This window comes from Geomonas propionica (genome assembly GCF_016458235.1).
GTDB classification, from domain to species: Bacteria; Desulfobacterota; Desulfuromonadia; order Geobacterales; family Geobacteraceae; genus Geomonas; species Geomonas propionica.
In genome coordinates, this window is the sequence record NZ_JAEMHK010000010.1 from 57672 (window position 1) to 114251 (window position 56580).

Annotated in this window: 51 protein-coding genes (2 of these 51 running past the window's edge); 8 read left to right on the top strand and 43 right to left on the bottom strand. The window is 63.1% G+C overall.

All coding sequences use genetic code 11. The features are described 5' to 3' along the window. Nucleotides 1-520, top strand: partial view of an O-linked N-acetylglucosamine transferase, SPINDLY family protein gene (locus JFN90_RS13715; protein WP_199395687.1) — the 3' end only. It extends 1256 nt beyond the left edge of the window; only the last 520 of its 1776 coding nucleotides appear in the window; its start codon lies beyond the left edge, outside the window; it ends in the stop codon at nt 518-520. 231 nt (nt 521-751) lie between these two features. On the opposite strand, the gene flaF is transcribed toward JFN90_RS13715, so the two are convergent. From flaF to flhA, 24 genes are all read right to left on the bottom strand, one after another. After that, nucleotides 752-1141 (bottom strand): flagellar biosynthesis regulator FlaF, encoded by a 390-nt coding sequence (gene flaF / locus JFN90_RS13720; protein WP_199395688.1) that lies wholly within the window; start codon nt 1139-1141, stop codon nt 752-754. Then, nucleotides 1131-1520: a flagellar biosynthesis repressor FlbT gene (locus JFN90_RS13725; protein WP_199395689.1), complete on the bottom strand. Its 390-nt coding sequence runs from the start codon at nt 1518-1520 to the stop codon at nt 1131-1133. The genes flaF and JFN90_RS13725 overlap by 11 nt, the downstream gene beginning before the upstream one ends. 5 nt (nt 1521-1525) lie before the next feature. Continuing rightward, nucleotides 1526-2134 (bottom strand): hypothetical protein, encoded by a 609-nt coding sequence (locus tag JFN90_RS13730; protein ID WP_328755691.1) that lies wholly within the window; start codon nt 2132-2134, stop codon nt 1526-1528. Nucleotides 2135-2328: 194 nt separating this feature from the next. After that, nucleotides 2329-3147: a flagellin N-terminal helical domain-containing protein gene (locus JFN90_RS13735; protein ID WP_199395691.1), complete on the bottom strand. Its 819-nt coding sequence runs from the start codon at nt 3145-3147 to the stop codon at nt 2329-2331. A 220-nt stretch (nt 3148-3367) separates the two neighbouring features. Further along, nucleotides 3368-6340 (bottom strand): tetratricopeptide repeat protein, encoded by a 2973-nt coding sequence (locus JFN90_RS13740; RefSeq protein ID WP_199395692.1) that lies wholly within the window; start codon nt 6338-6340, stop codon nt 3368-3370. After that, nucleotides 6341-10684, bottom strand: coding sequence for a tetratricopeptide repeat protein (locus tag JFN90_RS13745; protein WP_236019009.1), 4344 nt, complete (start codon nt 10682-10684; stop codon nt 6341-6343). It lies immediately after the preceding gene. Then, nucleotides 10677-11729, bottom strand: coding sequence for a glycosyltransferase family 4 protein (locus JFN90_RS13750; protein ID WP_199395693.1), 1053 nt, complete (start codon nt 11727-11729; stop codon nt 10677-10679). Before JFN90_RS13750 ends, JFN90_RS13745 begins: the two co-directional genes overlap by 8 nt. A gap of 212 nt (nt 11730-11941) precedes the next feature. After that, nucleotides 11942-12715: an OmpA family protein gene (locus JFN90_RS13755; RefSeq protein WP_199395694.1), complete on the bottom strand. Its 774-nt coding sequence runs from the start codon at nt 12713-12715 to the stop codon at nt 11942-11944. After that, complete coding sequence (locus tag JFN90_RS13760) at nt 12716-13480, bottom strand: flagellar motor protein (protein WP_199395695.1); 765 nt, start codon at nt 13478-13480, stop codon at nt 12716-12718. 39 nt (nt 13481-13519) lie between these two features. Further along, a complete protein-coding gene (locus tag JFN90_RS13765) occupies nt 13520-13777 on the bottom strand; it encodes a flagellar FlbD family protein (RefSeq protein WP_199395696.1) in 258 nt (85 codons plus the stop codon). Nucleotides 13778-13934: 157 nt separating this feature from the next. Then, nucleotides 13935-14855 (bottom strand): flagellar hook-associated protein FlgL, encoded by a 921-nt coding sequence (gene flgL, locus JFN90_RS13770; RefSeq protein WP_199395697.1) that lies wholly within the window; start codon nt 14853-14855, stop codon nt 13935-13937. An 11-nt stretch (nt 14856-14866) separates the two neighbouring features. Further along, nucleotides 14867-16312 carry a flagellar hook-associated protein FlgK gene (gene flgK / locus JFN90_RS13775; protein ID WP_199395698.1) on the bottom strand — a complete coding sequence of 482 codons (1446 nt, stop codon included), beginning with the start codon at nt 16310-16312 and terminating at the stop codon, nt 14867-14869. Nucleotide 16313: 1 nt separating this feature from the next. After that, complete coding sequence (locus JFN90_RS13780; RefSeq protein ID WP_199395699.1) at nt 16314-16814, bottom strand: flagellar protein FlgN; 501 nt, start codon at nt 16812-16814, stop codon at nt 16314-16316. Nucleotides 16815-16824: 10 nt separating this feature from the next. Next, nucleotides 16825-17127, bottom strand: a complete 303-nt coding sequence (gene flgM / locus JFN90_RS13785) for a flagellar biosynthesis anti-sigma factor FlgM (RefSeq protein ID WP_199395700.1) — start codon at nt 17125-17127, stop codon at nt 16825-16827. After that, nucleotides 17117-17458: a rod-binding protein gene (locus JFN90_RS13790; protein ID WP_199395701.1), complete on the bottom strand. Its 342-nt coding sequence runs from the start codon at nt 17456-17458 to the stop codon at nt 17117-17119. Before JFN90_RS13790 ends, flgM begins: the two co-directional genes overlap by 11 nt. Before the next feature lie 14 nt (nt 17459-17472). Next, nucleotides 17473-18567 carry a flagellar basal body P-ring protein FlgI gene (locus JFN90_RS13795; protein WP_199395702.1) on the bottom strand — a complete coding sequence of 365 codons (1095 nt, stop codon included), beginning with the start codon at nt 18565-18567 and terminating at the stop codon, nt 17473-17475. Nucleotides 18568-18657: 90 nt separating this feature from the next. Further along, complete coding sequence (locus JFN90_RS13800) at nt 18658-19326, bottom strand: flagellar basal body L-ring protein FlgH (RefSeq protein WP_199395823.1); 669 nt, start codon at nt 19324-19326, stop codon at nt 18658-18660. A gap of 33 nt (nt 19327-19359) precedes the next feature. Continuing rightward, nucleotides 19360-20079, bottom strand: coding sequence for a flagellar basal body P-ring formation chaperone FlgA (gene flgA, locus JFN90_RS13805; RefSeq protein ID WP_199395703.1), 720 nt, complete (start codon nt 20077-20079; stop codon nt 19360-19362). Between the two features lie 6 nt (nt 20080-20085). Next, nucleotides 20086-20874, bottom strand: a complete 789-nt coding sequence (gene flgG, locus JFN90_RS13810; protein WP_199395704.1) for a flagellar basal-body rod protein FlgG — start codon at nt 20872-20874, stop codon at nt 20086-20088. 16 nt (nt 20875-20890) lie between these two features. Next, nucleotides 20891-21607: a flagellar basal-body rod protein FlgF gene (gene flgF, locus JFN90_RS13815; protein WP_199395705.1), complete on the bottom strand. Its 717-nt coding sequence runs from the start codon at nt 21605-21607 to the stop codon at nt 20891-20893. Nucleotides 21608-21615: 8 nt separating this feature from the next. Beyond that, nucleotides 21616-22368: a FliA/WhiG family RNA polymerase sigma factor gene (locus JFN90_RS13820; protein ID WP_199395706.1), complete on the bottom strand. Its 753-nt coding sequence runs from the start codon at nt 22366-22368 to the stop codon at nt 21616-21618. Continuing rightward, nucleotides 22352-23266, bottom strand: a complete 915-nt coding sequence (locus JFN90_RS13825) for a MinD/ParA family protein (RefSeq protein ID WP_199395707.1) — start codon at nt 23264-23266, stop codon at nt 22352-22354. Before JFN90_RS13825 ends, JFN90_RS13820 begins: the two co-directional genes overlap by 17 nt. Beyond that, the gene (flhF, locus tag JFN90_RS13830) at nt 23266-24708 is read right to left on the bottom strand and encodes a flagellar biosynthesis protein FlhF (RefSeq protein ID WP_199395708.1); all 1443 of its coding nucleotides are present in this window, start codon (nt 24706-24708) and stop codon (nt 23266-23268) included. Before flhF ends, JFN90_RS13825 begins: the two co-directional genes overlap by 1 nt. Then, on the bottom strand, nt 24698-26779 hold the full coding sequence (flhA, locus tag JFN90_RS13835; protein ID WP_199395709.1) for a flagellar biosynthesis protein FlhA: 2082 nt from the start codon (nt 26777-26779) through the stop codon (nt 24698-24700). Before flhA ends, flhF begins: the two co-directional genes overlap by 11 nt. Before the next feature lie 331 nt (nt 26780-27110). Between flhA and JFN90_RS13840 the strand changes: the two genes are divergently transcribed. Continuing rightward, nucleotides 27111-28343, top strand: a complete 1233-nt coding sequence (locus JFN90_RS13840) for a BamA/TamA family outer membrane protein (protein WP_199395710.1) — start codon at nt 27111-27113, stop codon at nt 28341-28343. Between the two features lie 169 nt (nt 28344-28512). On the opposite strand, the gene JFN90_RS13845 is transcribed toward JFN90_RS13840, so the two are convergent. Both JFN90_RS13845 and pdxR read right to left on the bottom strand, forming a co-directional pair. After that, nucleotides 28513-29310: an FRG domain-containing protein gene (locus JFN90_RS13845; protein WP_199395711.1), complete on the bottom strand. Its 798-nt coding sequence runs from the start codon at nt 29308-29310 to the stop codon at nt 28513-28515. Nucleotides 29311-29380: 70 nt separating this feature from the next. Continuing rightward, a complete protein-coding gene (gene pdxR / locus JFN90_RS13850) occupies nt 29381-30820 on the bottom strand; it encodes a MocR-like pyridoxine biosynthesis transcription factor PdxR (RefSeq protein ID WP_199395712.1) in 1440 nt (479 codons plus the stop codon). A 160-nt stretch (nt 30821-30980) separates the two neighbouring features. On the opposite strand from pdxR, the gene JFN90_RS13855 reads away from it, so the two are divergent. After that, nucleotides 30981-31655 carry a hypothetical protein gene (locus JFN90_RS13855; protein ID WP_199395713.1) on the top strand — a complete coding sequence of 225 codons (675 nt, stop codon included), beginning with the start codon at nt 30981-30983 and terminating at the stop codon, nt 31653-31655. Nucleotides 31656-31686: 31 nt separating this feature from the next. On the opposite strand, the gene JFN90_RS13860 is transcribed toward JFN90_RS13855, so the two are convergent. After that, complete coding sequence (locus JFN90_RS13860) at nt 31687-32604, bottom strand: TIGR01212 family radical SAM protein (protein ID WP_199395714.1); 918 nt, start codon at nt 32602-32604, stop codon at nt 31687-31689. Nucleotides 32605-32916: 312 nt separating this feature from the next. Between JFN90_RS13860 and JFN90_RS13865 the strand changes: the two genes are divergently transcribed. Then, entirely contained in the window at nt 32917-35409 is a 2493-nt protein-coding gene (locus tag JFN90_RS13865; protein ID WP_199395715.1) for a helicase C-terminal domain-containing protein, read from the top strand. Between the two features lie 216 nt (nt 35410-35625). On the opposite strand, the gene JFN90_RS13870 is transcribed toward JFN90_RS13865, so the two are convergent. The 3 genes from JFN90_RS13870 to JFN90_RS13880 all read right to left on the bottom strand — a co-directional run bounded on the left by JFN90_RS13870 (nt 35626) and on the right by JFN90_RS13880 (nt 39255). Next, a complete protein-coding gene (locus tag JFN90_RS13870; RefSeq protein ID WP_236019010.1) occupies nt 35626-36597 on the bottom strand; it encodes a peptidylprolyl isomerase in 972 nt (323 codons plus the stop codon). A 93-nt stretch (nt 36598-36690) separates the two neighbouring features. Then, a complete protein-coding gene (locus JFN90_RS13875; RefSeq protein ID WP_199395717.1) occupies nt 36691-37677 on the bottom strand; it encodes a prenyltransferase/squalene oxidase repeat-containing protein in 987 nt (328 codons plus the stop codon). A gap of 84 nt (nt 37678-37761) precedes the next feature. Then, nucleotides 37762-39255, bottom strand: coding sequence for a hypothetical protein (locus JFN90_RS13880; protein ID WP_199395718.1), 1494 nt, complete (start codon nt 39253-39255; stop codon nt 37762-37764). Nucleotides 39256-39755: 500 nt separating this feature from the next. Here JFN90_RS13880 and JFN90_RS13885 point away from each other — a divergent pair, with 500 nt between their 5' ends. Continuing rightward, nucleotides 39756-40355: a DUF2845 domain-containing protein gene (locus tag JFN90_RS13885; protein WP_199395719.1), complete on the top strand. Its 600-nt coding sequence runs from the start codon at nt 39756-39758 to the stop codon at nt 40353-40355. Between the two features lie 20 nt (nt 40356-40375). Here JFN90_RS13885 and JFN90_RS13890 read toward each other — a convergent pair whose 3' ends face one another. From JFN90_RS13890 to proB, 9 genes are all read right to left on the bottom strand, one after another. Next, nucleotides 40376-41113 carry a ComF family protein gene (locus JFN90_RS13890; RefSeq protein WP_199395720.1) on the bottom strand — a complete coding sequence of 246 codons (738 nt, stop codon included), beginning with the start codon at nt 41111-41113 and terminating at the stop codon, nt 40376-40378. A 104-nt stretch (nt 41114-41217) separates the two neighbouring features. After that, the gene (locus JFN90_RS13895) at nt 41218-41871 is read right to left on the bottom strand and encodes a lactate utilization protein (RefSeq protein WP_199395721.1); all 654 of its coding nucleotides are present in this window, start codon (nt 41869-41871) and stop codon (nt 41218-41220) included. Nucleotides 41872-42048: 177 nt separating this feature from the next. Then, a complete protein-coding gene (locus tag JFN90_RS13900; RefSeq protein ID WP_199395722.1) occupies nt 42049-42711 on the bottom strand; it encodes a flavodoxin family protein in 663 nt (220 codons plus the stop codon). 55 nt (nt 42712-42766) lie between these two features. After that, complete coding sequence (gpmI, locus tag JFN90_RS13905; RefSeq protein ID WP_199395723.1) at nt 42767-44302, bottom strand: 2,3-bisphosphoglycerate-independent phosphoglycerate mutase; 1536 nt, start codon at nt 44300-44302, stop codon at nt 42767-42769. Between the two features lie 82 nt (nt 44303-44384). Beyond that, complete coding sequence (locus JFN90_RS13910; RefSeq protein WP_199395724.1) at nt 44385-44849, bottom strand: 23S rRNA (pseudouridine(1915)-N(3))-methyltransferase RlmH; 465 nt, start codon at nt 44847-44849, stop codon at nt 44385-44387. Further along, nucleotides 44846-45232 (bottom strand): ribosome silencing factor, encoded by a 387-nt coding sequence (rsfS, locus tag JFN90_RS13915; protein ID WP_199395725.1) that lies wholly within the window; start codon nt 45230-45232, stop codon nt 44846-44848. The genes JFN90_RS13910 and rsfS overlap by 4 nt, the downstream gene beginning before the upstream one ends. Beyond that, nucleotides 45222-45872, bottom strand: a complete 651-nt coding sequence (gene nadD / locus JFN90_RS13920) for a nicotinate-nucleotide adenylyltransferase (protein WP_199395726.1) — start codon at nt 45870-45872, stop codon at nt 45222-45224. Before nadD ends, rsfS begins: the two co-directional genes overlap by 11 nt. A gap of 129 nt (nt 45873-46001) precedes the next feature. Further along, complete coding sequence (locus tag JFN90_RS13925) at nt 46002-47297, bottom strand: glutamate-5-semialdehyde dehydrogenase (RefSeq protein WP_328755722.1); 1296 nt, start codon at nt 47295-47297, stop codon at nt 46002-46004. Nucleotides 47298-47408: 111 nt separating this feature from the next. Further along, nucleotides 47409-48530 carry a glutamate 5-kinase gene (proB, locus tag JFN90_RS13930; RefSeq protein WP_199395728.1) on the bottom strand — a complete coding sequence of 374 codons (1122 nt, stop codon included), beginning with the start codon at nt 48528-48530 and terminating at the stop codon, nt 47409-47411. 146 nt (nt 48531-48676) lie between these two features. Here proB and JFN90_RS13935 point away from each other — a divergent pair, with 146 nt between their 5' ends. Beyond that, nucleotides 48677-49162 (top strand): DUF2062 domain-containing protein, encoded by a 486-nt coding sequence (locus JFN90_RS13935; RefSeq protein ID WP_199395729.1) that lies wholly within the window; start codon nt 48677-48679, stop codon nt 49160-49162. Nucleotides 49163-49228: 66 nt separating this feature from the next. On the opposite strand, the gene JFN90_RS13940 is transcribed toward JFN90_RS13935, so the two are convergent. Next, the gene (locus tag JFN90_RS13940) at nt 49229-50230 is read right to left on the bottom strand and encodes an inorganic phosphate transporter (RefSeq protein WP_199395730.1); all 1002 of its coding nucleotides are present in this window, start codon (nt 50228-50230) and stop codon (nt 49229-49231) included. Further along, entirely contained in the window at nt 50223-50840 is a 618-nt protein-coding gene (locus JFN90_RS13945) for a DUF47 domain-containing protein (RefSeq protein WP_199390205.1), read from the bottom strand. The genes JFN90_RS13940 and JFN90_RS13945 overlap by 8 nt, the downstream gene beginning before the upstream one ends. A 226-nt stretch (nt 50841-51066) precedes the next feature. On the opposite strand from JFN90_RS13945, the gene radC reads away from it, so the two are divergent. Together radC and JFN90_RS13955 are read left to right on the top strand one after the other, a co-directional pair. Continuing rightward, nucleotides 51067-51768 carry a RadC family protein gene (gene radC, locus JFN90_RS13950; protein ID WP_199395731.1) on the top strand — a complete coding sequence of 234 codons (702 nt, stop codon included), beginning with the start codon at nt 51067-51069 and terminating at the stop codon, nt 51766-51768. Nucleotides 51769-51829: 61 nt separating this feature from the next. After that, entirely contained in the window at nt 51830-52303 is a 474-nt protein-coding gene (locus JFN90_RS13955) for a hypothetical protein (RefSeq protein ID WP_199395732.1), read from the top strand. A 474-nt stretch (nt 52304-52777) separates the two neighbouring features. On the opposite strand, the gene JFN90_RS13960 is transcribed toward JFN90_RS13955, so the two are convergent. Together JFN90_RS13960 and JFN90_RS13965 are read right to left on the bottom strand one after the other, a co-directional pair. Beyond that, a complete protein-coding gene (locus JFN90_RS13960) occupies nt 52778-53452 on the bottom strand; it encodes a DUF1318 domain-containing protein (protein WP_199395733.1) in 675 nt (224 codons plus the stop codon). A 65-nt stretch (nt 53453-53517) separates the two neighbouring features. Then, a protein-coding gene (locus tag JFN90_RS13965) for an AsmA family protein (RefSeq protein WP_199395734.1) crosses the window boundary here: on the bottom strand, nt 53518-56580 show its 3' portion. 489 nt of this gene lie beyond the right edge of the window; only the last 3063 of its 3552 coding nucleotides appear in the window; its start codon lies beyond the right edge, outside the window; it ends in the stop codon at nt 53518-53520.

Below are 56580 nucleotides of genomic sequence, written 5' to 3' on the forward strand. Positions count from 1 at the left end.
CCGCGTACTGCGCGCCGTCCCCGACTCGCGCCTGCTATTGAAGGCGAAGCCGCTGGTGGACCACGGCGTGCGCGGCCGCATCCTCGCCACGTTCATGGAGCACGGGGTGGCCGCCGAGCGCATCGCATTGGACCAGGGACAGCCTGGCACCCGTGAGCACCTGGAGCAGTACCAGCGCGTGGACATCGGCCTCGACACCTTCCCCTACAACGGCACCACTACGACCTGCGAGGCGCTCTGGATGGGAGTCCCGGTAATCTCGCTCTCCGGCGACCGCCACTGTTCACGCACCGGTGCGAGCCTGCTCACCAACTGCGGGCTGGCCGACCTGGTGACCACCAGTGAGGCGGGATACCTGGACATGGCGCGGCAAGTGGCCAAGGACCGGGAAACACTGCGGGATTTCCGGGCGGGCGCCCGGGACAGGATGCGGCGCTCGCCGCTTTTGGATGCAACGGGAGTGACGCGGGAACTGGAGACGGTACTGGCGGAGCTTTGGGCGACCTCGCGCAAGCAATGAAAAGCCAACCGTAGAGAAATCTGAGAACTTCTGAGAAAACCTAACGTCTTTCGGGCTTACCCCAAAGTCCTTAGGTTGTGTTTTTGACTTTCTCAGATTTCCTCAGATTTACTCCGTGGCTAATGGTTTTTGTTTCGAGGTTTTGATCTTGGTTGGGGATGCTGCGGGGGGAACGTCAGCGAGGGGGACCACCGTGCGGCGATCCCCCTCGAAGAGCGTCTATTGCGGCGACTAGCCCGCGTTCTCGGGATTGGTCCTCAAACCCGCTGCGATGTTGAAGTTGATATCGACCACGATGGAGAGTTTCTCCGCGGTCGGGAAGGCCATCACCTCGAAGAACCTCTTGTCCACGAACAGACTCAGGTTCAAGAGGTCCTCCCGCAGCTGCTTGGGCATCGGGTGACCCGGTTCGGTTAGCTCCGCCTGGAAGAAGCTCCAGACCTTCTGGTTGTACTTAATCGCCTCCAGCATCTTGGCTTCGCGGTCCGGGGCATCCCAGTTTTCCTGGACGGCCTTGAGCATCAGCCCCGCCTTGGTCAGCACGGAGGCTTCGAGCTCGCGTCCCGACATGCTCTCCTTCTGGATACCGACGTACTCCTTGATCGCGTTGTTAGTTTGCATTTTTCAGTAGCTCCTCTTCGTACTCGATGAGATTCTTCGCAAGTTTGAGTGCCTGGTAGTAGTTACCAGCCTCGATCCGTTCGTTCAACTGCTCGATGTGGGTCCTGGTGCTCGGGGCCGCCTTCAGTATCTCGGTCGCCAGTTCCGAGTACGCCTTGACGTAGTTCGGGACATTGGCCTCGTCGATATACATGAGCTGGATGGTGAAGTAGACCCTCTTGCAGGGCGTGGTGGTGTCCTTCTCGCCCAGGATGTCCTTTTCGCGCAGTATGGGAACCGTATTCTCGATGAAGAGAACGGTGCCCTTGCCGCCGTTTCTGACCACTGCGCCGCCTACGATAAGCCGCTCGTTGCTCTTCAAGGTAATTTTTAGGGACATGTCGGTTAACTCAACCCTTTCAGGAATTGAGGGTGCTGTTGCGTCACCCCCTGAGTAACCGATTCTGCAAATTGCTGGCCAATCTCGACACTTTTTTGCGCCGCGCGCGAATCGCTGGCGATCGGATCCAAAGCCAGTGTTTCCGAGCCCTTGGGAGCCGAAAAGATGCTGGCGAAACGCCCATCGGCCACAAAGGAGCTGGTACCAGCAGCAATCTCGCCGCGCAGCGCCGTCAGCGACTGCGCCGCCGCGTCAAGTTTGTCTACGTGGTCAGCAATTTGACTGTCGTCCGCGTTCATAGTGAGCGGTTCGGGAAGCGCCACCTGCTTGGGGACGTCGACAACGGGTGGAGGAGGAGGGAGAGTGAGCTGGTCGATCTCCTTGCGGAGCGCCGTGTAGCTCCTCAGTAGTTTGACCCTTTCCTTGTCTTGCGGAGCGAAGGGAGGAAAATTTTTAACTATCGTTTCCAGAGGTCGCTTCAGCCGGTCAATGTTTTGACCCAATTCCTTGGCTGCCTGGTCGGTCTCCCTGATGGCGGCTGCGGTGCTGTTTTGCCGCTCGTTTTGCAGGCGGATGCCTGCCAGCTTGTGATCTGCCGGTCCGGAAAAGAGCACCTGGTCTGCGGTTACGGGGGCTTCGGGTTTCTGTTTTTCCGGTTGGGAATTCTGGACAGGGCTGGAGAGGGAGGTGAGTTGAGGCGAGGAAGTGGGGACTGGAACGCTCTCGGGTTGCAGTCGATCTATTAGCATGCGCTACCCCCATTGAAGAGGGATTGCGGAGCGGGTTACCCCGCTCCGCAAAGCTAGGGTTAGAACAGTCTGAGGACTGCCTGGGCTGCCTGGGAAGACATCGAGAGCGAGGTGGTACCCAAGCTCTGACGAGTCTGCAGCATCAGCATGTTGGCCCCTTCCTGGTTCATGTCGGCCAGGGTCAGGTTGTCAGCACCGGTCTGCAAGGTGTTGATCATGGAGTCGGTGAAGTTCTGACGGGTGGTGATGATGTTCAGGTTCGCCGCCAGGGTCTGGGTGTTGGACCTCAGGGTAGAGATCGCGGTATCCATCTTCGACGTATCGGTAGTGATGTCGGAGTTGGTGGCCCAGGCGCCGCTTGCGCCGGAGAGGCTGAGGCCGCCGGAGTTGGCCAGGAAGCCCACGACGTTCAGGCTGGAGCTCGCATCCTCGTTGAAGTTGACGGTCAGGGTGTTGGTGGAGCTCAGCAGGTTCAGGCCGCGATAGCCGGAGTCGGAGGAGATGTTGTCGACCTGGCTACGGATGGTGTCGTACTGGGTCGCCAGCTTGGACCTGGTGGAGGTGTCGCTGGTGGAGAGAGCCGACTGTGCGATACCTTTGGCCGCGTTGATCAGGCCGGTAACTGCGGTGATACCTGCGTTGGCTGCCGAAACGGTCTGAACCGCCTCGGACATGCCGTCCTTGCGGTCAGCGAGGTCGCTGGCGCGCTGGTTGGCGTTCTGGGCTGCAAAGTAGTTGGTCGGGTTGTCGAGGGCGCTGTTCACCTGCTTGCCGGAAGAGAGCCTTTCCTGGGTCCTGTTCAGGAGCTTGCTGGTGCCTTGGAGGTTGAGAAGGTTGGTCCTCATGCCTGCGGTGAGAGAGATGTCGCTAGTTGCCATGGTACTTCTCCTTTTCTGGGTGTTTGCCGGCATTCTTGCCGGGTTGAAAACTGTGTCGATTCACGGGTTTCTTTACGGTCGGGCATCCTGCCCTGCGGCGAGTAACTGATGAATTTCACCCCCTCATCGCCGGCGCGTCCTGCGCTTTTGTAAAGAATATCGACACGGCGGGCCCAAAACTTTAACGGAAAAGCACCACCTTACGATTATTTTTGTCAAATTATTGGCAGTTCAACCTCTCTTGCAGGGCGCGGCGGATACGGGCCATCACGCCGGGCCAGTCGCCGGGGCACCCCTGCCGGAAGATGCGCATGGCGGGGTACCAGGGGGAATCCTCGCGGTCGGCGAACCAGCGCCAATCGCAGGAGTAGGGCAACAAAAGCCAGACCGGCACCCCCATACCGCCCGCCAAGTGGCCGGCCGCGGTGTCCACGGTGATGAGCAGATCGAGCCCGGCCAGAATGGCGGCGCTGTCGCCGAAGTCCTTGATCTGCGGCGCGAGATCGACTGCCGGGAGGACGTCTGGGTCCGGTTCCTCGCCGAGCTGCAGGGAATAAAAGAGCACACCCGGTATATCGGCAAGAGGGGCGAACTCCTTGAAGGGGCAGGCGCGGTTTCTGGGGAGCGGCCCGCCGCGCCAGACCAGGCCGACCTTGAGCGTCGCCCCCTCCTCCAGCATCAGGCTCCAGAGCGCCGCGCGGCGCTCCTCGGGGAAGAGGTAGGGGCGCCAGGGGGGCATGTTGTCCAGCGTGGTGCCGAAGAGGTGCGGCAGGGACAACAGCTGGACCTGATAGTCACAGGGGGGAAGCTCGTCTGCCGGGCCGCAGACGGTCGTGACGCAGGGAACGCGCTCCAGGAGCGGCTTAAGCGCCGGGATCTGGCAGCGCACCACCACCCTCCCCCCGCGCTGCGCCACCAGGGGTGCATAGCGGATGAACTGCAGCGTGTCGCCCAGCCCCTGCTCGCACTGCAGCAGGATGGTGCGTCCGCCAAGCTCCTCGCCGCGCCAGACCGGGACACCGAGCTCCGGCTCGCACCCCGCCAGGCGCCATTCGTACTCGCGCCACCCCTCTTGAAAATCCCCCACCGACAAAAGGCTTAAGGCGAGGTTCCAGTGCGCCTCCGGGTGATCGGGCGCCAGGCGCAACAGTTCCCGGTAGGTCGCGATGGCCTGTTGCGGCTGCATCAGGTCCTGGTAGGCGGTGCCGAGGTTGATGCGCGCCTCGAGGTAGCCGGGGTCGAGCGTGATGGCGCGCAGGTACAACTCCACCGCCTGTGCCGGCTGTTCCAGCACCTGCAGGCACGAGCCGAGATTTACGTAGGCGGGAAGGTACGTGGGATCGAGCTCCACGGCGCGCCGAAACAGCGGCTCGGCATCGTCGTGCTGGGCGCGGCCGACCAGCAGCGTGCCCAGGTTGTTGCAGGCGTCGGCAAGGGACGGCTTCAGTTCCATGGCGCGCCGGTAGCTCGCCTCGGCCTCCGCGACATCCCCCAGGTCCTGCAACGCGAGCCCCAGGTTGTTATAAACCTCGGCGCAGTCAGGGAGCCGGGTCAAGAGGGCGCGGTAGAGCCTGACGGCGCCGTCCAGGTCCCCCTCCCCCCTCAGCCGGTTCGCCTCCCGGAACAGGAGGTTCGGGTCCTGGAGCGACGCCTCGGGGAGCGGCACGATCTGGCGTGCCACGGCCTCGACGACCGGCTGCCACTGTCCCGGAGCCGGTTGGCGGTGCAGGGTGACGCTCGGGTACCAGGGGGAATCGGGGCGATCGTAAAGCCAGCGCCAGTCACAGGAGAAAGGAAGCAGCAGGTGCACCGGTTTTCCCATCGCCGCGGCGAGGTGCCCCACGGCGGTGTCGACCGAGACCACCAGGTCCAGCTGTTCGATGAACGCGGCGGTGTCGGCGAAGTCCTTGAGGCCGGCGGTGAGATCGACGAGAGTCCCTGCCCCGGACAAAAGGGCCAGATCCTCGGCGGCGGCGCCGAGCTGCAGGTTGTACAGGGTCACCCCGGGCAATGATACCAGGGGAGCCAGGGCCTGCGCCGCGAGCGAGCGGTAGCGGTCCCTCTTGTAGCCGGCGCTGCCAGCCCAGACCACCCCGACCTTGAGCCCCGTCGCCGGCGCCAACTTCTGGCCCCAGTGATCGCCCAGCGCGGCATCGGCCTTGAGCGGCGGGCTTTGCGGCGGGATTGAGTCGATAGTGGTACCCAGTAGGTGCGGCAGGCTCATGAGATAGGTGTAGGTATCGAACGAGGGCTGAGCGTCCCCGGCGGCAAAGAGGACGATGGCGTCCCCCTGCGCGGCGAAAAGCGGCAGCAGCTCACGGCGGCACTCGAGCACCACCTTTTCCCCGCGCCGCGCCAACAACTGCGCGTAGCGGTAAAACTGGATGGCGTCGCCGAAGCCCTGCTCGGCTCGTACGAGGAGGGTGCGGCCGGCCAAGGGGGATCCGTCCCACATCTGCCGTCCCAGGAAGGACGGGTCGAAGCCGCCGGCGGGATCCTTCAGGCGCCACTGGTACTCGCGCCAACCCTCCCGGTACTCGCCAAGGGCGAGCAGGGCGAGGGCCAGGTTCCAGTGGGCGTCGACGCTCTCCGGATCGAGCGCCAGGGCCTCGTGCAGGGCCGCCAGCGCGTCGTTGAACTCGTTTAGCGCGAGCAGCGAGCCCCCGAGATTGACCCACCCCTTCAGGTGATCCGGCTGCAATTCCACCACCTTCCGGTAGCACTGCGCCGCCCCCTGCCACTCACCCTGGGCGCGCAGCGCGTGCCCCAGATGGTAGTAGGCGCTGGCGTAGCCGGGGTCGAGCGCGATGGCGTCGCAGAATCGCGCAACGGCGACATCCACCTCCCCCTGCTTCAGGAGTGCGTTGCCGAGGTTGCCCATCGCCTCGGGATAGTCGGCCTTGAGTCCAAGAGCCTTGCGATAAAGCTCTTCCGCCTCGTCGAGGCGCCCCAGGTCCTCGAGGACCACGCCCAGGTTGTTGTGCAGTTCGGCCTGCGCAGGGTCGAGGGCCGCGGCCCGGGAGAAGGCCTCCAAGGCCTGTTGCGGTTGCCCCAAAAGACGCGCCAGGGCGCCGGAAAGGGTGAGCAGGTCCACGTCGTCCGGCGTCTCCCGCAGGAGTTCCCGGCACAGTTCGTCCGCCCGCTCGATCCGGTTTTCCGCCAGGGCCCGTTTCAGTTCATCGCGGCTTTGCATCTAGTGTCGTTCTCCTTTGGCCCGAACCAGCAGTTCCAGCTGCCGCGCCACCCGCTCCAGCACCTCACTCCAGTCGCCGCGGCGGCGCTGGCGGAACAGCCGGGCGGTCCGGTACCAGGGGGAATCCTCCCGTTCCATGAGCCAGCGCCAGTCGCAGGCCATCGGGAGCAGCACCCAGACCGGCATGCCCAATCCCCCGGCCAGGTGCGCCACGGCCGTATCGGCGGAGATGACCAGGTCGAGCTGGCTCAAGATGGCGGCGGTGTCGGCGAAGTTCTTGATGCCCGCGCCGAGGTCGGTCAGTTCCATCCCCGGCGGCGGGGTGGCCGCCTGCTCCGCGCCGTCCCCCACCTGGAGCGCGCAGAAGCGGGCACCGACAACCTGCGCCAGCGGCGCGAAGAGCGACAGGGTGAGCGAGCGTTTCAGGTCGTCCTTGTAGGTCTTCCTCCCCGCCCAGACCAGCCCGACCCGGAGCCCCCGCGCCGGAAGGGCCGGGCGCCAGCGCTCCACGAGGGCGGGATCGGCGGCGAAGTACGGGATCTCGGCCGGGATGGTCTCCAGCACCGTGCCGCACAGGTGCGGCAGGCTCATGAGCGAGGCGTGGCAGTCGAAGTCGGGGAGTGGCTCGCCGCGCACCAGCACCCGCGTAACACCCGGCACCGTGGTGAGGACCGGCGCGATCGGCTTGGCCTGGCACTGCACCAGTACCGTCGCCCCCTGCGCCGCCAGGAGCGGCGCGTAGCGCACGAACTGGAAGGTGTCGCCGAAGCCCTGCTCGGCGTGGAGCAGGATCGTTTTTCCCGTAAGCGAAGATCCGTCCCAAAGCGGCTGCGGCAGCTCCAGACGCGGGATGGGATCCACCTTGTCGAAACGCTGTTCATAGCCGCGCCAACCGTCCCGGTACTCCCCGAGCTGCAGTTGCACCAGGGCCAGGTTCCAGCGGGCGTCGGCATAACCGGGATCGAGGGCGAGCACCTTGCGGTAGCAGTCGATGGCGGTCTCGACGTCGTTCAAGGCGCGGCTCGCGGAGCCCAGGTTGTTGAGCGCGTGCAGGTAGTCAGGCTTCATGCGGAGCGCGCGTCGGTAGCACTGCACCGCCTCTTCCAGGCGTCCCTGCACTTGGAGGGTGATGCCGAGCGCGTTCCATGAGGGGAGATAGCCCGGGTCGTCGGCCAGGATGGCGCGGAAGGTGGCGGCGGCCTGTTCCAGGTCCTCCATGGTGTGGTACAGCTCGCCCAGGTTGTGCCGGGCCTCGAGGTAGTCGGGGGCGACCGCCACCGCCTGCTGCAGCGCCTGCAGTGCCCCCTCGAAGTCCCCCTGTTCTTTGAGGGCCAGCGCCAGGTTGTGCCAGGCCTGCGCCAGGTTGGGCTCGATAGCCAGCGCGCGCCGGAAACTCCCGGCCGCCTCCGCAAAGCGCCCCGCGATATAGAGGCTGTTGCCCATGTTGTACAGCGGTGCCACGAAGTCGGGGCAAACCCTGATCGCCTTTTGGTAGCGCTCGATGGCCTCGGCATGCCTCCCTGCCCCGGCCAGAATGCACCCCTCGTCGTTGTAGCGCTCGGCGCTCCGCATCGGATCCGCGGCCGACGCCTCCCCTGTTCCGTTTTTCTGCGCCACAAGCTCGGTCAGCGCCTTTGTCACCCGGTGCAGCACGCCTTCCCAGTCGCCAGGTGTCGACTGCCGGAACAGGCGCATGGTCGGGTACCAGGGCGAATCGTCGCGGTCGGTGAGCCAGCGCCAGTCCGGGACGAACGGGATCAGGAGCCACACCGGGAGACCCAGCGCTCCGCACAGGTGCGCCACCGAGGTGTCCGCCGAAAGCACCAGGTCGAGCCGGCTGGCGAGCGCGGCGGTGTCCGCGTAGTCGCTGATTTCGGGGGCCAGGTCGGTGGCCGGCAAAATAGAGGCGAGATCCCCCTGCGCGCCGAGTTGCAGTGAATAGAAGCTGACCCCGGCAAGCCCGGCGAGTGCCGCCAGCTTCTCGGTGGGAAGCGATCGGTTATGGTCGTTGGGATGGCCGGGATTTCCCTGCCAGGCGAGCCCCACCTTCAACTTCCCGTCTGAGGGGAAGAAGGCATCGTAGGCAGCCGCGCGCGCGGCATCGGCGTGCAGGTAGGAAACCTGGGCGGGGATGCCGGCAAGATCGGTTCCAAAGATGCCCGGCAGGTCCATGAGCGACGCCTGCAGCTCGAACGGCGGCAGGTTGTCGCTAGTGGCGTAAACCGCGGCAACGCCGGCCACCGTTTGCACCAGCGGCACCAGGCCCGGCGACTGCACCTCGATGAGGACGCGACCGCCGCGGGCGGCGACCAGCGGCGCGTAGCGCACGAACTGGAGCGTGTCACCGGCACCCTGTTCGCCGTACAGCAGGATGGTCTTGCCGGACAGCGGTTCGCCATCCCAGGCCGGGAACTCCTGCCACCTGCGTTGCGGCGCCTGGCTGCTCTTCTGGAAGCGCCAGGAAAACTCGCGCCACCCCTCGGGCAGTTGGCCGGTCATGAGCAGGAGCACGGCAAGGTTCCAATGGGCGTCGGCATAGCCGGGGGAGCGGCGTACCGCCTCCCGGAACTCGGCCAGCGCCTCCGTAAAGCACCCCAATTCCTTCAAGGTGGTGCCGAGGTTGTAGCGCGCCTTGACCAGGGCCGGGTCGAGGCGCAGGGCCTCGTGGTAGCTTTGCCGCGCCCCGTTAAGATCACCCAGCACCTGCTTCACGATTCCCAGCCCCTCGTGCAGTTCTGGCACTCCCTGTTCCAGCGCCAGGGCATCTTCTAGGCTCGCCCGCGCCTCAACGAAACGCCCCTGCTGCTGCAGCGCCTGGGCCAGGGCGTAGTGCGGCTGCCAATGTCGGGGGAGCAACTGGGCGGCCTTCGTGAAGCGGACCGTCGCCTCGCCCGGCTTGCCCGTCGCGGCCAGGAAGACGCCCATGAGATGGTGGTTGCCGCCGTCAAAGGGATGCGCAGCCAGCAGCTGCTCCAGGAAGTCCACCATGGCCTCGGCCAGAGCGGCACGCAGCCGCTCGACCACCTCCCCCCACTCACCCTGGCGCTCCTGACGGAACAGGCGCATGGTCGGGTACCAGGGCGAATCGTCCCGGCCGTGCAGCCAGCGGTAGTCGCCCGCCATCGGGAGCATGAGCCACACTGACTTGCCCAGTGCCCCGGCCAGGTGCGCCACCGAGGTATCTATGGAAATGACCAGGTCGAGCTGGGCGATAAAAGCGGCGGTGTCGCCGAAATCGCGGATGGCGGAGGTGAAGTCGATCAGTCCCGGGAACTCACCCGGGCCGGCGGCTGCCTCCCCCACCTGCAGCGAGTAAAAGGACGCCCCAGGGATGCCGCACAGCGGCTCCATCGCCGCCAGCGAGCAAGAGCGGAAGGGATCGGGGACCGCCTTGCCGGCCCATACCAGGCCAACCCTGAAGCCGGGGTCGGCGGCGAGCTTGGCCTGCCAGAGCCCGAGCCGCTGCGGCGGCGGTGAGAGGTAGGGGACCGTGTTGGGAACCTTCTGCAGTGTGGTGTCGAAGAGGTGCGGCAGGGACAGCAGGGGAATTTCGACGTCGAAGGGGGGGAGCGGCTCGCCCATGACGCACACCTCGGCGACGCCGGCCATGCCGCGTAAAAGTGGCACCAGGGCCGCGGACTGGCATTCGGCTATGACGACCCCGCCCCGCTCCGCAACCATGGGGAGGTAGCGGGCGAACTGGATGGTATCCCCGAAGCCCTGCTCGCCGTGTACCAGGATGCGCCTGCCCTGAAGCGGCGCCCCGTCCCAGGTGGGTGCGGGGAAGCTGCGCCTGGGGGAGGTGAATTCATCCCTTTTCCAGCGCCACTGGTACTCGGCCCAACCTTCGCGGAATTCCCCCGCCATGAGCAGGGCGAGGGAGAGGTTCCAGTGCGCATCGGCGCAGTCGGGCCGGCGCCGCACCAGGTCCCGGAAAACGGCGATGGCGCCGTCGACGTCGCCGGCACGCTGCAGCGCGCCTCCCAGGGCAATGGCGGGTTCCGGCGCGTCGGGCGCCTGGGCCAGCGCCAGGCGGAACTGCTCCGCGGCTTGGGCGAAGCGCCCGAGCTTGAAGAGCGAGGAGCCCATGTTGTTCAGGGCCAACGGATCCCCTTCCCGCAGGGCGAGCACCGCGCGGTACTCCGCGAGCGCCTCCTCGTGGCGGCCGGTATCGTCCAGGAGCGCGCCCAGGTTGATGTGCACGTCCGGCAGGAGCGGCCCGCCCGCCGCGACCAGGCTGCGGTAGATCGGCTCCGCCTCGGCCAGCCTGCCGGCGCGTTGTAGCTCCAGGGCGCGGGCGAATTCCCGCCCCAGGTCAGGCTGTTGGGTCATGGGGCTAGCCATTGCGCATCCGGGCCAACTCCGCCTGGTTGGCGAGCTTGGTGGCCAAGTAGTGGAACTGGCGCGCGGCACCACTCCAACTGAGATTCTTCATCTCCTCCGCAGCCAGCGCCCCCTTGGCGGGAAGCGCATGACGGTTGCGGTAGACGTACTCCAGCATCTCGATGATTTCTTCCAGGTCCGGCTCCTCCCAGACTGCGGTCTGGACCCCGCCATTACTAACCACCATGGGGCGGTAGCGGGTCAGCGGGTAGGCGATGGACGGGTTGATGACGTCGGCGTGGCCGCTGCTATCCGAGGCGATCACCGTCCTCGCGCAGGCCATGTACTCGCACATCACCATGTTGTTCCCCCCCTCGCAGCGGTTCGGGAACAACCCGACGTGAGTGCCGGCGAAGACGTCCCGGATGGCATTGTTGTGCACCAGCGGATGCACCACGGTGCGCGCCGGGTCGAGCCCGTTTTCCAAGGCGCAGCGCCCCGGAACACTCAGGAAGTCCACCTCGTCGTGGCGGTAGGTGATGAAGGGAGAGCTTTCCATGGTGAGGAGCGAAAACGGCCACTGGTTCGCCCAGCTGCAGGAGAGGTAGACGTCGCCGTGGCGCTGCATCAGCACCTTCATGGCGGCGATGACCAGGTCCTGGCCCTTGCGGAGTTCGAATTTGCCGCCGGAAAAGACCACGAAGCGGTCGTCGGGCGGGAGGGGCAGCGGGTAGAAGCGTTCCGGGTCGACCCCCTGCAGGATGGTGCAACAGTTTTTCACCCCGCCCATGCGCAGCAGGTATTCGCACCACTTGGAGCCGGCGACGATGAAGTCCCACTGGCGTGCGGCGGCGCGGGTGAAGTTGAGGATCTCGATGCTGTTTTCGAAGAAGCAGTAGCCGATGTTGATCGCATCCCAGGCCTCGGGGTTCAGCGGCGCGAGGTTCTGCGACATGCAGTGCAGGGTCACCCCCGGCACCGGGGGGAGCTGTGCGATCTCGCGTTCCAGGTAGGTACCGGCGATGCCCCAGCCGTGCATGGAGCCGCTGGGCATGGATAGTCTCATGAATGAAAACCTCTCTGTGGTGATGGATCGACCACTACACGTGAGCAACTACCGTACCAGCGCGGCGAGACGGGGGCTAAGCACCTGAAAAAATGGGGTTTGCGGCGGGAAGGCGGGAAGACGGTCATTTCTTTGACAGGGGGTTCGACATTAAAAGGGGACAGGCACCTGGCGGAGCCAGTCCCCTCTGGACCGTCGGGCGCGCGCCGAGACTACGGCTCGTTGCGCTCGCTTTGTTCGGAGAGAAGGACGATGTCGACGCGGCGGTTCTGGGCGCGCCCTTCTTCGTCGCTGTTGTCGGCTACCGGGCGGTACTCGCCGTAACCGGCGGCGGAGATTCGGGCGGGATCGAAATCTTCTTGCTTGGTGAGGTACTGCAGCACGTTGGTGGCACGCGTAGTGGAAAGCTCCCAGTTGGACGGGAAAGCGGCGGAACTGATGGGGACGTTGTCAGTGTGCCCCTCGACCCGCACCGAGTTGGAATAGGTAGCCAGGGAGGCGACCACGTCATTTAACAGGGCCATGGAACTCTGCTTCAGCGTGGCGCTGCCGCTGTCGAAGAAACCGGCTTCCTTGAGACTCACTACCAGGCCGCGCTGGGTCACCGACACGGAGACCTTGTTCTGTGCCCCCGCCTTCATCAGATACGCCTCGATGGAGGCCTTGGAGGCCCGAAAGTCCTGTTCGCTGCCGCGGGTCCTGGTGCTGCTCGTGCGTTTGGGGGCCTGGGTGATCTTGTGAATGGAGGGAATGACGCTCATGGAACCGGCGTCGATGACGGTCGGCTTTTGTCCGGCGGAGGTGGTGCTGTAGCCGAAGGACTCGCGCATGGAGGCGAGCACTTCCTCGGCCTTCTTCTTGTCGGTCTGGCTCATGGCGTAGAGCGTCACGAACACGGCGAACAGCAGCGTGATGAAGTCGGCGTAGGATACCAGCCACCGCTCGTGGTTTGGTTCCTTCTCGTGCTGGGCCTTTCTCTTAGCCATTTACTTCCCCTTCTTCTCTCCACCGTCATGCAGGTAGGCCCTGAGCTTCTGCTCGATGAAGTGGGGGTTCTCGCCGTTCTGGATGGCGATCAGCCCCTCGATGACCATCTCCTTCTGCAACAGCTCCTCCTTGAGGCGGATCTTCAGCTTGGTGCCGAAGGGGATGCAGAAGATGTTGGCGGTCATCAGACCGTAGATGGTGGCCACGAAGGCGACCGCGATGCCGCCCCCGAGTTTGGAGGGGTCGGAAAGGTTGCTCATGACGTGGATCAAGCCGAGCACGGCGCCGATGATACCGATGGTGGGGGCGAAACCGCCGGCCGACTCGAAGACCTCGGCGCTGTGCTTGCCGTGCGACTCGAAGGAACCAAGCTCGATCTCCATGGTCTCCCTGAGCTTCTGCGGGTCGATGCCGTCGACGACCAGCGAGATCCCCTTCTTGGTGAAGGAATCCTTGACCGTCTGCGCTTCCTGCTCCAGGGAGATCAGGCCGTTTCTGCGCGCCTTGGCCGCGTAGTTGATGATGTTCTTGATCACCGCCTCGGGGTCTTCCTTCGGGGGCATGAAGACCTTCTTCAGGTCCTTCACCGCGGCCATCAGGATCGGCAGCGGGAAGCTGACGATGGTCGCCGCGGCGGTGCCCCCGAGAACGATCATGGCCGCCGTCGGCTGTATCAGCGCCGACATGTGCAGCCCCTCCAGGGCCGCGCCGCCAAAGACGGCGAAGAGCCCCAGAACGATTCCGATTATGGTCGATAAATCCATATATTATCCTGGATCATGCCAACGCTCGTCTGCGAGCGGTTAGATCCTGCAGTTGGGGTGGTAGTTTTCCGCATCCCTTTTGCGCAGGTAACGCCGGGCCACGCTCGAGGAGACGTGCCGGAACACGTGCGCCTTGAAGTTGACGATACGGCTGATCACCACCCGCGCCGGCTCCAGCACCAGGTATCGGTTGCCGTTGGAAAGGGTGATGTGCGTGTCCGGGGTCTCCGTGATGAGCTCAATCAGGTCCGGGTTCAGGTACATCTCGGTGCCGTCTCGTGTTGTCACCTTGATCATGGTGTCCCCCTGGGGAATGCGGCAGTTACTTTGTTTTTCGGATGCAGCACCGAAAGCTTTAGCGCTATCACCGCCTTTCGTCAAAAAAGAAACTGAAAAGGCCGTGCGAGCCTGGCCAGCTCACACGGCCCTTGGTGGCGCGGGGTACGCGACGGCACTACTTCATGTAGTCCAAAAGCGAGAGTTGGCTCAGCTTCGAGGTAGCCGAAAGCGCCGCGTTGAAGGCGGTGGTCTGCTGGGAGAGCATTACGCCGGCCTTGGCGTAGTCGACGTTTTGGATGTTGCCGAAGACCGTCTTCAAGGTGTTCTGGTTGTTGGTGATCATGCTCTTCATGTTGTCCAGGCGCACCAGCCGGCCTGCGACGTCGCTCTGGGCCACGGTGATCTGGTCCGCGCCCGCCTTGACGTTCTTGACCCCGTCCAGGATGCCGGCGCTGTCCTTGTTTTTGATGGCAAGGATCAGGGCATCGATGGAGCCGAGGATGTTGACCGGCCCCTGCCCTGCGGTGGCACCGCTCCCCACTGCCGCCGGCGTTTTGCCGCCGTTTAGGAGATCGGCGCCCGATACCGTGGTGCCCACGGTGCTGTTGGGGGCGATCTCGACCTGCGGGATGTCGGTGGTGCCGCTGAAGACGCCGGTGGAGCTGAAGGGCTGGCTGGTGGAGAAGCCGCCGAAGACGTACTGGTCGCCCAGGCGGGTGTTGCCCATGTCGACCAGCTGGCTCTTCAACTGGGTCAGGTTGGTCACCGCACTGGCAGTGCCGGCGGCGTCCAGGGTCCCGGCCACCATGTCGCCGGCGATCTTCTTCACCTGCTGCATCAGGTCGGCCATGCTGGTGAGCGACGTGTTGGTCACGTTCAGAAGCGTCTCCGCCTTGGTGATGTTGGAGCTGTACTGGTCCCCCGAGGCGATCTGCTCCTGCAGGTCCAGAAGCTGCCTGGTGGAAAGGGGGTCGTCGCTGGGGCGGTTGATGTTGTTGCCCGAGGCGATCTGTTCCTGGAGTTGGTCGATCGCGGTGCGCCCCTGCTGCAGGTTGTAGATGGCGTTGTCGGCGCTCATGCCGGGGGTAATTCTCATGATGACGTCTCCTATCGGACCATGTTCAGGATGGTGTCCAGCATGTCGCTCCCCGCGTTGACCACCTTGGCGGAGCCCTGGAAGGCGCGCTGGTACTTGGTCAGGTTGAGCAGCTCCTCGTCCAGGGAGACCTCGGAGTTGGAGGACCTGAGCGCGTTCAGCTGCTTCACGAATGCCGCGTTCTGGGCAGTAACATTCTGGGTCCCCTCGGTGTCGACGCCGACCTGGGAAACCACGGAGTTGTAGAAGTTGCCCAGGGTGGCGCTCCCGGTGCTGAAGGCGAAGCTGGTGCTGCCGAGGTTGGCGAGCTTGACCGCGTTGACGTTGTTGCCGCTGCTGGTCGGTATCGGGTCGCTGGCGGTGGGAAGCCCTGCCGCGATCTTCACCGCCGAGATCCCGGAATCGAGCGCGATGCTCCCCGCGGTGACGCCGGCCGGGTCGAAGAAGTTGTTGCCGGTGGTGCCGTCGAGGGCGTACCCCGCCTTGTGCACCGTGTTCACCTGGGTCGCCACCTGGTTGGCCATCTCGTCCAGCAGGGCGCGGTACTTCGGTACGATGCTGTCGCGCACCTCCATGGTGCCGCCGAGCTTGCCCCCGATGGTGGCGCCGGCGCCGACGGTCCCCACCAGAGTGTCGGTGCCGGGGGCGTTGGCCGGGGGCGGGTTGCCCAGCCCCGAGAGCATGATGTCGTTGGTGGCCGGCGAGCCGGTCGCGTTGGTGTAGAGCGTCGCGTACTTGGTGCTGGCTACCAGCTGCCCGCTGCCGGCCAAGGTGACCGAGGCGGTGTTGTCGCTGGCTATGGTGTAGCTGATGCCGGTCTGCTCCGAAAGCTTCCTGAGCAGGAGGTCGCGCTGGTCCAAAAGTTCGTTGGGGCTCCCCCCGACCGCGCTGGTGGCCCTGATCTGCTGGTTCACCTGGGCCAGGTTCCTCGCGTTGTCGGTCACCTCGGCGGTGATGCCGACCAGGTTGCTGTCTGCGGTCGAGGCGACCGAGGTGAGCGTGGAGTCGGCCTGGTGGAAGCTGTCCACCGTGATCTGGGCCCGGGTCAGCACGGCCTGCCGCTCGGCGGCGCCGGAAGGATTGACGGAGAGGTCCTGGAAGGCGCCGAAAAGGTTGGCTACCGCGGTCCCCAGCCCGTCCGAGGTGAGCGAGTTGAAGGTGGGCTCGATCTGCTCCAGCGCCGACTGCTGCGCCAGCCCCTCCTGATAGCTGCTGTTGGCGTTCACCAGTTGCAGCTGCAGCATGTTGTCGTAGCTGCGCTGCACCGCCGCGATCTGCACGCCGGTCCCCAGGGCGAAGCCGTTGGCGGTCCCCACCGGTTTGTTCTCCATGATCACACGCTGGCGGGAATATCCCTCGGTATTGACGTTGGAGATGTTCTCGCCGGTCACCTCGATGGCCAGGCGCTGCGCCGTGATCCCCGAGGAGGCTATGTCGAAGAGGGTGTTGATGCCCATGCTAGATCTCCTTACTGACGAAGCCGCTGGCGCCGCGCCCGGCGTTGACGAAAGCGCCGGCACCACCGTAGGTCTGCCCGGGGTTGAAAAGACGGTTGAAGAAGTTGACCGAGCGCCCCACCACGTTCAGGGAGTCCTCGACCAGCCTCCGGTGCAGGGCGAGGGCGCCCTGCAGCGCGCGGGCGTTGCCGGTGACCGACTGCTGCGCCTCCTTGAGGGCCTCTTTTTCCGGCGCGGCGAGCCGCTCGATGATGGGCGACAGGGTACTGTTGCCCGGCATGCCGAGGTCGGCGCCGATGCTGGCGATCATCTGCCGGCACTGCCCGGAGAGCCGTTCCAGCCGCTCCATCCCCGCCGCGATCTCCTGCTGGTTTTGCTCCAGCCGGGCCATGTCCAGGGAGGTCATGCATTCCTGCTCTTCCTGCAAAAGCGCCTGCAGCTGGTCCAGGAGCACCCCCTTCTCGCACAGCGCCGCTATCAGTTCCACCACGTTACGATCCATCTATTCCCCCTTAACGCGACTTGTACGCGTCCATCATCTTTTGTGCCAGAGCCGAGGCCTCGACGCGGTAAGCGCCGCTTTGCAGGTTCTGTTTCGCCAGCGCCACCCGGTCCGTCCTCACGTCGGGCATCGCCGCCACCTCGGCCTTGAGCTTTTGCAGCTCCTTTGCCTGGGATGAGATCTCCACCCGGTCAAAGGGGATCACCCGCCCCGCGGGACGGCTTCCCTGCACGGCCTGCGTCTGCTGCGTATCGTTCCGGACCTGCTGCGATCGGTTCAGATCGACTACGTAGGCTGAACCTTCAATCCGCATTCCGCACCCCCTTAGCCGGAGCCGGCGCGCCGTACGTCCGCGCGAGCTCCCTCTCTATGGTCTGTGCCAGTCCTATGCCGCCTCCCTGCACCGCGGCATTGGCGTACTCCTGGTCCAGCAGGGAGCGGAAGGTCTCTTCGCCTTTCCCCCCGCCGGTCAGGGTGTCCTTGCCCACCGTGTCCCGCATCGACTTCAACATCATGGAGACGAACATCGCCTCGAACTCGCGGGCCACCTTCTTGATCTGCTCCGGGTTCTGCTCCCGTGCACTCTTTTGCGCCCGCAGATCGGTGACCGGCAGCGCGTTATCCGGTATCGGCTTCACTTCCATGGCCGCTCCTTCCCCTACATCACGTTCAGCTCGGCGTTGAGCGCGCCGGCGGCCTTGATGGCCTGCATGATGCCGAGGAGGTCCCTAGGGGTGACCCCGAGGGTGTTGAGCCCGCGTACCACCTCACCCAGGTTGGCCCCCTCACGCACCAGCGAGAGGTTGACCTTCTCCTCGGAGATCTTCAGATCGGTCCTGGGGACCACCGTGGTGGTGCCGGTCTTGGCGAAGGGGGCGGGCTGGGAGACCTTTGGGGTCTCCTTGACCACCACGGTCAGGTTGCCGTGGGACACCGCCACCGTGGAGATGCGCACGTTCTCGCCCATGACGATGGTGCCGGTGCGCTCGTTCATGACCACCTTGGCCATCACGTCCGGGTTCACCTCGAGCCGCTCCAGGTCCGCCACGAACTCGACCACCCGGTTCTGGTACTCGCCGGGGATGCTGATCTGCACGCTGCCGGGGTCGTTCAAGGACGCTGAGCCCTGGAAGCGGCCGTTGATGGCGGCGGCGACCCGGGCGGCGGTGGTGAAGTCGGACTGGTGCAGGTTCAGCTTCAGCACCGGCCGGTTGGCCAGCACGTTGGGGATCTCGCGCTCGACCAGCGCCCCCTCGGGGACGGTGCCGGCGGTGGGATGGTTCTTCACCGCGGTGGTCGCCTGCCCGCCGTAGGAGAAAGAGTTGGTGAGGACCGGTCCCTGCGCCACGGCGTAGACCTGGTTGTCCGCGCCCTTCAAAGGAGCCATCATCAGCGTGCCGCCGGCGAGGCTCTTGGCGTCACCCATCGACGAGACCAGGACGTCGAGTTTGTTCCCCTGCTTGGCGAAGGGGGGGAGCTGGGCGGTCACCATGACCGCGGCCACGTTCTTCACCGTGATGTCAGAGCGGTTTATGGTGATGCCGAGCCGCTCCAGGGCGCCCACCAGGGACTGCACCGGGAACTTGGTCTGGTCCGAGTCACCGGAGCCGTTCAGACCGACCACCAGGCCGTAGCCGATCAACTGGTTCTCCCGCACGCCGTCGAAGGCGGCGATGTCCTTGATGCGCGCCGCCAAGGCAAACTGGGGCAGCATCAAAATCACGAGGAGTACGAGGCTGCTTTTTAAAATCATGTTAACTTTCAAGCTCTTTCACCTAACCCTTTTCGGCCGCTGTGTCGGGATATTGACAGTAAAGCGTCAATTCCGACACACGCCGCCCGCCTAGAACGGCCAGATCTTGTCCAGCGTGTTCAGGAGCCACCCCGGTTTCTGGCGGTCGGAGATGATCCCCTTGCCGGAGTAGGAGATCCTGGCGTCGGCGATGAGTGCCGAGTTGATGGTGTTGTCGGCGCTCACGTCGCGCCCGCGCACCGTCCCGGTCAAGATGATGATCTGGTCCTCGTTGTTGACCTTTACGTTGCGCCTCCCCTCGATGAGCATGTTGCCGTTGGGGATCACGTCCACCACCTTGGCGGAGATGGTCGCCTGCAGGGTCTCCTGGCGCGAGGTGGAGCCGGCGCCGTCGAACTTGGAGCCGTAGCTTGCGCTCAGCAGGTTGGCGAGGTCGGCCCAGCTCTTGATCGGGGTCTTCTCCAGCCCCAGGAGCTTCGGGATGCCGCCGCTGATGGAGGAGTCGCGCGAAGTGCCGGTGGCGGCCTTCTTGCTGGCGCTGGCGTTCTCGGAGATCACCACCGTGATGATGTCGCCGCGCCTTCTCGCCTTCATGTCCTCGGCGAGCGCCGTGGAGGAGGACTGCCAGAGCGAGCCGTTGTTGTAGTTCACCTGCGGTGCCGGGATCTGCTCGTCAAAGGTGGGGGTGACCACCTCGGCGCTTTGGTGCGCACAGGCCGAAAGCCATAACAGCGGCAGGCCCAGGGCCGCCGCCTTCACTATGGTCAAGCTGTTGCTGTTCTTGCGGTCCATCTAGAAATCCACCTTTACCGTGGCCGCGTCTACCACCCGCGCCGCGATATCTTTCTGCGAGGAGAGGTTCTGCACCGTGATCAGGTCGCCGGAGGCGCCGGACCCTTTGGCCCGCCCCGTCGCGGTGATGCGCACCACGTCGTTCTCGGCCACGATGGTCACCACCTGCCCGCTCTTGACGATGGGCACCTTCTCCAGGTTGTCCTTTCTGATCGGGGCGTTGGCTCGCAGGGTACTCTTGACCCGGAGCCCGACCGCCTCGTCGATGTTGTTGAAATAACGTCCCTGCACCTGGGCCAGGTCACGCTTGACGATGGCGAGGTCGGAGAGGGAGAGCACCTCGCCCCGTTCCAGGGTGCGTGCCGCCACCACCATCTCGGCCAGCGCCTCGACCTCGACCAGCACGGTCTGGTTCCTCTTGACCTGGTCGTCGACCCGCACCATCAGGGCCACCGAGGCCGGTCCGTAACCTTCCCAGCGCTCCGGGGCCACCACGTCGAAGGTGACCTTGCCGGCGGGGAGCTTCAGGTCCCCCTGGTAGTTGATCTTCTTCACGGTGATGTCGGCGTTCAAGGGAGCCGCCTTCTGCACCAGGTACTCCTTGATGGCCGCCTTGACCGTCGCCTCGCTCACCACGTTGACCGCGGCGGGGCCCGCCACCTGGGCGACCCCGGAGAGCGGCAGGGCGAGGAGCGCGAGAGCCAGTAAAAAAGCGCGCATCAGGAATTACCTCTTCAGTGCAGCGGCCTGCTGCAGCATGTCGTCCGAGGCCTGGATCGCCTTCGAGTTGATCTCGTAGGCGCGCTGGGAGACGATCATGCTCACCATCTCCTCCATGACGCTCACGTTGCTCTGCTCGATGTATCCCTGCTCCAGGGTGCCCAGGCCGTTCTGCCCGGCGGTGCCGGTAGTGGCGTTGCCCGAGGAATCGGTAGGGAGGAAGAGGTTCTTGCCGATGGCGTTCAACCCGGCGGGATTGGTGAAGGAGGCGAGCTGGATGGTCCCCACCGTGGTGGAGGCCGTCTGTCCCGCCTGCTGCACCGATACCGTGCCGTCGGAGCCGATGTTGATGCTGGTGGCATTACTGGGGATCACGATTTCCGGCAGAATGGGCTGGCCGTCCGAAGTGACCACCCTGCCCTGTCCGTCCTTTTTCAGCGTGCCCGCGCGGGTGTAGGCGGTGGTGCCGTCAGACTGCTGCACCTGGAGGAAGCCGTCCCCCTCGATGGCCATGTCGAGTTCGTTGCCGGTGTGCACCATGGTTCCAGTGGTGAAGATCTTGCTCACCGCGCCCGGGCGGACGCCGAGGCCGACCTGGATGCCGGTCGGGATGGTGGTGGTGTTGGTGGCCGGGGCGCCGGTGGTCTTCTCGGTCTGGTACATAAGGTCCTGGAAGTCGGCGCGGCTTTTCTTGAAGCCGGTGGTGCTGGAGTTGGCCAGGTTGTTGGCCACGACGTCTATGTTGAGCTGCTGAGCCTGCATCCCGGATGCGGCGGTCCAAAGTGCTCTGATCATTTTGTTTCTCCTGTTTTTATACTTTGCCGAGGTCGTTGGCGGCGCGGGCGTTGAGGTCGTCGTAGGTCTTGACGGCCTTGGCGCAGATCTCGAAGTAGCGGCTGGTCTCGATCAGGCGCGACATCTCCACCACCGCCTTGACGTTGGAGGTCTCCAGGTACCCCTGCTTGATGCCCGCCGTGGAGGCGGTGGTCGGGGCGTTGGGGTCGGCGGGCTGGAACAGCCCGTTGCCCAGCTTGTTCATGGCGTAGGGCTTGGCGAAGTCCGCCGTGCTGATGGTCCCCACCGCGTTGCCGTTCACGCTCACCTGCCCGTTGGAGCCGATCTCGACCTTTCCGTTGGCGGGGACCGTGATGGCGCCGCCGCTTCCCTGCACCTCGTAGCCGTCCGCGGTGACCAGCCTGCCGTTGCCGCCCAGGTGGAAGCTCCCCTGGCGGGTGTAGGCGGTCCCCTGCGGCGTGTTCACCACGAAAAAGCCGTCCCCTTCCAGGGCCACGTCGAGGCTGTTGTCGGTGCGCTGCAGCGATCCGGCGGAGAAATCGGTCGAGTACCGTTCGTTGCTGAAAATCGGCCCCTGTGTCGATTTTTTGACATTGGCCAGCACGCTCTCGAACTGGATCTGGTCCGCCTTGAACCCGGTGGTGCTGGCGTTGGCCAGGTTGTTGGAGATCACGTCCAGCCTGCGCTGCGCCGAAAGGTTGCCGGTCAAGGCCGCGTACATACCTGCGTTCATGATCCCCCCTAGGCCACGCGCTTCATCTTGCCGCGCAGCCTGACGATGGCCTGGCTGTGCAGCTGCGAGATGCGCGACTCGGTCAGATCGAGCACCGCGCCGATCTCCTTCAGGTTCAGCTCTTCGTAGTAGTAGAGCGTGATCACGATGCGTTCCTTCTCGGGGAGGGAGTCGATCGCCTCGGCGAGCCGCTCCACGGTCTGGCGCGCGATCAGCTGGCTCTGCGGGCTCTCGGTTCCCTTGTCCTCCAGGACGTCGAGAAGGCCGAAGGGAGCGCCGTCCTCGTCGTGCCAGGCGTCATCCAGGGAGACGAAGGAGAGGAGATGGATCTCCTCCAGGAGCCGGAAGTAATCCTTCAGTTCGAGCCCCATGGCGGTGGCCACCTCGTCCGAGGAGGGGTTCCTCCCCAGGCGCTGCTCGAGCTGGGAGAACTCCTTCTCCAGCTTCTTGAATTTGTCCCGGAGGCTTCTGGTCAGCCAGTCCTGGGCCCTCAGCTCATCCATGATGGTGCCCCGGATGCGCTGCTCCGCGAAGGTCTTGAACTGTACCCCGCGGCTGGGATCGAAGCGTTCCGCTGCGGAGATCAGGCCGATCACCGCGGCGCTTCTGAGGTCGTCCCGGTCGAGGTGCGGGGGGAGTGACGAGGCGATCCGGTCGACAATGAACTTAACCAGTGGGAGGTGGGTGACCACCAGCTCGTCCCTGCTCATCGGGACCCCGCGTTGCGCCTCATGCTCATACGCCTTAAGAAGACAGTTCATGGTTCCTCCACATGGTGCTAGATGCCACCGAAGCTGCCGGGATCGCCCCTGCGCCGGCCGGCTGCTCCGCATTGATTTTCTGTGCCAAAATTTTGAATCCCGTCGACGCCTTTGCTTCCGGGAAGAGGCGGCATAAAGCCCCGCGGCGCCTCACACTTTCCACCAGGAGTTCGTCATGCAGGATGGTTCCCGCGTGGTCAAACTGTACCTGCAAAAACCGGCCCGTAATCGCGGCCAATTTTGAAAAGAGTGTTTCCCCCTCCTGGTTGTCGCGGCACATGTTGATCAGGAGCCGGAACCGGAAGGAACTGTCGCGGCCGGAAAGCACCTTGATCAGGCCATAGGCGTCGGTGATGGAAGTCGGCTCGGGGGTCACCACCAGCATGATCTCCTTGGCGAGTGCGGCGAAGCCGGTCAGGTTGGCTGCCATCCCGGAGCCGGTGTCGATCAGGAAGCAGTCGTAATCGTTTTGCAGCCGGAGCATCGCCTGCAAGAGGGCGCTGCGCTCCCAGGGGGAAAGGGCGCTGTACTGCTGCATCTCCATCCCCGCCGGCAGGACGCTCACGCCCCCGCCGAGCTCCACCACCGTGTCCTGCAGGGCGATGTCGCCGGAGAGGACCTGCCCCATGCGGAAGGGCGCGTCCTTGCCCAGGCGCAGGCAGATGTCGCCTATACCGGGGTTGGAGTCGATGATCAGGACCCGCTGCCCTTTGGCCGCTAGCGAAGTGGCCAGGTTCACCACCACCGAGGTCTTACCGACCCCGCCCTTGCCGCTGGTGACCGAGATCACCCTGAGCCCCTCGCGCACCTGGAGCTGGTCCGGTACTTCCACTTTGGCACGCCCCGCCAGTCTCCTGAGCGATTCGGCCTGATCTGTTGCTGGGCAAGACATTGTCATCAGTTAGACTCCTGCACCACCATGGCGGCGAGCTTTCTGGAGGTCGCCACCTCGATGTCCTCGGGCACCTTCTGCCCGGTGCTGAAATAAGAGAGAGGGATCTTGTGCTTCAAACAGGTGTCGACGATGCAGCCGAAGGTTCGGCTTTCATCGAGCTTGGTGAAAAGGAGCTTGGTCAACGGCAGGGTGCCGAAGGTGGCGATGATCTCGTCGATCTCGCGGCTCCTGGTGGTGGCCGACAGGCAGAGGTAGACGTCGATGCCGGTCTGGGTCTCCAGGTACCCCTTCAATTCGTCGAGCCGGTCGGCGTCCTTCGGGCTTCTCCCCGCGGTGTCGATGAGGATCAGGTCCTTGTCGGAATGGCGGGCGAGCGCCTTGGAGAGTTCCTGCGAGTTGCCCGCCACTTCCAGCGGCAGGTCCATGATCTTGGCGTAGGTCTTCAACTGCTCGACCGCGCCGACCCTGAAGTTGTCCATGGTGACCATGGCAACGGAAACGCGACGGTTGAGCGCGTACATGGCGGCAATCTTGGCGATGGTGGTGGTCTTGCCGACGCCGGTCGGTCCGACCACGGCCACGATGCGCGGGCCGCTCTTCTTGATGCGCAAGGAGCCTGAGCACTTCACCATCCCGGCCAGGTTCTCGCCCATCAGCGAGCGGAGCTCGTCCAGCGCCACTCCACCCTCCGCGGCGGCACGGACCGACTCGGTCAGGGTCTGCACCGCCTGGGGTCCGACGTCCTGCCCGCTGAGTTCCTCGGCGAGCTGCTGCAGCAGCCGCTCCTCGTCGCTGGCCCGGGGGGCCTCCTGGACCAGTTTCACGGCAGGCGCGGCGGTTTCCCGCTGCTCGACCGGGAAAGGGAAGGCCACGGGTTCGGGCCGCGCGGCCTTGACCGTGGTCTGCTCGAGCGCCTGTCCCGCCAGCTGGAAGGTGACCGGCGCGGGGCCTTTACCCGAACCTTTCTCCAGGCTCTTCTCCTTGCCGCCGGAGACCGCGTTGTAGAGGAGCTGCTTGATCTCTTCGAGATCCTCCTTGCCGAAGGTCCTGGCAGCGGCCGGGGTCTCGGGCTGGGGCTCCTGGGGCTGGGGCGCGGCCTGCTGGGCGGCCTGCTGCGACTCCTTCCTGGTGAGCGCCTCGATGCGCTGTTTCAACTCGCGCACCTCGCGCGCCAGGGGACCCAGCATGGAGTTCTGGAACTCCTCGCGGGTGGAGAGCTCGCGCTCCGGGACCGGCGGCGGCTCCTCCCGGTATGGGTTCGGGCGCTGCTGCGGCCGGGGTTCCAGGGCCGCGGTCACTTCGTAGTAGGGTTTGGAGAAGAAGCCGAGGATACCCTTCTTGCACTCCTTCTTGGAGGAGAGGATCATCGCGTCCAGACCCATCTCGGCCTTGACCATCCTGAGAGCTTCCGACATCTCGCCTGCTTGGAATGTTTTAACTAGCATTGATCACCACCACACCTAAGGATTGGATTTTTATGTTGGGCGGGATCTCGTTGTGCGAGATGACCGCCAGGTTGGGCATGAACCGTTCGGTGAGCTTCTTCACGTGACGACGGATGGAGGGGGAAGCCATCAGGACCGGCAGCGCGCCGATGGCGTCGAACTGCTCGGCGTTCCTGCGGATCGCCGCCAGCACGCGCTGCGCCACGTGCGGGTCGATGGCCAGGTAGCTTCCCTGCTCCGAAAGCTGGACCGAGTCGATGATGGCCTCCTCGATCTCGTGGTCCAGGGTGAGCACGCAGAGGGTGTCGTCCTCGCGCTTGTACTGCTCCACGATGTAGCGCCCGAGGCTCTGCCGCACGAACTCGGTGAGCATCTCCGGGTCCTTGGTCACCCCGCCGTAGTCGGCCAGGGTTTCCAGGATGGAGCGCAGGTCGCGGATGGAGACATTTTCCTTCAGGAGGTTCTTCACCACCCGCAGCACGGAACCCAGGGAAAGGAGCGACGGTACCAGCTCCTCGACCACCTTGGGGAGGGTAGCGGCGATGCTGTCCAGAAGCTGCTGCAGTTCCTGGCGCCCCACCAGCTCGTGGGCGTGCTTCTTGATGGTCTCGGAGATGTGGGTGGCCAGGATGGTGGTGTTGTCCACCACGGTGTAGCCGGAAACCTGCGCCTTCTCCCGCTCCTTCCCCTTGATCCAGACTGCGGGGAGGCCGAAGACCGGCTCGGTGGTCTTGATCCCTTCCAGCGCCCCGACCGCGCCGCCGGAATCCATGGCCAGGTACTGGCCGGAGAGTTCGCCGCCCCCCACCTTGGCGCCGTTGATCAGGATGTTGTACTCGTAGGGTTTCAACTGCAGGTTGTCGTGGATGTGGATGGGCGGGACGATGAAGCCCATGCGGTCCGCCACCTGCTTCCTGATGGAGCGGATCCGGTCCAGAAGCTCCCCCTGCTGGCTCGCGTCCACCATGGGGACCAGGCCGTAGCCCACTTCCAGCTCCAGCATGTCCAGCGGACGGATGCTGCTGATCTGGTCGCTCTCCTCGGCGCCGCCGGCCGAGGTTTCCACCACGTCCTCGATCTCGGCCTTCTTCTCCACCGCCATCTTGCTCACCATGTAGGACACGCCGGAGAGGAGGAAGAAGGCGAAGTGCGGCAGGCCGGGGATCATGGCGAACAGGAACAGGACGCCCGAGGCGACCTGGAAGGCCTTCGGGTAGTTCAAAAGCTGGCCGGCGATCTCGTGGCCGAAGTTGTTCTCGTCAGCGGAGCGGGTCACGATGATACCGGCCGCGGTGGAGATGATCAGCGCCGGGATCTGGGCCACCAGCCCCTCGCCGATGGTGAGCAGGGTGTAGTTCTGCAACGCCTGGTCCAGCGGCATCCCCTTCTGCCAGACGCCGATGACGAAGCCGCCGACGATGTTCACCAGGACGATCATGATGCCGGCGACGGCGTCCCCGCGCACGAACTTGGAGGCACCGTCCATGGAACCGTAGAAGTCCGCCTCGCGCGAGATCTTCTTGCGGCGGAGCTTCGCTTCCTTGTCGGTCAGGATACCGTTGGAGAGGTCGGCGTCGATGGCCATCTGCTTGCCGGGCATGGCGTCCAGGGTGAAGCGGGCGGCCACCTCGGCCACGCGCCCGGCGCCCTTGGTGATGACCACGAAGTTGATGATGACCAGGATCAGGAAGATGACGGCGCCGACCACGTAGTTGCCGCCGACCACGAACTGCCCGAAGGCCTTGATGACGCCGCCGGCCGCCTCCACCCCCTCGCTGCCGTGCATCAGGATGAGCCGCGTCGAGGCGATGTTGAGGGCCAGTCGGAATAGCGTGGTGACCAGAAGGATCGAAGGGAACACGGAGAAATCGAGCGGCTGCACCGTGTAGAGGCAGACCAGGAGGATGACGAGCGCCACGGTGATGTTGGTCGCCAGGAAAACGTCGAGCATGAACGCAGGCAGGGGGACCACCATGAGAGCCAGTACGCCGATCAGGGCGATGGCCATGTAGATGTCCGAGTTGCTCTTGGGGCCCGGGAGCGCCAGGGCGTCCGTCGAGGGGTTTGCCATGCGTCAGTTTCCTTTGTTCTGCCTGGGGTTTTCTCTGCAGGGGGACATTCTGCAACCGGTGTGCCATTTTCTCGATCGAGGCTTCGCGGGGGCGCTGCAGCCGAAAAGCGGTGTGAATACAGGGGGGAGCGGGAGGTAAGGCGGGGACGGCCGGGTGGGGGGCGCCGGGAGGGTGAAGTCATTTTTAAAGTACGGCGCCAGTCATTTTTTTGACCGTATCCGGTTAAAACATTCTTTTTTTCTTGTCAAAAGGACGGGGAGCCGTTATGTTTTCCCCGCCCGAAGGAGGTTTCCTTTAACCCTCCCAGGAGTTTCCCTGAAACGGACCATCATGCGCGTGTTAAAGCTTCTATCGCTGATCCTTTTGTCGCTTCTGGCTGGCTGCACCAGCTACATCCCGTCCACGGTGCTCCCGGCACCCTCGCCGGCGCAGCCGTACGTGAAACTGGTCACCATCCCGCTTCCCGTGATCGCCTCGAGTCCCAACGAAGGGGTGACCTGGGGCGCCCTCACCGCGTTCCTGTTGCACAACGACAAGGACGAGGTCTCCGCCCTGTTCGCCCCGCAGGTGAACCGGAACGAGAACTTCGGCACCACGGGGACCCTCTACGGCGCCATGTACCCCTCGCCGTTGCGCAGCATCGAATTCAACCTGTCCAAATCCAGCAAGGTGAACTCCGACTACGAGGTCAGGGTCAGGGACCAGAGCCTCATGGAGCGCCAGCTGGAGCTGAATGCCTTTCTCTACAACTTCACCGACGGCTCGGCCCGCTTCTTCGGCTTCGGTTCCGGCAGCTCCGCCGACGACGAATCCAACTTCGCCGATCGCGAGTTCGGCTACACCATCTCGGCCGGCTACCCGCTCACCGCCAACACCATACTCTTCCTCGGCGATCGCTTGAGAAGGGTCGAGATCGACGAGGGCGCGGTCAAGAGGCTTCCCAACCTGCAGCAGAACTTCAGTGCCGCCGAGGTCCCCGGTATCGACGGCTTCAGCACGCACGCTCAATCCGTTTCGCTGGTCTACAGCACCCTCGACGCCGCCGCCATGGCCAGTTCCGGCGTCCGCGCGCGGGCCACGGTGGAGGGGAGCCTGGCCGCCTTGGGGAGCAGCGCGCGCTTCGTGCGTTACGAGGCCGAGGTAAAGGGGTTCTTCCCGGTACCGGACAGCCGTTTCATCAGCGCCGGCAGGTTCGCGGTGGGACAGGCGCGCGGCAGTTCCATCCCGTTCCTGGAGCGGAGTATTCTCGGCGGCGAGAACACGCTCAGGGGGTACGGCAAGAACCGCTTCATCGACAACAGCTACGTGGTGTGCAACCTGGAGGAGCGGATCAGGCTGTTCCGGTGGGAGGTCTTCGACGTCAAGGCGGACTGGGAACTGGCGCCTTTCGTGGACATCGGCGCCGTGGCGGATACGGTCGGGGATCTGCGGGCGGGCAACATCGAGGTGAATCCCGGCATCGGCTTCCGCGCCGTGGTGCGCCCCAACATCTTGGGCCGCATCGACGTCGGCTTCGGCAAGGACGGCGCCGCGGTGTTCGTGGGGCTCGGGTACCCCTTCTAACGGCTTAACCGCAGTTCTACGTTTTACGTTTTACGTTTTACGTTTTACGTTTTACGTTTTACGTTCAAAAATTAAAAATCAAAGGGGACTGGCTCCGTAGGTGCCTGTCCCCTTTTTCATTGTCCCCGTTTTTACTAGCCCCCAGTCCCTAGCCCCTAGCCCCGCCCTTCTAAGTATGCCTATGCGCCAGTGACTGCTGGGGATCGATCTTGTCGGAAACCTTCTCCTGGATATAACGCGCCAATCCGTCCAGGTCGGCGAAGACGAAAGCATGATTGATCCCCAAGAGCTTCAGCTCCTGTGCCAGGAAACCCCGATTCTCGAAGGGAATGCGGTACTTGCGGATGTGCTCCCTCGGGGAGAGCTGCTGCTCCAACGGCCGCCACGGGTTCCTCAACAGGGAGAAAACGCCGCTTTGCGCCTTGATCCGTGAGGCGATCACCGGCGCCATGAAGAAACAGGTGTCGGCCTCGAAAGGATTGGCCCGCTCGTCGATGTCGGAAAGGCCGTACATGGTGTGGGCGATGTAAAGGGCGGCGCCGCCGCAGTAATCCGGATTATTGAGCCGGTCCCGCCGCAGGTCCAGATCGGCGTACGGCTGAGCGACCGCGAAGTATAGGGCTATCAGAGGATTGACCGACCAGTCCAGCAAACGGGTCGGCAGCCCATGATGCTGCGCCAGGGCCAGCCACTCCCATTCCGTCGCCGGCTGCACCTCGACCAGGTGACGCCCCGACTTCTTGAACTCCTGCAGCGCCTGGTACTCGCCATAGATGTCGGCCGGCATCACCTCGCCAGCGGGACGGCGCCCCGCCCCCCCAGGGTCGGGCGTAAGCCGCCCGATCTTCGGGATCAGGGTGTAGAAGTCGCGGCTCTCGCCCCGGAAGAAGTTCCACGACCCGGGGGCCGTCTTGATGATCAGCCTGCGGAAGTCGTCAAAAGAAGTGATCTCGCCCGAGATATCCATGGTTCCCCCTGACCGCTGCCCTGGTTCCGGCACCACAAGAGTTAACCACAAATAATCTTTGCAGCATCCCTCATCCGAACCACGCCTGGCTCAACAGCTTGATCCCTTCCGCGATCTCCTCGGCGGAAAGGCCCCCGAAACCGATCATGATGAGGTTTTCCGGCGCGGCCTCCGGGTTCTGCCAGAACTGCCGGGTCGGCGACACCTTGACCTGGTACGCCGCCGCACGCGCCACCATCGTCTCCTGGGTCTCCCCGGTAAAATGCTCCAAGAGCACGTGCAGGCCCGCATTGGAACCATAGATGCGCACCCGCTCCCCCATCTCCTTCTGGATCGACTGCACCAGCACCTCGTGCTTCGTCTTGTTCACCAGGCAGACCTTGCGCAGGTGCCGGTCCCAATGCCCCCCCGACAAGAGGCTTGCCGCCACGTACTGCTGCAGCCTCGGCACGGTGCACTTGTAGCGCTCGAAAACCTTGTGATACCGGGACAGGAGCCACTGCGGCAGCACCATGTACCCCATGCGCAGCCCGGGCGCGAACGCCTTGGAGAAGGTCCCAAGGTAGATCACGCGCTCCTGGCAATCGATCGACTGCAGGGCGGGAATGGGCCGGGTGCGGTAGCGGAACTCGCTGTCGTAGTCGTCCTCGATGATGACGCCCCCGCTTTGCTCCGCCCATTGCAGCAACCTCATGCGGTGCTGGATCGGCATCACCACGCCGGTCGGGAGTTGGTGCGAAGGGGTCACGTAGGCGAGCCGCGCCCCGCTTTTCTTTAGCTCCGCCGGATCAATACCCCACTCACCCACCGGTATGGGAAGCACTTTGTAGCCGTGGTTGCCAAAGATGACCCTGGTGAAGTCGTAGCCCGGCTCCTCCATTCCCAGGATCCGCTCCTCCTGCGGAAACAGCAGGCAGATGATCATGGCCAGGTCCTGGAGCCCAGCGCCCACCACGATCTGCGCGGATGAACATTTGACACCCCGCGACTGGCGCAGGTATTTCGCCAGTTCCCGCCGCAGCTGCAACTCCCCCTGCTTGTCGCCGTAATAAGCGATGGAATCGACCTTGAGCGAGGTCAGCACCTCGTTGTTCAGGCGCCGCCACAACGCGTGGGGGAAGGAGTGCGGATCGAAATCCCCGTAGGAGAAGTTGTATTTCACCGGCTTCGCCTGCGCGGGTGGCGGCGCATCCATATCCGCCGTCCCGGTTGCCGGAAGAAGCTGCGCATCTTCCCCGTCCCCGGTTATGCAGGGAAAATGCAGCAGCTCTTCCCGGAGGTCCTGAACTACGTACCCCGATCCATGCCGCCCCTCCACGTACCCCTCGATGCAGAGCTGGTCATAGGCCGCCTCCACCGTGTTGCGCGCGATGGACAAATTTTTCGCGAGATCCCTGGTGGATGTCAGCCGGCTCCCCTTCTCGTACTCGCCGGTGATGATGTTCTGTTTCAGCTGCTCATAAAGCTGCTGATACAAAGGCTTTTTTGAATCAGGATTCAGGTAGATCATGGCTTCCCTCTCTCAACCCGCTCAGACCGACAAAAAAACTGTAAACGAAGTGTATCCATAAAAATTATGAAATGTGGCCCTTCACAGGGATACTGTTTGAGTCCTATCCTTACACCAGAATCAAAGCGGTGTAAATACTCACCCACCCCAGGAGGACATTATGAACAGTCTTAAACAGCATCTCCTCACAGTCATGACCATTATCGCCACCGCGCTTTTAGCAGCGTCTCCCCTGACTGCTACTGCCGCAGAATCCGGCACCATAGGCAAGCCGGCCCATAGAACCACTGCAACCGAACAGGCAGAACGGATGGAACTGAAGATAGGATGGGTAGAAGTCGCCAACGACGGCTCACTGCACGTCGAGTTCACCGTCAGGGACGGCAGCGGCAAAGGGATCACCGGCCTGACCCGAGACGACATCGCCGCGGTTTCCTTCGGGCGTCTGGGTTACGAGGACGAGGTCGGACTGAGGACGGTAGTTGGCCAACCGAGCAAGATCTGGCTGAGCTATTTGGAGAAGCGTCGCGAGGGACAGGGCGTCGAGCGGAACCGGGGCGTAGTTGCCCTCGGGGCGAAGGATCGCCTAGTTGAGGTGGGGGACGGCAGCTACAGCCTCGAGGTCAAAAGACCGGCACGGCTGCTGACCAAGTTCAGCTATGAGCCGATGGCTGAGACCGGCGTGCTGCTGAGGATCACAAAGGATGGCGGTGCGGAAGGGCGCGACTCCTATTTCTGGCGCCCCGCGCTGGCGAAGAGGATCGAAGTTCCCAAGATGCTGGCTCGCGCAGAAGGCAGCCGCCCCTTAAGCACCAAGCCCCGCGCCTGGAACTAGAAAGGGTAAAAGGTAAAAGGGGACAGGCACCTTACGGAGCCAGTCCCCTTCCTGAGCCCTGCCGGGTCTTTCTCCGCTCCAGTTCGTGATCGATGCAGTTCAGCACCTCGAACTTGGCAAGCGACCAGAGCGGCGCGACCAGATCCTTTCGGTTGCCGTCTCCGGTCAATCGCTGCACCACGATCTTCGGGTCGAGCCGCTCCAAAAAATCGCAGACGAGACCCACGTAGCTGTCGCGGTCCAAAAGCGGCACCTCTCCTGCCTGGTACAGTTCGGCCAAGCGAGTGCCGCGCATCACGTGCAGGAGATGGATCTTGACACCGTCTACCCCGGCACGGTTCAGGAACTCCGCGCCGGAAAGCATCTCCTCGCGGCTCTCCCCCGGTAACCCCAGGATGACATGGGCGCAGACCCGAATGCCGCGCTTTTGACATTCCTTGACAGCGGTGCTGAACGAGGCGAGGTCGTGGCCACGGTTGATGGCGGTGAGAGTGCGGTCCAGCGGCGACTGCAGGCCGAGTTCCAGCCAGAAATAGCAGCGCCGCGCGTACTCGGCGAGGAGGTCGAGGGTTTCCGTCGGGAGGCAGTCCGGTCGGGTGCCGACGATGAGCCCCACCACATCCGGCACGGAAAGCGCCTCATCGTAGAGCCGGCGCAGGTGTTCCACCGGACCGTAGGTGTTGGAATAGGACTGGAAGTAGGCAATGAAGCGGGCGGCCTTGTACTTCCGGACCATCACCTCCTTGGCGTGCTCCAGCTGTTCGGCGATGCCCACACCTTGCAGGATGCCGTAGGAACCGGAGCCCTTGCCGCCGCAGAAGATGCAACCTTCCGTCCCGACGCTGCCGTCGCGGTTCGGGCAGGTGAAGCCGGCGTCGACGGAAAGCCGCTGCACCTTGCACCCGAACACCCGCTTCAGCTCTTCAGAAAATGCGTTGTAGCGCTGCATGAAATCTCCTCGGCCTCTTTTCTAACATATAGCGAGGCGTTGGATCAATGACGCCGCCACTCTTATTAAACTCTGTGGTTGGCGCATCCGCCGATCGTCGTCCACCGTGGGGGCGAATAATCATTCGCCCGCTTTTGACTGTTGGGCTTAATCGCTAAAGGCTCCCTCACCCCCACCCCTCTCCCGCTTTCGCGCCAAGCGCTTCAGTGGGCAGGCCCTGAGGGCGAAGGGAGACCAGCCCCTAGCCCCCAGTCCCTAGCCCCTGCTTTTGTGTTGCCTCCCCCACCCAAACCCTGTATCTTCAACCGGGTCATGCAAAAGTACTTTTCAGCTCTCGCCATCGAGCAGCTCCGCAACGCAATCACCGAAGCAAACGGCAACGAAGTCTTCTTTTTGGGTCGCACCGACGAGGCGCGCATCGTCGTGACGGTGGAGCCGCTCGCCCGCGGCAACAAGGACGCCGTCCCCGCCATCATGATCGCCTGCTCCTTCGGCGACGTGGTCATCCACAACCACCCTTCCGGCAGACTCGACCCCTCGCAACCGGACATAGAGATCGCCTCGCTCTTGGGTAACCAGGGTGTCGGCTTCTACATCGTCAACAACGACGCTTCCCGCGCCAACCAGGTGGTAGCCCCCTTCGCCCGCAAAGTGGTGGAGCGTCTCTCCTATCCCGAGGTGGAGCACTTCTACGCGCCCGACGGCGTGCTGGCCCAGGCCCTGCCCGGTTACGAGCACCGCCCCGAGCAGAGCAGGATGGCGCTCAACCTCTCCGAAGCCTTCAACGAGGAGAAGGTCGCCATCGTCGAGGCGGGGACCGGGACCGGCAAGTCGCTGGCCTACCTGCTTCCCGCCGCCCTCTGGTCGGTGCGCAACAAGGAGCGGGTGGTCGTCTCCACCAATACCATCAACCTGCAAGAGCAGCTGATCCAGAAGGACATCCCGTTTTTGCAGCAGCACGCCGGAGTGCAGTTCCGGGCGGTACTGGTCAAGGGGCGCGGCAACTACCTCTGCCTCAGGAAGCTCCGGGTCAACGCCGCCGACGCCTCGCTCTTCAAGGACGAGACCGCGCAGGAACTGGACGCCATCGTGGCGTGGAGTAAAAAGACCGAGGACGGCTGCCGCGGCGACCTGGCCTTCATCCCCAAGGACGAGGTCTGGGAGGAGCTTTGCTGCGAGTCGGACCAGTGCGGCAGGGTGAAGTGCCCGGAGTACCCACGCTGCTTCTTCTACAAGGCTCGGCGCGAGGCCGCCGGCGCCGACCTGCTCGTGGTCAACCACGCCCTCCTTTTGGCCGATCTCTCGGTGCGCCAGGAGACCGGCTACGACGCCACCGCCATCCTCCCCCCGTTCACCCGGCTCATTTTCGACGAGGGTCATCACCTCGAGGACGTCGCCACCAGCTTCCTTTCCAGCCAGGTCTCGCGTCTCGGACTGGTGAAGCTTTTGGGCAAACTGCAGCACCCCAGGAAGGCGCACCGCGGCGTACTGCCGCAGCTATCCACGCAGCTTTCCGCAGCCGTCCCTGAATCGCAGGATGATCTCTACCTGGAGATCGCCGAAGTGCTGGAGGGGCGACTGATCCCGCGGAGGGTCGCGGTGCTGGACGCGGTAACGCGCGGCATGGACCAGATCGGCGAGGCGCTGTTCAGGAAGCTTAAGAAGGATGGAGTCGAGCAGAAGCTGCGGGTGACCCCTGCCCTCTACTCCACGCCGCTCTGGCAGGAGGTAATCCCGCACATCGAGAACATGGCCAAGGAACTGTCCGACTACGCCCTCGCCATGCAGGCGTTTTTGAAGGGGTGCGAGAAGCTTTCCGACAAGGTGCTGGAGAAGCTGGCCGGGCCGCTCACCGACTTGCGTGGGGTGAAAGGCAGGATCGAGTGCGCCGTCGATGCGCTCAGGTTCTTCATGGCGCGCGAGGACGAGTTCTGCCGCTGGTTCGAGTTGAGAAAAGGTCCCCTGGTCAAGCTCTGCTGCTCTCCGCTGGAGGTAGCCGAGTCGATCAAGAAGGCGATCCTGGACCGCTTCAAGACCGTGGTGCTCACTTCCGCGACCCTTGCCATTGGAGAGAAGTTCGACTTTTTGAAGCACCGCACCGGAATCGAACTGCTCCCGAAGGAGCGGATGAGCGAGCTTTTGCTCCCCTCCCCGTTTGACTACGCGCACCAAGCACTGGTGGCGGTCCCTGCCGACATGCCCGAGCCGACCTCGCCCATGTTCGAGGCCCGGCTCTGCAGCCACCTGCTCGACGCGCTGAAAATCTCGCAGGGGCGCGCCTTCGTGCTCTTCACCTCGTACGATCTACTTATCAGGGTCTATAACCGCTTGGCCGCCCCGCTGAAGGCCGCCGGGCTCACCCCGATGCGTCAGGGCGAGACCAACCGCCACATGCTCCTCTCCCAGTTCCGCAACTCGCTCAACCCGGTGCTCTTTGGTACCGATTCCTTCTGGGAGGGTGTGGACGTGCAGGGGCGGGGGCTGGAACTGGTGGTGATCACCCGGCTTCCCTTCCGGGTCCCCACCGAGCCCATCCTGGAGGCGAGAAGCGAGCACATCACCGCCAAGGGGGGCGATCCCTTCATGAGCTACACGGTGCCGCAGGCGGTGATCAAGTTTAAGCAAGGCTTCGGGAGGCTGATCCGGAGCAAGGAAGACCGTGGCGCTGTACTCATCCTCGATTCCCGGGTCCTAACCAAGAACTACGGCAAGATCTTCTTGACCGCCCTGCATGGTGTTACGGTCCAGAAGGCGCCGGAAGAAGAAATCTGCCGCCGGCTCCAGGTGTTTTTCGAACCGACGTAACTCCCCCGCCCTCCCCCCATCTGCTGCATCAAGCGATGCACTCCCCCCACGTCCTCCCCTTTGCGAAGGGGAGACAGAGGGGATTTGCCTTGGGGGGTCAGCTTGGGTTGCGGAAGACCTCAAAAAAACGGGGCCGACTTCCCGGTCGGCCCCTTTATCGCAAACTCCGCGCTGACCCATTCACAACGCTTCGTATCACAAATCCGCCAAGCGGAACTACACCTTTTCAATCTTCGCCTTGCCGCGCAACTCTTCCACGTAGGATGCCAGCATCTGGCGGATCTTCTCGCGCTTGATGTTGCCCGCGATGGTGTTTTTGACATCCTCGTAACGCTCCGTCGCCGGCGGCAGCTTCTGCTCCACCTTGATCACGTGGTAGCCGAGCTGGGTCTCCACCACGTCGCTGATCTCACCCGGCTTGAGAGCGAATGCGGCCTTCTCGAAGGGAGGCATGGTCTGCTCCTTGCCTATGACGCCGAGGCTCCCCCCCTGGTCCTTGGTGGGCGACGTGGACTCCTTCTTGGCCACCTCTGCGAACGGCTCCCCACCCTTGACCCGCTTCAGCACAGCCAGGGCCTTGTCCTTGGCCTGCTGCTTCACTGCTGCGTTGGCCCCCTTGGCGACGCCGATCAGGATGTGACTCACCTTGATCCGGTCTCCCTGGGTGAACTGTTTCAGCTTGTTGTCCTCATAGTACTTGCGCACCTCGGCCTCGGACACATCCGCCTTCCCGGCGAACTGCTGCGCAATCAAGTTGTTGATCACGATATCCTTGCGCGCCGCCTCCTCCAGATCCTTCTGAGTCATGCCCACCGATTGCAGCGCCTTGTCGAACTCAGCCTGAGAAGGGTACTGGTACTTGCTCTGGACGATGCGGGCGGTCACCTGCTTGTCGAGGTCCTTCATCTCCAGCTTCATCCCTGCCTGGTAGAGCAGCTCGGCAGCCGTGAGCTGGTTCAGCGCCGCCTCGGTTCCCTTCTTGAGCTGGTCCGGCGGCAACTGTTTGGGATCGCCCTGGCCGACCAGCGCCTTCAAGGTGCGGTCGAGGTCAGCGCGGGTGATAGCGGCACCGTTCACCTTTTCCACGGCCGCCTGGGGAGAGTTCTTCGCTGGCTCAGCGGCGCAGGCGGCCAGGGCGAGCAGGGATGCTGCCGCCGCCAAACGGGTCATCTTATTTAATAAAAGCATGTCATCTCCTTTTAAAAGCAAGGTAAGGCTGAGGTTAAGGCTGAGTGAAAAGCGCTGCATTCTCGACCTTAACCTCAACCTCAACCGGCGTCTCTATCGCTTGGCCACCTGCACAGGCACACCCTTGACCTTCCCGATCTCGCTCAGGATGCGCAGCGCCGTGGTGGTGGAATCCGGAGTGGAGCCGTACCCTTCCAGGGGGCCGAAGCCGCCGTTCACCTTGATGTACAGCCGCTTCATGAAGTTGAGGGCCAGCGCCTTGTCCACGCGGTTGCCGGCGTTGATCTCCTTCAGGGCGCGGATGGCGTAGAGCTGCTCATCGAGGTCCGGGCTTTCCTTGCTCTTTTTGTCGAGGTAAGGGGTGGTCTCCAGATACTGGAGCGCATTCTTGGCGGTCACGCTGTCCATGGCAAATAGGGCGTTGAGAATGTAAGCGGCCATGTAGGTGCTGCGCGCGTTGGGGCGACCGGGGCCTTTTTCCGGCCCGAAGCCCCCCTCCTTCTTGGCGAACCCTTTGACGTACTCAAGCGTCTTCGCCTTATCCACGGCATCCAGCCCGTTCACGGCCTTCAGCACGTGCACCGCCATATACGTGGTGGCAAGCGAGGATTTCTTTGCCTCGGATGAGAAGCCGAACCCGCCGTCGGAATTTTTCAGGGACAGGGCAAAGGTCTTCACCTTGTTACGATCGATGGCGTTGCCGGCGTCAAGGAGCGCCAGCGTTTCTAAGGCGATGTCGGTATAGAGGATGGACGAACTCTTGATGGACTTGTCCGGCGTGAACCCGCCGTCTTTTTGCTGGGCGAGCTTGGTGGACACTATGATGGCATTTTGCCTGCCGGTATCTATTTTCTCTCCCATGGCGAGGAGCGTGTAGACGTAATCGTTGGCGATCACCGTGGCGACCGGGAAGTCTGGGCGGCTCTCCATCTCGCGGATGAAGGCGTTGGTCTTCTTGAAATCGAATTCGGCGCTTTTGGCTTTCGGCTTTGCCTTTTCCTTGGCCAGCCCGGGGGCAGCCAAAGCGGCGACCAGGGTAAGCGCGGCTGCTATGCGTAGGATGTTGTTGGCAATGGACATGGTCGTACTCCGTATGGTGATGAATGGGATTTTTTGGGAAAGGGGGGGAGTGTCACTCCCCCCCGGCGTTGCAATTACGTTGTCTTACAGGTGCGGCGGCACGCCCCAAGTCGAGGTCTTGGTCGGGTGGCAGTAGACGCAGACGCCGAGAGCGTAAGTTTTATCTTTGCCGGCCGGGAAGCTGTAGCTGGTGCTACCCTGCAGTGTGGACAGCTGGGTGTTGTCCAGGGTCATGGTCGACGGAGCCTCGGCATGAGCGGAGCCGTGGCAGGTCTGGCACTTGATGCTCCCTTTGTGACCGCGGCCGTTGATGAACTTGCCGAACAGGGTCGGGCTGGTCGGGTACACGGTGCCATTCACGGTGTTGTTCGCGTGGCAGGCGAAGGCCGGGCTGGCGCCCGGGCTCGCGGCGGTGCAGGACGGCAGGGTGGATGCCTTCCACGGCTGGGCCATCTGGCCGGCTGCGGTGCGCTGGTTCAGGTTGCCGTGGCAGTCGACGCACCAGAGGGTGGTCTTGGCCTTGTGGGACCCGCGGTAGCAGTTGACGTTGTTGCCGGGGTGGCAATCGTAGCAGTTGGTGGCAACGTTGGCGTCGTACTGGGTCAGCACCTTGGTGTTCTGGCTGTGGAAACGGTGCAGCACGTCCGAGAACGAGTACTGGGAAACCTTGACGTCGGCCTTGGTGAAGGTGGCGCCGGCCATGATCACGTAGTTCGGCCAGACGTTGGCGAGGCCGGGGGCTGCGCTCTCGCCCATTGCCGGATCCCAGTGGCACCAGGAACAGCGGATCGGCCCGGAGGAGCCGTCGCCGGTCGGATCAAGGTAGTTGAAGTCGATTTTGCTGGAATTCATGCCGTGCATCTTGCCGAGGTAGGCGAAGGAGCCGGTCGGGGTAGCAGGATAGCCGTTGGCGGAAGCCAGGGAGAGGTGGCAGGAGCAGCAGCCACCAAAGGCAACCGGGGTCACGGTGCTGGTCTGGGCCAGGATGGTGCCGGTGCTGTTCTTCACGAACACGTTGGTCATCGGGTACGGGTTACGCTTCGCGCCCCCCAGCGGGTCCGTCATGATGTTCTTGGCGGTGTTCGCATCCACCAGCGGGTAGGCGGGGATGCCGACTGCTGTCCAGTCCTTCAGGGTGCTGTCGTAGGTCATGGTGCCGGAGATGCCTTTGCCGCCCAGACCCTGGACCTTGCCGCCGACCACGGGGACAAAGCCCGGGAACAGCTTCGGCGAGTAGGTGATCCACTGCTGGAAGTAGGGGTCGGCCTGCAGGGTGGTCTCGGTGTTGTCAGCCATAGCGTAGCTTACGGTCACACCGTAGGTGCCGGCGTTGGTGGAATCGATGATGACGGGGTCGTTGCTACCGAATCCCAGAACCTGGGCCCTCACCGTGTTGAACGGGGGAAGGAGCAAAAAGCCGGCGAAGGTCGGGCAGGCGCAATGCATACCAAGGTCGTTCCATGCGACGACTTTGTAAGAGCTGGGAGTGACAGTCCTGCCGGCCAGGGCCGGAGCTGCAACGGCAATCAGGGCCGCTGCGGAAAGGGCCAGCGCGGGTACAAGTTTTTTGAAGTTCATGCCTTGTGTTACCTCCTTTTGATGTGAACCACATATCCCCTGGGGGGGAATTTCCCGGTACGACTAGGGTGGGTACCTCACTCGCCGTCACGGGGTGCTGCTGGTGTCCGCACCCGGTATGCGGACGGCGCTGGTATTAGCAGGGAGCATGCCAGCATCAAAAAGTCTTCTAACCCCCTGAATCGTTGATGACCAACCCCATCGGGTATCACTCATTAATGTGGGTCATAGCACCCATTCCCCACTTGTCCGCACCCACTCGGAGTCATTTCTCCCAGGGCAAAACGCCCCAGTTTCGTAAGCGGTTTACCCCAATTGCCAGTGCCAGTATCCCCAAAGCGAGCGAAGCTGCCGCAGACGGGATAATGTCATAACCGTCTTATTCCTAAGGGAAACTGAGGCGTGTGGCCCGATAGGGGATTTGCGCGTGCCTCTTTGGCACCCGTTGTGCTAATGGATGGGTGCTGTGACAACCGGGGAATGATGTTTCAGGGGGTGGCATGCTTGATTCGCCAGGTTTGAAGCTGTGCATCGTGATGGCGGCCTTGGCGCTGTACTCAGCGTTCAACGTGTCCGCTCACGCCGCGGCTTGCCGCGAGGAAGTCGTGATCGGTCAACCTATGGCGGAAGTAGGCGGTATCTGTCCGCAGCCGACGCTGAAGGAGCACCGCGATCTTTGGGAGGAGCAGTTAGAGGGGAAAAAGAGGACCCGGAGCACCACATCCTACGACGAGTGGATTTTCGATACCGGCGCACAGGAATTCATGCTGAGCCTGGTCTTTTTGAACGGAAAACTGGCGGAGGTTCGCAATCTGGGCTACGGCAGCATGCGCGACCCGATGATGCCGGAATGTCGTAACGGCGAAGGATTGGCAGTGGGGGACGCTATTGTCGCTGCCTACCTGAAGTGCGGTGAGCCGCTGGCGCGTGAAAAGCGCGGGGACAAGGTGGTGGTGAGCGTGGAAGGAGCGGTGACCAAGCGGACCTCGGTCGCCGTTGAGGAATGGACCTATCGCTACGGCCCCGACCAGCCCGGCTATACACTGCGGTTCGAGAACGGGGTTGTCGCCGAGATCCGCCCGCGGGAGTTCGGCAAGTAGTCTTTCGGTGTCGGATCCCCCTACTGCTGGAGCCCCCGGGCCACCGTTACCGCTAACACCGCCGCGACATCGGCATCGCGAAGGGCATCGACACAGGCCGCGAGGGTGCTTCCCGTAGTGAATACGTCGTCCACCAACAGCACCCGCTTCCCTGCCAATGCCTTCGGGTCGCGCACCGCGAAGGCGCCTTTCACGTTGGTCACCCTGTCGCCGGCATCGAGTCCGGTCTGGGGGTCGGTCCAGCGCACCCTGCGCAGGTTTCCCACCACTTGCGGCACCCGCAATTTCTTGCCGAGCACTTCACCGATCAACTGCGACTGGTTGTAGCCGCGCTGGCGAAGCCTCTTGCGATGCAGCGGCACCGGCACCACGCACTCCCCCCCTGCCTCACCCAGGAACTGTTCCAGGCGCTGAAAAGCCAGCAGCCCCAGCGGATTGGCCAAGTGCATCTTCCCGCCGTACTTGAAGCGATGGATCAACTCCTGAAGCGGACCCGCCAGGACCGCCGCAGACCGGCAGGTATGGAAAGGTGGATGGGACAGGCAGGCGCCGCAGGTGTGGTCGACGCCATTGGCGGTGGCAAAGGGGGCGCCGCAGCAGGTACACAAGGGGGATGAGAGGAAAGAGATCTTGCCGAGGCAGTCAGCGCAGATGAACGGCTGGGGCGGAGTTTCCTCCGCCCCCTTTATCGGTATGTACCCTTTGCAGGCATGGCACAAAGGGGGAAACAGCAGATCGAGCAGAGGGCGCAAGAGCATGTCAACCCCCAGCAGAAAAGGACGTTCAACGTTCAACGTTCGACGTTAAAAGCAATGATCGGTTTTAACATGGAACCCAGAACGTTGAACGGGTTCTGCCTCTTTTAAAGGCCCATGTCCTCGTTGACCACCAGCACCTTGATATCCGTGTTCCGGGGCTTCTTCTCGATGATGGTGGTCACGCGGCAGATGCGCTGCGGGGAGTTGCAGTCGGAGCAAAAGCCGGTGGTGGTGCAGGGGGTGGAGAGATTCAGCCTCTTGGCGTTGGCCGGCGAAGCGTAGGTCCTGATGCGCTGCACGGCGTCCTCAATGCTCCCGTCCACCAGCTTGTTCCGTCCCACCACCACGATCACTTTCTGCGGCCCGAAGAACATGGCGGCGGCGCGGTTGCCGTTGCCATCTATGTTGACCAGGACACCGGAGAGGGTTACCGCGTTGCTCCCGGTCAAAAAGAGATCGCAGGTGAGCTGCCGCCTGGTGATGGCCAACTTTTCCTCCGGGGAGAGGTCGGGCAGGCCGTGGTTCAGGATCTCCTTGCCCATCCCCTTCAGCTTGTCGGAAAGCTTCAGGTCCGCGATGGAGAGAGAACCGCCGAAGCCGACGCTCTGCGCCTGGGCCGCCTCGTTGACGATGTAGTGGAACACCTCTTCGCCGTCATGGCAGTAGAACGCGTCGAAGCCGTTCTTCTTGAGGTTTTCCACCGTCTTTTTGCATTTCTGGGCGAAGGCCCAGTTGTTCAACTCTTCGGTATTGCTCATAATATCTCCGATGCGATGGTGTGTCGACGACGAATAATCGGCAATTTGTGTGCTGCAGCTTTGAGTGTTCCCTCCCCTGGAGGGGGAGGGACAGGGAGGGGGATTTGCGCGGGCATGCCCCCTCCCAACCTCCCCCCTCCGGGGAGAGGAGCTGGGTTCTCAGGTCAGTTGGCACGCCTACTTTTTTGCCAGGTACTCCTTCTCGTAGGGCCAGCATTCGCCCATGAAACCGATCAGGTGGCTCATGCGCTCCTTGAAACCGTTACGGAACGGGTCCTGCTCCGGGAAGGAACGCTTCTCGCGCACACTGTCGCATAGCTCCTTGCCCAGGGCGCGTGCTTTCTGGAACAGCGCCTCCTGGTCCGGGAAGACGCGGTGCCCGGCGCCGGGGGAGCCGATGCTGCCGACGTTCTGGCCCCCCATGGCGTTGACGATGCGCTGCATGTACTCCAGCGGCTCCTCGTCCCCGCCACCGCCGGAGGTCTCGACCAGCGCCGAGTACTTCCCTTCCAGCGCGGTCAGGTGGATCAGGCCGTTGCAGCGGTCCAGGAACGCCTTCAACTGGGCGGTGATGCTCAAAAGATAGTTGGGGGTCGCCAGGATGAAGGCGTCAGCGGCCAAGAGCTTGTCCTTGACGGTCTCGTACTCGTCCTTCACCGGGCAGATGCCCACCTTGTGGCAGGCGTCACAGGCCAGGCACGGCTTGATCGGGGTCTCAGAGAGCGACACTATCTCGATATCGGCGCCCGCCTGTACCGCTCCGGCCAACACCTCTTCCAAAAGCCGGCCCGTGGTGCCGTTCATGCCGCGGGGGCTGCCGTTGATTGCCAGAATCTTCATGGTTTTTCTCCTTCTCTTCAGTCTGACGGGTCTGACAGGTCAGACGGATCACAAGCTATGCCAGCAAACTCTTCCCGGTCATCTCCGGCGGTTGCGGCAGGCCGAGCAGATCCAGCATGGTGGGGGCGAGGTCGGCGAGGACCCCGGTCCTAAGCTTCACGCCCTTCCTGCTGTCATCCACCAGCACCACCGGCGCCATGTCGCAGGTGTGCGCGGTGTGCGGCCCGCCCTGGTCGTCCTGCATCATCTCGGCGTTGCCGTGGTCGGCGGTGATGATGGTGATGCCCCCCTTGGCGCGCACCTTGTCCACCAGTTTGCCCACACACTCGTCAACCGCCTCCACCGCCTTGACCGCTGCGGAGAAGATGCCGGTGTGACCGACCATGTCGGCGTTGGCGAAGTTAAGGATGATGACGTCGTACTTGTCCTGGTCGAGCCGCTGCATCAGCTCCTCGGTTACCAGGTACGCGCTCATCTCCGGCTTCTGGTCGTAGGTGGCGACTTCCTTGGGTGACGGGACCAGGGCGCGGTCTTCGCCGGGGAAGGCCTCTTCCCGGCCGCCGTTGAAGAAGAAGGTGACGTGCGCGTACTTCTCGGTCTCCGCGATCCTTAACTGGGTCAGCCCTGCGTTACTGATCACTTCCGGGAATATGTTGACCAGGTCCTCCGGTCCAAAGGCGATGGGAAGGCCGAAGGTTTCGTCGTAAGAAGTCATGCAGAGGTACGAGGCAAGCTTGGGCCAGGATTCCCTCTGGAAGCCGTTGAACTGCGGATCGATGAAGGCGCGGGTGATCTCGCGGGCGCGGTCGGAGCGGAAGTTGAAGAAGATGAAGCCGTCGCCGTCGGAAATCCTGCCCACGGGCTCGCCTCCCGCCATGATCACGCTGGGAAGCACGAACTCGTCGGTCACCCCGTCGGCGTAGCTCTGCTTGATGGCGGCTTCCGCGCTGGCGTAGGGATTCCCTTCGCCAAGCACCATGGCGCGGTAGGCCTTCTCCACGCGGTCCCAGCGGTTGTCACGGTCCATGGCGTAGTAGCGCCCGATCACCGTGGCGACCTTGCCGAAGCCCATCCGGGCAATCTCCGCTTCCAGGCGCTGAAGGTAGTCACCTCCGCTCTGCGGCGGCGTGTCGCGGCCGTCCATCAGGCAGTGCACAAAGACCTGCGAGACGCCCTGCCGCTTTGCCATGTCGATCAGCGCGTACAGATGGGTATCGTGGGAATGCACGCCGCCGTCGGAGAGAAGGCCGGCCAGGTGCAGCCTGCCGCTTCCCGCCTTCGCCTTGGCCATACAGTCGAGCAGCGCCGGGTTGGTGAAGAAATCACCATCGTCGATCGACTTGCTGATCCGGGTCAGGTCCTGGTAGACCACGCGACCGGCGCCTATGTTGGTGTGCCCGACCTCCGAATTGCCCATCTGGCCGGAAGGGAGGCCGACCGCAAGACCGGAGCCGTCGATCTGGCCGGAGGGGTATTCGGCAGTAAGCCGGTTCATGTTCGGGGTCTTCGCCTGGGCGACGGCGTTGGCTTCCTGTTCGGGGTTGATCCCCCAACCGTCAAGGATCATCAAGAGCAGAGGCTTTTTCGGCATGGCATTTCTCCCTCATTAGATATATTAGATCCAATTAAAAAAGGTGAAGCAGAACGTCTTCACCTTTAAAACAGTCATTTACCTACTCATGATGATACGGCTCACCGTTAATGATGGTGAAGCCGCGATAGATCTGCTCCAGCAGGAAGACCCGCACCATCTGGTGGGTGAGCGTCATGCGGGAGAGCGAAATGGTCTTGAAAGCCTGAGCCCGGAAACTGTCGGTGAAGCCGTAGGCCCCGCCGATGGCGAAGACCAGGTCCTGGGTTCCCTGGTCGCGGTTTTTGGATAGGAAGGAGCCGAGTTCGGGGGAACTCATCTGCTCCCCCCTCTCGTCCAGGAGCACCAGCTTTCCCCCCTTCGGGATCAGCTTCGCCAGGCGCTCACATTCGCGCTCCCGCATGGTGGCGGCTTGCGCCCCTTTCTCCTCGCGGGCCTCCAGGATCTCCAGCGGTGCGTACCGCCTGACCCTCCCCGCGTACTCCTCGATGCCGGTGCGGACCCAACTCTCCTGGGTCTTACCGACCCAAAGGAGCTTCAGCCTCATTTCTCTTTATGCTCCCAGAGGTATTCCTCGGGGATCTCGATCTGCGGCGCCCTGCCCCAGAGTTCGTCCAGGTTGTAGATCTTGCGTACTTCTTCCTGGAACAGGTGCACGATTATGTCGCCGAAGTCGACCACGATCCAGCGCCCCTCGTCGTACCCTTCGGAGTCGATCGGCTTGTCGATCGGCTTGAGCCCCTGCTTGACCGAGTCGGCCATGGCCTGCACCTGGCGGTCGGAACGCCCGGTGGCGAGCACCAGGTAATCCGCGATACTGGAAAGCTTCTTGATTTCGAGCACCTTGACGTCGAGCGCCTTCTTGTCAAGGGCGAAAGCTGCACATTTCACGGCGCGTTCCACGGCCGGCATCATTTCCTTATCTTGCATCAACGTATAACCCTTGTTCCTTTATGTAATGCTCGACCGCCTCGGGAATGAGGTACCGGATCGAGCGGCCGGCTTTAACCAGCTGCCGGATATGGCTGGATGAGATATCGAGCAGCACCCCGTCCAGCGCGTAGACACAATGGCCCGAACTGTGGTTCAGGCGTTTAGCCGCCGAATCATAACAGAACTCCCCACTTATGGCAACAGGGAGGGCCTGGGTGAGACTGGCGATGGTGGAACCGGGACGTTGCACGCTGACGATATTGCACAAGGCGAAGATGGCCTGGTACTGGTGCCAGGTCGAGATGTCGTTGAAGGAGTCGGCGCCCACGATGAAGAAAAGCTCGTCCTCCGGCCTTTCGGCGTGCAACTGGCGCAGGGTGTCCACCGAATAGGAGCGCCCGCCGCGCACCGCCTCCATGTCTGAGACCTCGAAGCAGGGATTGCCGGCGACCGCGCGACGCACCATCTCCAGACGGCTGGCGAAGGAGAGTTCCCCCACCTGCGGCTTGTGCGGCGGCGTGGCTGCCGGGATGAAGACGACCCGGTCCAGTTGGAACAGGTCGCGCGCCTCCTCGGCGATGCGCAGGTGCGCGTTATGGATGGGGTTGAAGGTTCCCCCCAGTATCCCCGTTTTCATTGTTGTCCCGGCTTCGGTTATGGACGAAGACCAAATTTTCTAACGCAAAGACGCGAAGACGCAGAGACGGCAGAAGCAGAACCGAGAAGAATTTGGTTCCTTTGCGCCTCTGCGGCTTTGCGTTAAATGTTAAGGCCGCACCTGACCCGAGCCGTACACGATGAACTTGGTCGTGGTCAGGTCGGTGAGTCCCATGGGGCCAAAGGAGTGCAGCTTGGTGGTGGAAATGCCGATCTCGGCGCCTAGGCCCAGTTGGTTCCCGTCTGAGAAGCGGGTCGACGCGTTCACCATGACCACGCCGGAGTTCACCTCGCGGATGAAGCGCTGCGCGTTGCCGTAGTCGCCGGTGATGATCGACTCGGTGTGCAGCGAGCAGTATTGGTTGATGTGGTCGATGGCGGCATCCAGCCCGTCCACCACGCGGGCCGCCAGGATCAGCTCCAGGTACTCGGCATACCAGTCCTCCTCGGTGGCCGGCGCGGCCTTGGGAGCGAAGCGGCAAAAGGTCTCGTCGCCGCGCAGTTCCACCTTCTGGGCGTCGAGCGCCTGGTAGATGAAGGGGACGAAGCTCTCGGCGATGTCCTTGTGGATCAGCAGCGTTTCCAGCGCGTTGCAGACGCCGGGGCGCTGCACCTTGGCGTTGACGATGATGTCGCGCGCCATGTCGAAGTCGGCGGAGGCGTCCACGAAGATGTGGCAGACGCCCTTGTAGTGCTTGATGACCGGGATCTTGGAGTTCTCCACCACGAAGCGGATCAGGCTCTCGCCCCCCCTCGGGATGATCACGTCGATGAACTCTTCCTGCTTGAGCATCTCGGTGACCCCTTCGCGCTCGGTGAACGGGATCAGGGAAAGCGCCGCGGCCGGGATGTTGCGCTTGGCCAACTCACCCTTCAGCACGGTGGCGATGGCCAGGTTGGAGTGGATCGCCTCGGAACCGCCACGCAGCACCACCGCGTTGCCGCTCTTCAGACAAAGCGCGGCGGCGTCGGAGGTGACGTTGGGTCGGGATTCGTAGATGATGCCGATGACGCCCAGCGGAATGCGCATCTTGCCGACCATGAGGTCGTTGGGGCGCTTCCACATGCCGGTCACCTCGCCCACCGGGTCGGGGAGTGCCGCGACCTCGCGGATCGCGTCGGCCATCCCGGTGATGCGCGCCTCGTTCAGCATGAGGCGGTCCAGCATGGCAGAGGAGAGCCCGCGCTCCTTGCCGGCCGCGAGGTCCTTCTTGTTTTCCGCGATGATTTCCTCGGCGTTATTCACCAGCCCCTGCGCCATGTCCAGGAGCAGTTCGTTCTTCACGGCGGAAGAGAGTTTCGCCATGGCGAAGGAGGCCTGCCTGGCCTCGGCGGCAATGCTGCGGATCTGTTCGGCTACTGACATAGGTACCTCCGTAAGAACCTTAAGGCCTTTAACAGGGATAAAGGGGATAAAAGGGATAAAGGATAAAAGCGGCAAAGGACTTGGGAACGGGTCGTTTATCTTTTAGGGGTTATCCCTTGCATCCCTTTTATCCCTGTTAGACGTCTTGGTTTACAACAGAACGAGATTATCGCGATGAATGACGTCATCGCCGTAGCGGAAGCCGAGGATCTGTTCGATCTCGTTACTCTTGTGGCGGCTGATCTTCTCGATCTCCTGACTGGAGTAATCGACTATGCCGCGCGCGAATTCCACCCCGTCCGGATCCACGATCCTCACGCAGGCGCCGCGGTCGAAGCGCCCTTCCACCTTCGCTATCCCCGACGGGAGCAGGCTCTTGCCGTGGGTGGCGAGCGCCCCCCGGGCGCCGGCATCCACCACGATGCTCCCGGCCGGCTTGATGGTGAAGGCGATCCAGTGCTTGCGCCGGTTCAGCGACTCGCCGGCCGGCAGGAACAGGGTCCCGAGCAGCTCTCCGTTCATGACCCGGGCCAGGTTGCCGTCACCCTTGCCGGCGAAAATAATGGCGGCGACGCCCGACTTCACCACTTTCTTGGCGGCGGCGAGCTTGGTCGCCATCCCCCCAGTGCCGACGTTGGTGCCGCTCCCCCCGGCGCCGCGCTCCATCTCGCGGGTCACCGCGCCCACTTGGTGGATCAAGGTGGCGTTGGGGTCCGTGCGCGGGTCGGCGGTGTAGAGGCCGTCGATGTCGGTCATGATCAAAAGGAGCTGCGCCTCGACCAGGTTGGTGACCAGGGCGGAAAGGTTGTCGTTGTCCCCGAACTTCAGCTCGTCGACCACGACCGTGTCGTTCTCGTTGATGACCGGGACGATGTCGCAGGAAAGCAGCGTGTCGAGCGTGCCGCGCGCGTTCTGGAACCGGCGCCGGTTGGCGAGGTCGTCGCGGGTCAGCAGGATCTGGGCGACCTTGAGGTCGTAGGCGGAAAAGGCCTCCTCGTAAGCGCGCATCAGGCGCGATTGGCCGATCGCCGCCGCCGCCTGCTTTTGGGGCAGGGTCCGCGGCCGGTCCGGCAGGCCGAGCACCGGGCGCCCCGCAGCGACGGCCCCGGAGGAAACCACCACCACCTCGATCCCCTGCGCGCGCAGCCCCGCGATCTGCGACGCGAGCCCGTCCAGGAACGCCGGGTCGATGCCGTTGTCCTCGCAGGTCAAGACGCCGGAGCCGATCTTCACCACGATCCTTTTTACCTTCTTGAGCAGTTCCTTACGCATGCCGCATTCCGCCGATAATGTTTAGTAAAGGCAAGGATACTAACACGTTTCCCCACCTGTGGCAATTTTCTTAAAAAGCTGCAGGAGTCAAACTCATTGACAAAGGCTGGTGCGGACTTTAGACTGGGCCCACTTCGAGGTGACTGTTGCTGAACAAAGAGCACTGGAAAAAACGGATCTACGGCATCCTATCGCTAGACAGCCATCCCGGGCACATCGCCGCCGGATTCGCGGTCGGCGTCTTCATCAGCTTCACCCCGTTCTTCGGTCTTCACACCCCGCTTGCCATCGCAGCCGCTTTTCTCCTGAGACTCAACAAGCTCACCTGCATCACCGGGGCCTGGGTCAACACTCCCATCACCGTGGTCCCCATCCTGGGGGTCAGCTACAAGTTGGGCGCCTTCCTGCGCGGCCGGCCCATCAAGGACCTCCCGATCGCGGCCGGGCTTGAATGGCACAATCTGGAGCGCTACGCCAAGTCCCTGATCCTCGGCTCCTCGATCCTCGGCTTTCTAGCCGCCGTCATTGCCTACTTCCTCTGCTACTACCTCGTCATCCGCTTCCGCGCCAAGGACGCCGCCCAAGCGGAACTCGCCAAGGAAATGTCCGAGGTGGGCGAAGAGCTGGAGTAGCCTCCAAAAAAAATCGGGAGCAGTCCGCAGACCGCCCCCGACCTATTCCCGATGTCTCCCCCCCCGTTACTTACCCAGGAATGGCGACAACACCATGTAACTCACAAAACCGACGAATCCCGAAGCGGGGATGGTGATCACCCATGCCGTCACGATGCGGTAGGCGACGCCCCAGTTCACCGCCGAGATCCTCTTGGTCAGGCCGACGCCGAGGATGGACGAGGTGATCACGTGGGTGGTACTGGTGGGAAGGCCCATGGCCGAAGCGCCCAGGATGACCCCCGCCGAAGCGGTCTCCACGCAGAAGCCGTGCACCGGCTGCAGTTTCACGAAGTCGTGACCGACCGTCTTGATGATCCTCCACCCACCCGCTGCGGTGCCAAGCCCCATGGCGATGGCGCAGGACAGCTTGACCCAGTTAGGCACCTCGAAGGTGGCGAGAGAGCCGTAACTGACCAGGGCCATGGTGATGACCCCCATCGACTTCTGGGCGTCGGCTGTACCGTGGGAGAAGGCCATGACCGCGGCAGAGAGGATCTGCAGCTTGCGGAACGACTTGTTCAGGTTGTAGGGGGCCCTGTTCCTGAAGGCCCACATCATGCCGACCATGAACATGAAGCCGAAGAAGGCACCGATGATCGGAGAAACGACCAGGACGGTGATGATCTTCTTGAGGCCGGCCCAGTGCAGCGCTCCGCTGCCGGCGTGGGCCACCACCGACCCCACCAGGCCGCCGATGATGGCGTGCGAAGAGGAGGAAGGAAGGCCGTAGTACCAGGTGACCAGGTTCCAGATGATGGCGCCCAGAATGCCGGCGAGCACTACCATCTGCGTGATGTTGTTGGCGTCGACGATGCCCTTGCCGATGGTCGCCGCGACCTTGGTGGAGATCATCGCACCAAGGAAGTTCAGGCCGGCAGCCATGAAAATCGCGGTCCTGACGGTGAGCGCGCGGGTCGAGACGCAGGTCGCGATGGCATTTGCGGTATCGTGGAAGCCGTTGATGTAGTCGAACAGCAGGGCCGCACCGATGACGGCCACCAGCAGGACCAGTGTGACCTCAGGCATTTTTAACCACCACGCTTTCCAGGATGTTCGCGGCATCCTCGCACTTATCGGTTGCGGTCTCCAGGGTCTCGTAGATCTCTTTCCATTTGATCAGCTGGATCGGGTCCTTCTCCTCGGCGAAGAGACGGCTGATCGCCTCGCGGCAGACGCGGTCCGCCTCGTTCTCCAGGGCGTTCACCTCGATGCAGTAGGCGCTGATCGGCTCGAGCTTGCCCCCCAGGACGGCGACGGTCTTGTCGATGGTCTGGCAGGATTTCAGGATCAGGAAGGCGAGTTCCTTGGATTCCGGCGTCGGCTTCTGCACGTTGTACATGACGAAGCGCTGCGCGGAGGCGTCGATCAGGTCAAGGATATCGTCCAGCGCCGCGGAGAGGGCGTAGATGTCCTCGCGGTCGAAGGGGGTAATGAAGCTCTTGTTCAGCTTCTTGATGATATCGTGGGTGATAGTGTCGCCCTTGTGCTCAACGTCCTTTATCTTGCGCTGGCTGGCCACAGGGTCGTCAAAGTTGTCCAGCATGTCCTTCAGGAGCTGGGCCCCTTCGATAATGTTGTGGGACATTTCCCTGAACATGGCGAAAAACTTTTCATCTTTTGGCATCAACCCAAACATTTAGTCCCTCCAAAGTCCCGGCCGCGGGCCGGTATCTAGTTGCAAACTGTGGAGATATAACATATCCCCGACAAATATAAAACAATGAAATAAGTAATTCACCCAAACTAATTAGGGGGATGCCGTTTACCCCCACCTCACGATTTTCGTCTGGCGAAGACGCGCCCCCTGGGTATTATTAAGTTTTAATTTTTTTACCATCTCATTCCATCCCCAGGAGCGATTCATGAGCGGCGGTATCAAGTGCTGGCCCCAAGCGGAACGTCCCCGTGAGAAGCTGATGCAACGAGGCCCCTCTGCGCTTTCCGAGGCGGAGCTGTTGGCCCTCATCCTCCGCAGTGGCGATGCCGCCAGCAGCCGGAGCGCTCTCGACCTGGGCCGCGAGCTGATGCTCCAGTTCAAGTCCCTGCGGGGACTGGCCGACGCCTCCTGGCGCGAGATACAAGAGGTGAAGGGAATCGGGCCGGCCAAGGCGACCTGCATCCTGGCCGCGCTGGATCTGTCCCGGCGCATCCGGGAAAAGGAGCGGCGCCCCATCGAATCCTTCGATCGCTTCACCTCCGCCGCACAGGTCTTCGAACACTTGAACCACGAATACAGGGACCGGCACACGGAGCAGTTCGTGGCGCTACTTCTGGACGGCAAGAACCGAATCATCAGCCGCGCCCTCATTTCGGAGGGGTCCCTGAACCAAAGCATCGTGCATCCACGCGAGGTATTCAACGCGGCGGTGCGCCAGTCCGCGGCGGCCATGATCCTGTTGCACAACCACCCCAGCGGCGACCCCGCGCCCAGCCCGGAGGACCTGGCGGTCACGCGCCGACTCTGCGACGCCGGTCAGATCATGGGAATCAGGGTGCTGGACCACATCATCATCGGCGAGAACGAGTTCTACAGTTTTGCCGATCACGGCCAGCTTAACAATTAACCTCTACAGCCCGGCCGGCTCCGCTGGCAAGGGCACCGCCACGGCGGAACAGGAGAACCAGATGCGCAAAACGGTCGTCAAAAGCCAGATCCACCAGTACCACGACAGCACTGACGAATGGCTGGACCTCGACAACATCGCGAAAGTGGAGATATCGTCGGAAGACCCGGCGCAGCCCATCGAGGCGGCCCTGCAGCCGATCGGATCCTTGGGATGGCGGGCGGCGGAACCGGGTCCCCAGATGATCCGACTGCTGTTCGACGCTCCGCAAAAGGTGAAGCGGATCTACCTGCTGATCAACGAAGAGGAAGTGGCCCGGACCCAGGAGTTCGTGCTGCGCTACGCGCAGCACCATGGGCGCAGCTTCCGCGAAATCGTGCGCCAGCAGTTTACCTTCTCCCCTCCCGGCACCACCACCGAACAAGAGGAGTACCAGGTGGACCTGGATGGATTGACCACTCTCGAGCTCGAGATCATGCCGGACGTTTCCGGGTCGGCAGCGAAGGCGTCGCTGGAGCGACTGCTCCTGGCTTGACCCGAATAAAAAAATGCGCCGAGAGGAAAAGGAGGATCCATCATCGGCGCAAAAATTGGGTTTTCTGGCAAGCGGTATCTGCTGTGCCGCTTTGTCTTCCTTACTACAAGAGCAGTGCCAAACTCATTAGCAACGCGAAAAAACTTTAAGTCGCTGTTTTTACGCGTTTTTCATCGTACTCTCCGAAAGCCGCTTTCGTCCCGGCAATTCAGCGACTGAACACCCCGCCACCTCCGCGCCGGGCCAGGAAGGAAAAAGCACAACGGAATCACAGAGTTTCACTTTTTGAGCACGAGTTCAAACTTTGCACAGTGTGTCAAGATCTTGCTATCGCTGTGTCATCAGCCCAATGTGGCTTTCCCCTCACCCCAGCCCTCCCCCATCGGGAGAGGAGTTCTACCTATATGCAGCGAGCTAACGAAAAGGCCGCGGGCAACAAGCCCCGCGGCCTCTCATTTCAGCTAACTTTTGGGGTTACTTCTGCACCCACCGGTCGTTCTGCAGTTGCACCCACCACCCCGACTGGGCCGCTTCCCGCTTTGTTTCGGCGTAGGTGGCCGCCGCTTTACCCATGACCTGGTTCAGCGCCTCCTTGCTCTCCTTTTGCTTCTGCAGCTTCAGGATGGCCTTGGCCATGCTCATTACCACCGTCTTGCGGCTCTGGTTTTCCGCAGCCACCAGTGCCTCATCCTGGGGGGCGAGCTTTCCCTTGGCGGAAGGGGGCACCACCACCAGCGCCTGCTTCGACAGCCCGACCGCGCCACTGGAGAAGAGCGCGTTGAGCCTGGGGAGCCGCTTGCTCATGTCGTCGTAGGCCTTCAGGACCTCCGGCATGCTGGACAGTTCGACGGCCAGTGCGTCCGCGTCGGCGTCGGTATCCGCGGCATAGGCCCCCGTCACCAGGGAAAACTGCGGCAGGGCGTCAAAAAGCCGACTCTGCGGTCTATCCTGGGGCGCAGCAGGCGGCAGGCCCGGGGGAGTCGCCGGATTGGCCGGTTTCTCGCCACTCTTCAGGAGCATGTCGTCCAGCGACTTGTACGCCTCTTTGGCGGCCTTCTCGGGGAAGTAGACGTTGACCGTGATCACCGCGCAGGCGGCAAGGGAGAAACAGGCAAAGGCCAGCAGCAACTTGATCAATTTTGTTTTCATGGGATACCCCCGTCGTTCATTGGTCGGTTCAAGATTCGGCACTTCACGAATATAACACAGCAGGATCACTCTTCCCACTTGAACTCCGGCACCGGTTCCTGTTTGGCCGGTGCGTTCCCTGCGGGCGGTTCGCCCGTCGCGGGTTTGCCACGTACCGCAGCCTCCTTGATCGACTCCAGCAGGTGCTCCAGGGCGATCCGGTTCTGCGTCGGTGCGATGTTCACGTTCAGGTCCTTGACGCCGAAGAAGTTGGTGTTGACGATCTTGAGCGTGTTGAAGGTCAGGTCCCCATCCTGCAGGGTCGCCTTGATCTCCGCCTCGTCGTAGTCCCGGTCCCGGCTCAGGAAGAAGCCGCTCAGCTTCTGCTTGGCCAGGCGCTGCAGGAACTCCTTGCTGACCAGCATCTTCTCCTTTTTCCCTTCCCGGGCCCAGAGGTCGACGAAACCGGTCGCCCCCGCAACGCCCCCTCCCACGCCCTTGAAGCTGATCACGCCGTCCACCCGGCCCGAGATGTACCCCTGCACGCTGGGGATTCTGCGGCAGAGCTGCTTCAGGCTGAGGCCGTTCACCAACAAGTCGGCGCGGTAGGTCGTCTTTTCCCTGACCGCGAGGTAGCCCGTTCCAAGGACATCGCCGTCGTAGAGGGTGGTGCGCAGAGGGGCGATCTCCATGAGCCCCTGTGAGGCGCGCAGTTGCAGGGTGAGTTTCCCCAACTCCAGGGTGCCGAAGACCGTTTTTCCCACCGTCAACTGCTCACCGGCCGCCGGCAGCCCCCGCAACTGGCCCAGCAGGCGCGGGTAGTTTGCCCTGCTGAATTCCCTACTTTCTTTGGGCAGCGTCACGCTCTTGCCGGAGAGGTCAAGGGAAACGGGGATCCTGCCGTTGATGTCGGCCACGGTGAACTTCTGGGGTGCCGACTCGATGCGCCCCCCCTGCACCTTGATGCTCCCTTGCAGCAGTTGCCGTCCCTCCCGAAATTCAAGGTTCCCGCTCGCGGAGATCGCACCTTTCAGCGTCGCCTCCTGGATGGCGGGCGGCAACAGGTTGACTGTGGCGTCGGCCAGGACATCGGCCGGGGTTTCAGGAAGGGAAAAACTGATGGTCCCGCGACGCTTGGGGGAGAAGGCGGCCGCCACCTGCCCCCGTGCCCTCAGCGCCACCCCTTTACCCGGCGAGAACAGCCCCTCCCCGACAGAGAGAGCCCCTGCCGAATAACTCCCGGACAAGAACAGGGAAGCACCCGAGAGCACGTTCTTGCCGTTTTTCGACAGGGCCAAGCCGCGCCCCTTGGTATCGACGCGGCAGTCGAGCCCTCTTTTCCCGGAGTAGCTACCGGAGCAGCGCAGGTCCAGACGCCCAGCCGTGGGGCGGATGGTTGCGGTTTTCGGCAGGAAGGACGCCGCCTGTGCCGCGCTTCCGTCCTGCAGCGACGCCTTAAAGGCGACGCCGGAATCGTGAGCGAAGGGCCGAAAAGTGGCCTCAGCCGCCAGCTTGCCCCCCAGCAAGGAGCCGGTGAGTTCGGCGCGGCCGCCTGCCTTTGCGAAGCTGGCTTTAAGCACGGCTCCCCCTACCGGGTTGCTGTTCATAGTGACGGCACGGGAGGCAAGGGTCGCGGTCCCCTCCAACCATTTTTCCGTGCCTGCAGTGAGCATGCTCCCTTGGAGTTGACCAGAGAGCCCGGAGAACTCCAGATCGCCCTGGCGCCAGGAAGCTCCCTCCAGTTCCAGGAGGAGCGGAGTGTGCCCTGCCGGGGTTCCCGGAGGCGGCAACCGGCCGTCGATGCGGGTGGCGACCAGCCGACCCGTTCCCAGCTGAGCCTGCACCCCTTCCAGGGTGACCTTGTCATCCTCCACCCGGTAGCCGAAGCGGGCATCGCCGTACTGTGAGCCGATCGTCAATCCCGCCAGCCGTGCCGAGCCCGAAGCCTGGCGGTGCCTTCCCTGCTGCCGTAGCTCGATACTGGCAGCCCCATCCTTGACCGCAACCGGCTCCTGGCCCCGCGTTCCTTTGAAATCGGCCAGGCTGATTTGGCCCGAGAGTTTCAGATCATGCGCGCTCTTTCCGGTCAGCGCCACCGTCCCCGACGCGCTGCCGGCGCTGGCCTGCAGGTCGTAGCGTTTCAGAAGCGGGTTCAGCGAGGGGAGTTTCGCCTGCGCGAGCCGCAGGGTGGCCGACAGCGGCTCCGGGCGTTGCAGATCATAGGAGAGATCTCCGGCGACCGGGACCCCGAGGGCCCGGGCGCTGAAGCCGCTGCTTTGGGCCCGCACCGGCTTCAATCGGGGGGAGAAGGTGATATCGAAGGGGAGACTGAGCGCGTCGACAACCGCCCCGCCCGTCCCTTGGGGGGCAGCGATAGCACCGGCCGCGGCGACACCTTGGCCCTTACGCGACAGCGCCGCCTTTCCGGAGAGCCCCGTCGCCAGCAAATCCCCCTTCCTGGAGAGCGAGCCATCCTGGAGCAGCAGGATGCCGGCTGCGCTTTCCACGCCGCCTGCGCCGGTCCCCTCCAATCGCAGCGACTCGCAGCGCAGCTTCCCGGCGAGGAGCAGGCCGCTGCGGGCCTCCTCGGTCAGCAGCACGTTCAACAGGGCAAGGTCGACCTGGTCCACCCCGAACAGCAGGGCGTAGCGGCGCTCCGTTCTCACCCCGCTCAGGCTCCCCTCGGCATGCAGTTGCGCCACGTTCTCAATGGCGAGCGTCGCTTCGTTCAGGTCCGCCCGGTCCTCGGAGAGTGTGTAAGTGCCGTTGAACTTCAGCGTGCCCGCGACCGGGTAACTCCCCCGTGCCGCCGGCAGCATGATGTCCCTGAACCGGAACGAGCCGGAACTGCGGAGTTCTCCCTTGGCCAGCACCCCGTTCACCGTCAGCGAGCCCGACGCCTTCTCAAGCGGCTGCGGGTTCTTCAGCTTCAGCAGGTCGGCCATCCTCCGCAGGGAAAGGATCGGCGCGCTCAGGGTGAGGTCGACGGCAGCCTGCTCGCCCGGTCGGGCTGTCCCCTGCAACTGGTAGCGGTTGTGCCCGGGATCCTCGAAAATGAGCTCCACCTGCGCGTTGCGCGAGCCCCCGCTGGCGAGGTTGTAAAGCTTGAGGTCAAGGCCGCTCACACCCTCCCCCTGCACGGTGAACGC

Excerpts from the sequence above, each read along its gene's own strand:
- flhA (WP_199395709.1), bottom strand. The coding sequence starts at position 26,779 with ATGGCAAACCCCTCGACGGACGCCCTGGCGCTCCCGGGCCCCAAGAGC.
- JFN90_RS13760 (WP_199395695.1), bottom strand. The coding sequence starts at position 13,480 with ATGGATTTATCGACCATAATCGGAATCGTTCTGGGGCTCTTCGCCGTC.
- JFN90_RS13845 (WP_199395711.1), bottom strand. The coding sequence starts at position 29,310 with ATGGATATCTCGGGCGAGATCACTTCTTTTGACGACTTCCGCAGGCTG.
- JFN90_RS13890 (WP_199395720.1), bottom strand. The coding sequence starts at position 41,113 with ATGCTCTTGCGCCCTCTGCTCGATCTGCTGTTTCCCCCTTTGTGCCAT.
- flgG (WP_199395704.1), bottom strand. The coding sequence starts at position 20,874 with ATGATCAGAGCACTTTGGACCGCCGCATCCGGGATGCAGGCTCAGCAG.
- JFN90_RS13750 (WP_199395693.1), bottom strand. The coding sequence starts at position 11,729 with ATGAGACTATCCATGCCCAGCGGCTCCATGCACGGCTGGGGCATCGCC.
- JFN90_RS13960 (WP_199395733.1), bottom strand. The coding sequence starts at position 53,452 with ATGAAAACAAAATTGATCAAGTTGCTGCTGGCCTTTGCCTGTTTCTCC.
- JFN90_RS13795 (WP_199395702.1), bottom strand. The coding sequence starts at position 18,567 with ATGATTTTAAAAAGCAGCCTCGTACTCCTCGTGATTTTGATGCTGCCC.
- JFN90_RS13740 (WP_199395692.1), bottom strand. The coding sequence starts at position 6,340 with ATGCAAAGCCGCGATGAACTGAAACGGGCCCTGGCGGAAAACCGGATC.
- JFN90_RS13790 (WP_199395701.1), bottom strand. The coding sequence starts at position 17,458 with ATGGAAGTGAAGCCGATACCGGATAACGCGCTGCCGGTCACCGATCTG.
- JFN90_RS13910 (WP_199395724.1), bottom strand. The coding sequence starts at position 44,849 with ATGAGGCTGAAGCTCCTTTGGGTCGGTAAGACCCAGGAGAGTTGGGTC.
- JFN90_RS13820 (WP_199395706.1), bottom strand. The coding sequence starts at position 22,368 with ATGAACTGTCTTCTTAAGGCGTATGAGCATGAGGCGCAACGCGGGGTC.
- flaF (WP_199395688.1), bottom strand. The coding sequence starts at position 1,141 with ATGCAAACTAACAACGCGATCAAGGAGTACGTCGGTATCCAGAAGGAG.
- flhF (WP_199395708.1), bottom strand. The coding sequence starts at position 24,708 with ATGCTAGTTAAAACATTCCAAGCAGGCGAGATGTCGGAAGCTCTCAGG.
- flgA (WP_199395703.1), bottom strand. The coding sequence starts at position 20,079 with ATGCGCGCTTTTTTACTGGCTCTCGCGCTCCTCGCCCTGCCGCTCTCC.
- JFN90_RS13870 (WP_236019010.1), bottom strand. The coding sequence starts at position 36,597 with ATGCTTTTATTAAATAAGATGACCCGTTTGGCGGCGGCAGCATCCCTG.
- JFN90_RS13765 (WP_199395696.1), bottom strand. The coding sequence starts at position 13,777 with ATGATCAAGGTGACAACACGAGACGGCACCGAGATGTACCTGAACCCG.
- gpmI (WP_199395723.1), bottom strand. The coding sequence starts at position 44,302 with ATGCCGAAAAAGCCTCTGCTCTTGATGATCCTTGACGGTTGGGGGATC.
- JFN90_RS13780 (WP_199395699.1), bottom strand. The coding sequence starts at position 16,814 with ATGGATCGTAACGTGGTGGAACTGATAGCGGCGCTGTGCGAGAAGGGG.
- JFN90_RS13865 (WP_199395715.1), top strand. The coding sequence starts at position 32,917 with ATGCAAAAGTACTTTTCAGCTCTCGCCATCGAGCAGCTCCGCAACGCA.
- flgK (WP_199395698.1), bottom strand. The coding sequence starts at position 16,312 with ATGGGCATCAACACCCTCTTCGACATAGCCTCCTCGGGGATCACGGCG.
- JFN90_RS13745 (WP_236019009.1), bottom strand. The coding sequence starts at position 10,684 with ATGGCTAGCCCCATGACCCAACAGCCTGACCTGGGGCGGGAATTCGCC.
- JFN90_RS13875 (WP_199395717.1), bottom strand. The coding sequence starts at position 37,677 with ATGTCCATTGCCAACAACATCCTACGCATAGCAGCCGCGCTTACCCTG.
- JFN90_RS13885 (WP_199395719.1), top strand. The coding sequence starts at position 39,756 with ATGCTTGATTCGCCAGGTTTGAAGCTGTGCATCGTGATGGCGGCCTTG.
- JFN90_RS13945 (WP_199390205.1), bottom strand. The coding sequence starts at position 50,840 with ATGTTTGGGTTGATGCCAAAAGATGAAAAGTTTTTCGCCATGTTCAGG.
- pdxR (WP_199395712.1), bottom strand. The coding sequence starts at position 30,820 with ATGATCTACCTGAATCCTGATTCAAAAAAGCCTTTGTATCAGCAGCTT.
- radC (WP_199395731.1), top strand. The coding sequence starts at position 51,067 with ATGAGCGGCGGTATCAAGTGCTGGCCCCAAGCGGAACGTCCCCGTGAG.
- flgF (WP_199395705.1), bottom strand. The coding sequence starts at position 21,607 with ATGAACGCAGGTATGTACGCGGCCTTGACCGGCAACCTTTCGGCGCAG.
- JFN90_RS13860 (WP_199395714.1), bottom strand. The coding sequence starts at position 32,604 with ATGCAGCGCTACAACGCATTTTCTGAAGAGCTGAAGCGGGTGTTCGGG.
- flgL (WP_199395697.1), bottom strand. The coding sequence starts at position 14,855 with ATGAGAATTACCCCCGGCATGAGCGCCGACAACGCCATCTACAACCTG.
- JFN90_RS13725 (WP_199395689.1), bottom strand. The coding sequence starts at position 1,520 with ATGTCCCTAAAAATTACCTTGAAGAGCAACGAGCGGCTTATCGTAGGC.
- proB (WP_199395728.1), bottom strand. The coding sequence starts at position 48,530 with ATGCGTAAGGAACTGCTCAAGAAGGTAAAAAGGATCGTGGTGAAGATC.
- JFN90_RS13900 (WP_199395722.1), bottom strand. The coding sequence starts at position 42,711 with ATGAAGATTCTGGCAATCAACGGCAGCCCCCGCGGCATGAACGGCACC.
- JFN90_RS13840 (WP_199395710.1), top strand. The coding sequence starts at position 27,111 with ATGCGCGTGTTAAAGCTTCTATCGCTGATCCTTTTGTCGCTTCTGGCT.
- JFN90_RS13880 (WP_199395718.1), bottom strand. The coding sequence starts at position 39,255 with ATGAACTTCAAAAAACTTGTACCCGCGCTGGCCCTTTCCGCAGCGGCC.
- JFN90_RS13825 (WP_199395707.1), bottom strand. The coding sequence starts at position 23,266 with ATGACAATGTCTTGCCCAGCAACAGATCAGGCCGAATCGCTCAGGAGA.
- JFN90_RS13855 (WP_199395713.1), top strand. The coding sequence starts at position 30,981 with ATGAACAGTCTTAAACAGCATCTCCTCACAGTCATGACCATTATCGCC.
- JFN90_RS13735 (WP_199395691.1), bottom strand. The coding sequence starts at position 3,147 with ATGGCAACTAGCGACATCTCTCTCACCGCAGGCATGAGGACCAACCTT.
- flgM (WP_199395700.1), bottom strand. The coding sequence starts at position 17,127 with ATGCGGATTGAAGGTTCAGCCTACGTAGTCGATCTGAACCGATCGCAG.
- nadD (WP_199395726.1), bottom strand. The coding sequence starts at position 45,872 with ATGAAAACGGGGATACTGGGGGGAACCTTCAACCCCATCCATAACGCG.
- rsfS (WP_199395725.1), bottom strand. The coding sequence starts at position 45,232 with ATGCAAGATAAGGAAATGATGCCGGCCGTGGAACGCGCCGTGAAATGT.
- JFN90_RS13755 (WP_199395694.1), bottom strand. The coding sequence starts at position 12,715 with ATGGCTAAGAGAAAGGCCCAGCACGAGAAGGAACCAAACCACGAGCGG.
- JFN90_RS13940 (WP_199395730.1), bottom strand. The coding sequence starts at position 50,230 with ATGCCTGAGGTCACACTGGTCCTGCTGGTGGCCGTCATCGGTGCGGCC.
- JFN90_RS13895 (WP_199395721.1), bottom strand. The coding sequence starts at position 41,871 with ATGAGCAATACCGAAGAGTTGAACAACTGGGCCTTCGCCCAGAAATGC.
- JFN90_RS13955 (WP_199395732.1), top strand. The coding sequence starts at position 51,830 with ATGCGCAAAACGGTCGTCAAAAGCCAGATCCACCAGTACCACGACAGC.